Raw genomic sequence first — 57,671 nt, 5'->3', positions numbered from 1 at the left:
TGTGTACTGCTTCATCGGCTTGGATTCGAACCACTGCTCGGCCAGCAAAGTGGCCAGCTTGCGCGTGAACACCTCGCCCAGTACGGTCCTGAGTTCAGCATTGCCGCGCTCGGTTTGCTGGGTGTGCAACCAGTCCAGCGCATCGCGGTCAGGCAACAGGTTGATCTCAAGCGTATCGCCAGCTTCCCAGAATGAAGAAACCTGCAAGATCGCCGGGCCGCTCAGGCCCCGGTGGGTGAACAGCAGATTTTCACGGAAGCTGGTGCCGTTGCAACTGGCGGTGCAGTCCAGCGAGGTGCCGGACAGTTCGGTGCACATGGCCTTGAGCTGGGGCTCGGTGATGGTGAACGGCACCAGGCCCGCGCGGGTTGGCAGCAAGGTATGGCCAAACTGTCGGGCCACCTGGTAGCCGAAACCGGTCGCACCCAACGTCGGGATGGACAGGCCGCCCGTCGCGATCACCAACGACTGGCAAGCGAATGGGCCAGTGCTGGTGCGCAGCAGGTAGCCGCTGTCGGTCTTGTCGATCTGCTCGATGCTGGTGTGCATGCGGATTTCGGCGCCGGCTTCGTCGCACTCGGCCAGGAGCATGTCAAGGATGTCACTGGCCTTGTTGTCGCAGAACAGCTGGCCCAGCTTTTTCTCGTGGTAGGGCACGCCATGCTTGCACACCAGCTCGATGAAGTCCCACTGGGTGTAACGCGCCAGGGCCGACTTGCAGAAGTGCGCGTTGTGCGAGAGGAAGTTGCTCGGCTCGGTGTACAGGTTGGTGAAATTGCAGCGCCCGCCGCCGGACATCAGGATCTTCTTGCCTGGCTTGTTGGCGTGGTCGAGCAGCAGGACCCGGCGGCCCCGGCGGGCGCTGAGCTGGGCACACATCAGGCCGGCAGCGCCTGCGCCCAGGATGATCACGTCGGTGGAGTGCACGGTGTTACCTCATCAATAGCCGCGGCCGTGTTGCAGCCCATCGCAGGCAAGCCAGCCCCCACAGGGACGGCACCGGCTTGAGGCCTGTGATGACCCTGTGGGGGCTGGCTTGTTTGCGACAGGCTGCAACGCGGCCCGAAATAAATGTCAGACGATGCGGACTTTCAGGGAGCGGCCCTTGATCTTGCCGCTATTCAAGCGCTGCATGGCCTGCTTGGCCAGTGCCCGCTCCACTGCCACAAATGCCTGGAAATCAAAGATCGCGATCTTGCCCACCTGCTTGCCGGGGATGCCGGCATCACCGGTCAGCGCACCGAGGATATCGCCCGGGCGCAGCTTGTCCTTGCGCCCGGCTGCGATGCACAGCGTGCTCATGACCGGCAGCAGTGGCTCGCCGCCTTTGTTCTTGAGGCTGTCCAACAGGTCCCAGCGCAGCGGGCTCTTCTGCAAGGCTTCGATGGCCTGGGCGCGATGGCCTTCGGCAGGCGCGACCAGGCTGACCGCGATACCCTTCTCGCCAGCGCGGCCCGTGCGGCCCACCCGGTGCACGTGGATTTCGGCATCACGCGCCAGTTCCACGTTGATGACCATGTCCAGGCCGTCGATATCCAGGCCACGGGCGGCCACATCGGTGGCCACCAGCACCGAGCTGCTGCGGTTGGCGAACATGGTCAGCACCTGGTCGCGGTCACGCTGCTCCAGGTCACCGTGCAGCGCCTGGGCCACGATGCCCTTGGCCGTGAGGTGGGCCACCACGTCCTCGCACTGCTGCTTGGTGAAGCAGAACGCCACGCAGGACTGGGGACGATAATGGGCCAGCACACGGGTCACCGCCTCAAGGCGCTGCTCGGGGGCGATTTCGATGAAGCGCTGCTCGATCTGGTTGTCGGTATGCAGGCTCTCGACCCTGACCTGCTGCGGGTCGCGCATGAAATCGGCCGCCAGCTGCTTGATGCTGGAGGGGTAGGTGGCGGAGAACAGCAAGGTCTGGCGGCGCGCTGGGGTCTTGGCGATGATGCTGGCGATGGCATCGAAGAAGCCCATGTCGAGCATGCGGTCGGCTTCGTCGAGGATCAGCGTGTTCAGGCCGCCCAAAACCAGCGTGCCCTTGTCCAGGTGCTGCTGGATGCGGCCCGGGGTGCCGACGATGATGTGCGCACCGTGCTCCAGGGAGGCGATCTGAGGGCCCAGCGACACGCCGCCACACAGCGTCAGGATCTTGATGTTGTCTTCGGCACGGGCCAGGCGACGCAGTTCCTTGGCCACCTGGTCGGCGAGCTCGCGCGTGGGGCACAGCACCAGCGCCTGGCAGCCGAAGTACCGAGGGTTGATCGGGTTGAGCAAGCCGATACCAAAGGCGGCGGTCTTGCCGCTCCCGGTCTTGGCCTGGGCGATCAGGTCCTGGCCCTTGAGAATGACCGGCAGGCTCTGGGCCTGGATCGGCGTCATCGAGGTGTAGCCGAGGGCGTCCAGGTTGGCCAGCATGGCGGCGGACAACGGCAAGGTGGCAAAGGCGGTGGAATCGGTGGTCACGAGGCGGGCCTACGGTGCGAAGCGAAAAATGCTGCACAGTCTACCAGCCCCGACGCCATTCGCCCTAAGACTCCACGTGCTCTTCCGGACGACGGGCACGCCTTCCGTCCGTCGGCGCCAGTTGCAGGAAGATGGCCGCCGCCAGCATGGCCATGATGCCAATGGTGAAGAACGTCAGCTGGAACGCACCCAGGGTGGTTTCCACGCCTTCGGCGCTGCCTGCTGCCGTGAAACCGCCCAGCAGCGCACCGGCACAGGCCACCCCCAGGCTCAGCGACAGCTGGGCGACCACCGACAACAAGCTGTTGCCGCTACTGGCGCTGGCATCGTCCAGGTCGATCAGCGTCACCGTGTTCATGGCAGTGAACTGCAGGGAATTCACGGCGCCCAGCAGGCCAAGTTGCACCAGCAGCAGCCAGTACGGGGTCTGCTCGTCCACCAGGCCCAGGCCGGCCAGCAGTACGCCCAGCAGCACCGTATTGCCGGTCAGGATGATGCGATAACCAAGGCGTTCGATCAGCGGCCTGGCCACGGACTTGGCGACCATGGCCGCCGCCGCCAAGGGGATCATGCTCATGCCCGCCTGTGCCGGTGAATAGCCAAGCGCTACCTGCAGCAGCAGCGGTACCAGGAACGGCAGTGCCCCGCTGCCCAGGCGGGCGAACAGGTTGCCCAAGATACCGATGGCGAAGGTACGTACCCGGAACAGGCTGGGAGAGAACAACGGCTCCGGGTCGCGCCCGGCCCGCAGCCAGTAGGCCGCCAGGCAGGCCATGCCGGCGAACAGCAGCAACATGACGCGCAAGTGCGGCAGGTGCAGCTCGCCCAGGCCTTCCATGGCGATAGTGATCAGCACCATCGCGGCGCCGAACAGCAAAAAGCCCGGCCCGTCGAACGTAGTGCGCTCGGCGCCGCGCAGGTCGGGTATGAACTTCCAGACGGCGTAGCAGCCCAGCAGGCCGACCGGCAAGTTGAGCAGGAAGATCCAGTGCCAGCTCAGGATCTCCACCAGCCAGCCACCTACCGTCGGGCCCAGCAATGGCCCGAGCAGACCGGGGATGGTGATGAAACTCATGATGCGCACCAGTTCGGTGCGAGGGTAGGCACGCAGCACCACCAGCCGGCCGACCGGCAGCATCAGCGCCCCGCCGAGCCCCTGCACGATCCGCGCGAAGATCAAAAAGCCCAGGCTGTTGGCCACCGCGCACAGCAACGAACCGAAACTGAACAGCAAGATGGCACTGAAAAAGATGCGCTTGGTGCCGAAACGGTCGGCGATCCAGCCCGAGGCGGGGATCAGCAAGGCCACGGTGAGCATGTACGAAATGATCACACCCTGCATGCGCAGGGGGTCTTCGGCCAGGGATCGGGCCATGGCGGGCAGGGCGGTGTTGAGAATGGTGCCGTCCAGCGACTGCATGAAGAAGGCGATCGCCACCACCCATGGCAGCCAGCGGGCGGTGATGGGGTCGAGCGGGGTGCGTTCGGGCATGACGTCCTCGTCTGTCTGTACTGGCCTCTTCACGGCGAACGCCGCGCCTACGGGGCAAGGCAGGCGTGGCGACCGCCATGAAGGGGCCGGCAAATTCCAATCACAATGTCAGCGTCAGCGCTTTGACCAGCGCGCCCGGCAAATGACTCGATCCGGTACTGCGTTGCCCATAGGTACTGGTGGAGAGGATCAGCTCCCGCTCGCACGTCAGCGCCTCCAGTTGGTCGCCCAGCAGGTTGTACAGGCTGTCATCGAAGCGCATCGTGTTCACCGGCCCCTGGATCTGCCCGTCCTGCACCCAGAACGTGGCGAAGCGGGTCAGGCCGGTCATGCGCGCTGCGGGCAGGTCGGAGTAGTTCAAGTACCAGAGGTTACTGATGTAAAGGCCGGTGCCGAGCCGCGCCAGGACCTGTCCACGGGGTAATTGGCCGGGTGCGAGGCTGAGTGCGCAGGGCGACTCGTAGCTGTCGGCACCATTGGCCAACACCCCGAATTCGGCTGCGCTGCGCGCGCAGGCCAGGCGTTGTGCTGGTTTGCCCTGCTCGATCAGCGCCACGTCCAGGCGCGGTGAACCTTCGTCGGAGAACGCCGGGCTCAATGAGCCGCTGACCTGCTCGGTGAAGCTGATCAGTGGGCTGAGTGTGGCATCACCGCTGTACAAACGCTGCAAGGCACTGCTGCCGGTCGCCAGGGCCTGCGCCGAGAAACCGCCCCAGCACAGCATGCCGGCGATTTCGTCCATGGCCGCAGGCGCCAGGTAGGCGCGGTAGCTGCCGGGTTGGAGTACCACCGGCGCACGCCCCAAGTGGCCTAACTGCGCCCGAGCCTGGCGCAGGCGAGCGGTGAAGTCGTCGGCGCGCCATACCTGCCCGGCATAGTTGGCCTTGACCGCCTGGCCGCTCTCGTGGAACAGGCTCCAGTCGATGTTGAAGCTATTGGCCTGGTGCCAGCCAAAGGCGCCGAATGAGCTGGCGAAACCGCGCCAGATCGGGCCTGCGGCATAAATGCCGACCAGGTCTAGGTCACCGGCTTCCTGTTCCAGCAGGGCCAGCACCTCATTCAGGTCGGGCAGGGCCTGCGTCTGTTGGCTGTCACTGCGCCAGGCACTGTCATCCAGGCTCAGGTACGGGTCTGCTGCCAGCAGTGGCAGCATCTGGCGCAGTTGCGACAGGGCGTCGAGCAAGCGCTGGCGGTCCAGGTGCCTATCACCGCTAAGGGTCAGCTGTTGCTCGGCCTGACGACCGGCGTGGATCAGACGCAGGTGAGCACTGGCCTGGCTTACCTCGCCCGCCTGACGGACCTTGGCGTGGTTCAAGCGCACGAACTGCGACTGCTCGGCGCTCAACCCCAGGGTGTAGTGTTCGCCTGCCTGAAGGGCAGAGCCCAGGGTGTCGATGAGGGATTGGAAGGCCTGTTTCATCATGCATCTCCTCCAAACACGTCGATGGCGCTGAACACGCAAGCCGGCGAGGCGTGGCCGACCCGGATCACCTGGTTGGGCTCGCCCTTGCCGCAATTTGGGGTACCCAGGACCTGGAAGGTGCTGCGGTCGCCGACGGCGGCCAGGTTGCGCCAGAACCGTGCGGAGATGCCGCGGTAGTTGGGGTTCTTCACGATGCCCTTGAGTTCGCCATGTTCGATCAGTTGGCCCCATTCGCAGCCGAACTGGAACTTGTTGCGCGCATCGTCGATGGACCAGGACCGGTTGGTGCGCATCAGGATGCCATGCTCGATTCCTGCGATCAGTTGATCCAGGGATTGATCACCCGGCTCGATGTTCAGGTTGGCCATGCGGTCGATCGGCGCCCGGTTCCAGCCGCAGGCGCGGCTGTTGGCCACGCCGCCCAGACCAGAGCGGAACTGGGAAAGGGCACCGCCCAGCGGGCGCAGCAGCACGCCGTCCTGAATGAGAAATTGCTTGCTGGCCGGCGTGCCATCGTCGTCGTGGCTGTAGCTGGCCAGCTCTTCGCTCAAGGTCGGGTCGAAGGTTACGTTCAGCAGGGAGGAACCATATTGCAACCGGCCAAAGTCGGCGGCTTTGACGAAGCTGGTCCCGGCGTAGTTGCGCTCGTCGCCCAGGATGCGATCCATCTCCAAGGGGTGGCCGATGGACTCGTGGATCTGCAGCATCATCTGGTCAGGCATCAACAACAGGTCGCGCACGCCGCTGGGCGTGTTCGGCGCCAGCAGCAATTGCAGGGCCTGGTCGGCAACCTGCCGGGCAGCGCCCCTCAGGCCGCAGCGCTCGATGATTTCGAAGCCACCCTGCTGACCGAAGTTCTCCCTGCCCAGGCTGCGGCTCTGGCTGTCCTGGCCATCGCTGGCCGTCACCGCCAGGCCAGGGAACAGAAAGCGCTGGGCCTGGCGCAGTTCGGCACCGGCCGAGTTCAGGTACGTCTGCTCCACCAGGCTCATGCCAAGGCTCGCCTGCCAGTCCACCAGGCGTGAGTCCGACGGCACGCTGGCCGATTCTTCGGCGAGCAGGCCAAGGCAGTCGGCAAGGCCCGGCATGGGCTGGTCGAAATGAGGCGAGAGGTAATCGTGACGCCCGGTGGGCACAGGCTGATCGCGCAGGTCCAGCAGGCTGTAGCGGGCAATCTGTCGAGCGAGGTTTTCAGCCTGCTCCAATGCGCGCTGAAGGCCGCTTTGGGACAGATCGGCCGTGGCAGCGTAGGCCTCCACCCCGTTGATGCGCACGGTCAGCATGGCGCCCTCGTCCTGGCTCAAGGCAGGCGGTTCGGCAACGTTACGGCGCACGGACAAGGCCTGGTGCGACTGTCTGACATGGCGCAAGGAAAACAGATCGGCCGTGCTGCGCAGGGCGGCGAAGCGCTGGCGCAGCAGGGTGCTGGAATCGAACATGGACAAGCCTCCGGATACACGGTGGCCCCCTGGAACCACGCGCTGGGCAATGCCAAGGCGGGCCGCGCTACGGGCTCGGGCAATGCCGGGTCATTATGGCAGCCTGCTGATGTGCTGGTCAGGCATTAACGGTCGTTTGCGTTGCTGCGAACCCTTAGTCGGCTTCTTTTTGTATGGCAGCCTTGAGCAGTGCGTGCAAGTGCACTGCCACAGGGTGCGCGGTGTCCGTCAACAGGTAGATGCCGTGCGGGGGAAGCGCCGGCAGATCCTGGTCTTGCAAAAAGACGAGCGCGTCGTCGGCTTCGAGCGCCTCGACGATGCCAACTGCCAGGCCACTTTTGACGCAGGCCAGTACCGCATGCCAGTTGGCACTTTCCAGCAGGATACGGTACGCGATGCCTTTGGCCTTCAATGCCTGGAGCGCTGCCTCCCGGTATGGACAGCCCTTTAATTGCAATGCCAGGGGTAGCGGGCGGCTGTCATCGCGGATGAAGCCCTTCGCGGCAGCCCAACGGGGTTCTGTGGAGCGCAGCCAGTCACCCTGCTGGATCTGCTCGCTGCTGACCGCCACGGCCAGGTCCAGCTGCTGCCTGGCAAACAAGTCCAGCAACTGCGCGCTGGAGCACGCCACAGCTTCTAGCTCCATCTTCGGATTACTGGCAACGAACACCGGCAGACACTCACTCATGAGCGTGGCGGCATAGCCGTCCGGTACTCCTAGACGGACTTTGCCGGTCAGCTGCCGGGGAGACAGCGTCGCCAGCAGCTTGTCGTGGGCGATCAGAAAGCGTGTCGCCTCGCCCAGCAGATGCCGGCCTGCGGGCGTGAGCGCCACTGCCTGGTTGCTACGCGCAAACAGCTGTTGGCCAACCTGCTCTTCGAGCTTTTGTATCTGCGTGGTCACCGCTGAAGGGCTGCGATGGACATAGTCTGCCGCTGCGTTGAAACGACCGAGTCGAGCCACGGCCTGGAAAGTTCTCAACACATTGATATCTAGACCTTTGCCCATGAAACCACCTGATTTGGCTGGATCGAATCAGCACTTCGATTTAATCAACTGTACAGGCTTTATAGCCCCTCTTAACGTGAGGTCAAAGCGTGCGCCACTGCCGAAATGCAAAGGAATGATACGGATGAGCCTGAACGACTTTGTTGTAGACGCTCTTGTGCATACCCCTTCCTATCAACGGGCACGGTTATGGTCCGTCGAAAACCACGAGAAATACTCAACCCTCGCGCCGCCTGAACAGGGCACTCAAGACACCTACCGCTTCAACCACGAGATATTTTTGCTCATGCGCGCCCTCAACGAGCAGGGCTTGAATGAACCTGGCTTGTGCGCCGATGCGCAAGGCAGGGGACCACTGCGCAGCGTTATTGGTGATGTAGCACAACGACTGGCTGCTCTAGGCCGCGACCGCAGTGCTCACTACGTTGAACTAGGGCCGGAACCGGTCAAGAGTGCTTGTTTGCTCAAGCATATGGCTGACACCTGTACGGCCGTTCGCTACACCGCCATCGACATCAATCAGACTTCCGAACCGGCCATGAGGGATGCCCTGGGTCCGATCCTGAGCGCCCAGGGCAGCTTCAACTATATCGCTGCCGACTATCGCACCGTGACCCGCGAAGCGTTGCATCCTGATGAGGACATCACACTGATTACCTTGCTGGGCTTCCAGGAAGGCAATGAATGGCCGGTCAGTACGGGCAGACTGATTCGTACATTGGCCGGCAAAGGGACCTACGTTCTTTCTGAAATGCAGGTATACGAGCCTGGCCTGGAGCAAACCATTCTCGGTTTCTACGCCAATGCCAATATGGTTCAGTTCTCCCGTTTGGTTGCCCTGCAACAAGGTTTCTGCCCCATGGCTGAGCATGAAGCCTTGCTGGTGCCCCTGCGCATACTCGACGAAACCGTTTATGTGGCAGTCACCTTGCAGCCTGTCCTACACGGGCAAACAGAGGGGTTCCTGTTGACCAACATCTGTCTGAAATTCACCCCGGAGCAGTTTCGCCGCACCCGGGCTCGGCATTGCAACTGCAGGGTGGTCGATGAATTTGCCAGCGGTGATGGTTCGGTGCGCTATCAGATCGCTGAATACCTCCAATAGCGTGATCAAACGGAGATAGACGTCATGAGCCATTCGAATACCTTGCCCTTGTTCGAACGCGGCCTGGGCCGAATCAAGCTGGCGCTCAAGTCGACCTTCAAGGGCGCGCCTCGGCCATCAACGGCCTGTTCTGATGGTCACGCTTGCTGGCGGGACGATCTGCTGCAGCAAGTGGGGCCTGCTATTGCAGACATCCGTACGCTGGGCGAACTGGGATACAGCCAGAGCCCACATGCGAGCTTGGCCGTTGATACGATCACAGGGGTTGCGGCGGTTCATCGGCTGTTCACACCTGAGTGCGTCACCATTTTGCAAGACATCTGCGCACGCCTGGAGCACGTGGCAGGTGACAGTGACTGGATCATTTCCCGGCGCACGCGGGGGGTGACGGCACGCTCGCCGTTTATCAACGACATGATGAGCAGCCGTGCATTTCTGTTGGCTGTCTCGCGCATCGCGGGCGTGCCACTGGTGCCTTATCCGATGCTCAATGCCCGCTCGCAGGTCAACTATTACTACCCGAAACCGCCCGAGCAACAGCAGCAAAGGGGCATGTGGCACACCGACGGCACGAACTATGTGTTGAACATCGTGTTAACGGGACCGGCCAGTTATACCGGCGGCGAATTCCTGTATCACAATGGCACAGTCGATACGTTCGACGCCTTGGACTACCGGACCTTCGAAACGGCGCATCTGAACGCATCGGGCGATGCGCTGTTCATCTTCGGCAGTCGGTTGTTCCACGGTGTGCGACCGGTACTCAGTGGGCGACGAATGTCGCTCGTGTTGTCCTTTCATTGCCCTTACTTCAACGACGATTCCAACCGCTTCTGGCACTTGGCGTCGGATGACGGCATCCCTCGAACACTCCCCAATTGGTTAGCCTTGCGATGGGCGCTCCATCGATCGGCAGCCCGTCACTACGCCAGGCTGGGTATCGAACCCATCACCTTCGAAGAATTACGTCAGACAGGGGCGTGACCATGCCTTCGAGTGCGCTCTACATGCTGATCTTGCAAGTTGTCTTTGTCCTGTCCTGGAGTTCCGGTTTCATTGGCGCACGGCTCGGCACGCAGGATGCAGGCGCGGTGAACTTGCTGTTCTGGCGCTTCCTGTTGGTCAGTTGCTGTCTGTTGCCGTTTGTATGGCATCGATTACGCAACCTGTCCTGGGCGCAAGTTCGCTACAACGCGGTCATCGGATTTCTGGCCCAGTTCGCGTACTTGATAAGTGTCTACATTGCCATACGCGGTGGCTTGCCGGCGGGGATAGCCGCAATCATTTGCGCGCTGCAGCCCCTGATCACGGCGGCGATGGGCAGCGCGGATCAGCAGGAGCGAAGCGGCAGGCAGGAGTGGCTTGGGCTGGTACTTGGGTTTGCCGGTGTCAGTGTGGTGATTCTTGGTGAATACCGCCTGTCTTCCACCCGGCTCGAACCCTGGCTGTATGCGCTACCGCTGATTGCCGCGATCACGTTATCAATTGCCACCGTCTACCAACGGCGACAGTCGGTCATGGGCACGGATCACAGTAAAGAAGGCTTGTTGATGCCGCTCTTCCTGCAATCGAGCGCGACGCTGGTACTGCTCAGCGTCACGGGAGTGCCGTTGCGCCTGATTGAGCTGCCCGGCAGCGCTCAGGTCTGGGTGGCGGTGGCGTGGTTGACGTTGTTTTCGACCTTCATCGCCTACCTGAGCCTGTGGATACTTTTGACCAAACTGTCTGCCACACGGGTGTCCGCGTTGGTTTACCTGGAACCCCCTGTAACGCTCATTTGGGCGGCGTTGATGTTCGGCGATGCCATTCACTGGACGACCTATCTGGGTATCGCGATAGTCGCCACAGGCATTGCCATCACCCGCACCGCTCGACGTGTGCGGTCGTCAGGGGAGTGTCCGCAACGATGAGCGGGTTTGGGCCACCTTCTAGAACCACCCTGGTTGCATGTTCAAGCTGGTGTCATCGCGCGCCTCGAGCAAAGCCAGGTCTGCATGGCAGCCCGGTATTTCGCAGGTAAGGAAATACCGGGCTGCCTGCAGCTTGCCAAGGTAGAAGTCGCGGTCAGTGGCGCCGCACTGAAGCAGACCGAGTTCGGCATGAATCGCCTGTTGCAGCCAGCGCCAGCCAATCACGCAATGGCCGAAGACCTTGAGGTACAGGGTCGAGTTGGCCAGGGCGCCGGCAACCTTGCCTTGGGCCAGGTCGCCGAGCAGGGCCAGGGTGACACCTTGCAAGCGGTTGACCAGCTGCTCCAGGGGATGGCGCAGCGGGTCGAGGTCGGGATGATGGCTGGCGCGCTCGCCAGTGACAGCGATCAGGCGCATCAAGTGTTTGAGCCCGGCCCCCCCGTTCTGGGCCAACTTGCGGCCCAGCAGATCGAGCGATTGGATGCCCTCGGTCCCTTCGTGGATGGGGTTCAGGCGGTTGTCACGGTAATACTGCTCGACCGGGTACTCCCGGGTATAGCCGTGCCCACCGAGAATCTGGATGGCCAGTTCGTTCGCTTTCAGGCAATACGCCGAGGGCCAGGATTTGACGATGGGCGTCAACAGGTCGAGCAACGCTTGGGCCTGCTGGCGAGTGTTTTCATCGGGTGCGGTGTGGGTGTCGTCGAACAGCCGCGCCGCATACAAGCCCAGGTCGAAAGCGCCTTCCACATAGGCCTTTTGCGCAAGCAGCATCCTTTTGACATCGGTGTGCTCAATGATCGGGATGGCCGGGCTTTGCGGGTCCTTGTTGTCGGCTGATCGGCCCTGTGGGCGCTGACGCGCATAGTCCAGCGAGTACAGGTAACCGGCGTAACCGAGCATCACCGCGCCCATGCCGACGCCGATGCGTGCTTCGTTCATCATTTGGAACATGCAGGCCAGGCCCTGGTGTGGCTGGCCGATCAGATAGCCCACGCACTGGCCGTTGTCGCCGAAGTTCAGCGCAGTGGACGTGGTGCCGCGCCAGCCCATTTTGTGAAACAGCCCCGCAAGCGCTACGTCGTTGCGCGAGCCCCGGCTACCGTCGGGCCCGACCAGGTACTTGGGCACGATGAACAGCGAGATGCCTTTGACCCCCGGTGGGGCGTCCGGCAGTTTGGCCAGGACCATGTGCACGATGTTTTCCGACAGCTCATGGTCACCGCCGGAAATAAAAATCTTGTTGCCCCTGAGCCGGTAGCTGCCGTCACCGGCAGGTTCTGCGCGGGTGCGGATATCGGCCAGCGAAGACCCTGCGTGGGGTTCGGTCAGCGCCATGGTGCCGAAGTAGCGGCCCTCGATCATCGGCTGCAGGTACAGGCGCTTTTGTTCTTCGCTTCCGAAGCTCTCGATCAGGTTGGCCGCGCCCATGGTCAGGAACGGGTAGGCGGTGGTGCCGGCGTTCGCAGCCTGGAAATGCGCAAAGCAGGCTTGTGACACAAGGCTGGGCAACTGCATGCCCCCGACCTCGAAGTCGCGGTTGGCGTTGAGGAACCCGGCTTCAAGAAAGGCATCGACGGCAGGCTTGACCTCTGGGATCAGCTCAGCGCGGCCGTCTACATAGCGCGGCTCGTTTTCGTCAGCTTTGCGGTTGTGGGGCGCGAAGTATTTTTCGGCGATGGTGCGCGCAGTGGTCAGCGCGGCGTCGAAGGTTTCACGGCTGTGCTCGGCAAAGCGAGGGCGCTGTATGAGGCTTTCGGCGTCGAGGACTTCATAGAGTTCGAATGCCAAGTTTCGGGTGCTAAGCAAGGTCTCGGGCATGACGGCGGTCCTGGGGCACAATGCTGCGAGTGTAGAAGCGGGTTGGATGGCGAGGACAGGTTAATAGGTCTGGGTGATATGGCGTGAGAAAAGTAAAGCCCGTGGTGCCGCAAGCCACTTGCGATACCACGGGTCACACCACCGCTATTGGACGGGCGCCGCTGCTTAGCCAGGTTGTCACTGCGGCAAGATGGCGACCATAAAAAAGGGAGAGCCCGAGCTCTCCCTTTTCTTCGACCTTCAGCGTTAGCCGATGGTCATCAGGCTGGCGTTACCCCCTGCTGCCGCCGTATTCACGCTGACCGCACGCTCGATGACCAGGCGCTCCAGTGCAATCTGATGATCGCCGCTGGACAAGCCGTGTACCCCGACGATGGCACCGGCACGCTTGGCCACCTGCTGGCAGACGCTGCGCAGCTGGTCCGAATCGCCGTGATGGATCACGGCATCGAACGCCACTTCGTCCTTGTTCCAGTCGGGTACCAGCTTCACCTTGGCCTGCAAGTCACGGGGCAGTCGGGCGCGCAGGGCCTTGCCCGGTTCGCCGTCGGCCCACACCGCCGAGCTGCCTACCGCGAGCACCGCAGCGAACTGCGCCAGCAGGTCGGCTTCGTTGTCAGCCAGGCACAGCACGTGTTCGCGCGGCAGGATGGTGTAGGTGTTGCGCTCGCCGGTCGGGCCTGGCAGCAGACGGGCGATACCGCTCTGCGACTGGCTGGCGAACTGGCTGCACAGCACGGCAAGGTCGGACAGCTGATTGCTCTCGGCCCACGCCTTCAGCGCGTGGAGCGGCTTGACCAACTGCTCGTGCAGTGCGCGGTCTGGCTTGGCTTCGCCGTCCTGGTGCTGGAAGTGGCTGCCGATGGCGTCCGCCGGGCGGGTCGACAGCAGGCGGTACAGGTACAGCGGACCGCCGGCTTTCGGGCCAGTGCCCGACAGGCCTTCGCCACCGAACGGCTGTACACCTACGACGGCGCCGACGATGTTGCGGTTGACGTACATGTTGCCGGCATGGGCCGACTCGACCACCTTGGCGATGGTTTCGTCGATACGCGTGTGCACACCCAGGGTCAGGCCGTACCCCGAATTGTTGATCTGCTCGATCAACTGGTCCAGGTTGCGGCGGTTGTAGCGCACCACGTGCAGGACGGGGCCGAAGATCTCGCGCTTGAGCTCGTCGAGGCTGTCCAGTTCGATCAGGGTTGGCATCACGAAGGTGCCACGCTTGATCTCGGCACTGTCGGCAATCGCCACCTGATAGACCGAGCGGCCTTTCTCGCGCATGCCCTGGATGTGCTTCTCGATGCCAGCCTTGGCTTCAGCGTCGATCACCGGGCCGATGTCCACGGCCAGCCGGTCCGGGCAACCGAGCCGGCTTTCGGCCATGGCGCCCTTGAGCATCTCGATCACGCGGTCGGCGGAGTCTTCCTGCAGGCACAGTACGCGCAGGGCGGAGCAACGCTGGCCGGCACTGTCGAAGGCCGAGGACACGACATCGATCACCACCTGCTCGGTCAGGGCCGAGGAGTCGACGATCATCGCGTTCTGGCCGCCGGTTTCGGCGATCAGTGGCACTGGGCGACCCTGGTTATCCAGGCGACCCGCCACGTTGCGTTGCAACAGGCGCGCCACTTCGGTGGAGCCTGTGAACATCACGCCTTTGACGCGCTCGTCACCCACCAGCCCAGCACCGACGGTTTCGCCGCGGCCCGGCAGCAGTTGCAGGACACCTTCCGGAATGCCGGCTTCGAGCAGCAGGCGCACCGCCTGGGCGGCGATCAGCGGGGTTTGCTCGGCAGGCTTGGCCAGTACCGGGTTGCCGGCGGCCAAGGCTGCGGCTACCTGGCCGGTGAAGATCGCCAGCGGGAAGTTCCAAGGGCTGATGCACACCACAGGGCCCAATGGGCGGTGGGCATCGTTGCTCAGGTCGTTGCGCGCCTGGACGGCGTAGTAGCGCAGGAAGTCGACGGCTTCGCGCACTTCGGCGATGGCGTTGGCGAAGGTCTTGCCGGCTTCGCGGATCAACAGACCCATCAGGGGCTGGATCTCGGCTTCCATCAGGTCGGCCGTGCGTTCCAGGATGGCGGCGCGCTCGGCTGGCGGGGTGGCCTGCCAGATGGGCGCTGCGTTGAGTGCGCACTGGATGGCATTGTCGACGTCTGCAACGGTCGCTTCCTGAACGTGGCCGACCACATCGCGGTGATCGGCAGGGTTCAGAACCGGCGTTGCCGCACTGTCACTGGCGGTGCAGGCCAGCAGCGGACTGGCTTTCCAGTCGTTGTTGGCGGTGGCCAGCATGGCGCAGGACAGCGAAGCCAGGCGGTGCTCGTTGGCCATGTCGATGCCGGCGGAGTTGGCCCGCTCGGTGCCGTACAGGTCACGCGGCAGTGGAATGCGGGGGTGTGGCAAGCCGATGCGGCCTTCCTGGGTACCCATGCGCTCGATGCTGGTGACCGGGTCGGCGACCAGTTCCTGGATGGAAATGGATTGGTCGGCGATGCGGTTGACGAACGAGGTGTTCGCGCCGTTTTCCAGCAGGCGACGAACCAGGTAGGCCAGCAGGGTTTCATGGGTGCCGACCGGCGCATATACGCGGCAAGGGCGGTTCAGCTTGCCATCGGCGATCTTGCCGACCACCTGTTCGTACAGCGGCTCACCCATGCCGTGCAGGCACTGGAACTCGTACTGGCCAGGGTAGTAGTTCTGCCCGGCGATCTGGTAGATGGCCGACAGGGTATGGGCGTTGTGCGTGGCGAACTGCGGGTAGATGGCCTCGGGTACGGCCAGCAGCTTGCGGGCGCAGGCGACGTAGGACACGTCGGTGTAGACCTTGCGCGTGTAGACCGGGTAGCCCTCCAGGCCTTCGACTTGGGCACGCTTGATTTCGCTGTCCCAGTAGGCGCCTTTTACCAGGCGGATCATCAGGCGGTGGCGGCTGCGCTTGGCCAGGTCGATCACGTAGTCGATCACATACGGGCAGCGCTTCTGGTACGCCTGGATGACGAAACCGATACCGTTCCAGCCGGCCAGTGCGGGCTCGAAGCACAGGCGCTCGAGCAGGTCGAGGGACAGCTCAAGGCGGTCGGCTTCCTCGGCATCGATGTTCAGGCCGATGTCGTATTGCTTGGCCAGCAGGGTCAGGGACAGCAGGCGCGGGTACAGCTCTTCCATCACCCGCTCGTACTGGGCACGGCTGTAGCGTGGGTGCAGGGCCGAGAGCTTGATCGAGATGCCCGGGCCTTCATAGATGCCGCGGCCGTTGGATGCCTTGCCGATCGAGTGGATGGCTTGCTCATAGGATGCCAGGTACTTCTGGGCATCGTGCTCGGTGAGTGCCGCTTCACCGAGCATGTCATAGGAATAACGGAAGCCCTTGGACTCGAAACGCGTGGCGTTGGCCAGTGCTTCGGCAATGGTTTCGCCCGTGACGAACTGCTCGCCCATCAGGCGCATGGCCATGTCCACGCCCTTGCGGATCATCGGCTCGCCGCTCTTGCCGATGATGCGGGTCAGCGAGGAGGTCAGGCCCGATTCGTTGTGGGTGCTTACCAGCCTGCCCGTTAGCAACAGGCCCCAGGTGGCGGCATTGACGAACAGCGACGGGCTGTTGCCCAGGTGCGGCTGCCAGTTGCCGGTGCTGATCTTGTCGCGGATCAGGGCGTCGCGGGTGCCTTTGTCGGGAATGCGCAGCAGCGCTTCGGCCAGGCACATCAGCGCCACGCCTTCCTGCGACGACAACGAGAATTCCTGCAGCAGGCCTTGAACGATGCCGGCCCGGCCCCCGGTGCTCTTCTGGTTGCGCAGCTTCTCGGCGATGCCGGCAGCCATCTTGTTGGCCGCGTCGGCAAGCGGAGCGCTCAGGCGCGCCTGCTCCAGCAGCATCGGCACCATCTCCTGCTCGGGCCGACGGTAGGCGGCGGTAATGGCCGAGCGCAGCACCGACTGCGGCAGGATGCTTTCGGCGAACTCCATGAAGCTCTGGTGACCCTGCTCGGGCTGCACGTCGCCGGCTTCATCGTTCAGGCCGAGGGTCTGGCCATTGATTTCGGTCAGGGTCGCGCCACCCTCGAGCTTCTCCAGGTAGCTGAAGATCGCTTGCTTGATCAACCAGTGCGGCGTGCGGTCCACGGACAGCGCAGCGGCCTTGAGTCGTTCACGGGTAGGGTCGTCGAGTTTGACCCCAAGGGTGGTCGTCGCCATTTCTTATCCTCATTATTGCCACGAGTGTGGCTTAAGCTGGCGACAAGATTATCTTCAGGAAAACGCGGGTGCAACCAGGTGCAACCCTAAAATGTCGTGAATAGGGTGCAACTCGTCAGGCTGTCGTTTTCAGTGAGGGTCAAAGCGTCAGGCGAGGAAGGATTTGTTCTAAAAAAGAGCCTCATCTGCCCCATTAGGGAGCAAAAACGAGGCTTTGTCTGAAAATGCATACTTGGGTGCAACTTCACAGTGAAAAATGGTTGCACCGGATTTACGTTGTTGAATAGCATCTGCCGCCTGGGTGCAACCACCAACGATGTGGGTGCGCATGAGATAACAACAAACGCCAGGGCCAACACATGGGTAATCCCTTAACGATCACATTCGTGGTCTACATCGCAGCAATGGTGCTGATCGGCTTCGCTGCCTACCGCGCCACCAAGAACCTTTCCGACTATATTCTCGGCGGCCGCAGCCTCGGCAGCGTGGTCACCGCATTGTCGGCCGGTGCATCCGACATGAGTGGCTGGCTGCTGATGGGCCTGCCCGGCGCCATCTACTTCGCGGGGCTGTCAGAAGTCTGGATTGCCATCGGCCTTACCGTCGGCGCCTACCTGAACTGGCTGTTCGTCGCCGGGCGCCTGCGCGTGCAGACCGAGCACAACGGCGATGCGCTCACCCTGCCGGACTACTTCTCCAGCCGTTTCGAGGACAAGAGCGGCCTGCTGCGGATCATCTCGGCCATCGTCATCCTGGTGTTCTTCACCATTTATTGCGCCTCTGGCATCGTGGCCGGTGCTCGCCTGTTCGAGAGCACCTTCGGCATGTCTTATGAGACAGCGCTGTGGGCAGGGGCAGCCGCCACCATCATCTACACCTTCGTCGGAGGCTTCCTGGCCGTGAGCTGGACCGACACGGTCCAGGCGTCGCTGATGATCTTCGCGCTGATCCTGACCCCGGTGATCGTGCTGATCTCCACCGGCGGCTTAGACCAGACCTTCGCCGCGATCGAGGCCGTCAACCCGGCCCACTTCGACATGCTCAAGGGCGCCAGCTTCATCGGGATCATTTCGCTGATGGGCTGGGGGCTGGGCTACTTCGGTCAGCCACATATCCTGGCGCGCTTCATGGCGGCCGATTCGGTGAAGTCCATCGCCAAGGCGCGCCGTATTTCCATGACCTGGATGATCCTGTGCCTGGCCGGTACCTGCGCCGTTGGGTTCTTCGGCATCGCCTATTTCTCGGCCCACCCTGAGGTGGCCGGGCCGGTGAACGAAAACCACGAGCGCGTGTTCATCGAGCTGGCGAAGATCCTGTTCAACCCGTGGGTCGCCGGTGTCCTGCTGTCGGCCATCCTGGCGGCGGTGATGAGTACCCTGAGCTGCCAGCTGCTGGTGTGCTCGAGTGCGCTGACCGAAGACTTCTACAAGGCCTTCCTGCGCAAGAATGCCTCCCAGCGAGAATTGGTGTGGGTCGGTCGTCTGATGGTACTGGCCGTGGCCCTGATCGCCATCGCCATGGCTGCCAACCCTGAAAACCGCGTGCTGGGCCTGGTGGCCTACGCCTGGGCGGGCTTCGGTGCTGCGTTCGGCCCTGTCGTGCTGATCTCGGTGCTGTGGAAGGGCATGACGCGCAATGGCGCGCTGGCCGGTATCGTGGTGGGTGCACTGACCGTGATCCTGTGGAAAAGCTTCGACACCATGGGGCTGTACGAAATCATCCCTGGCTTCCTGTTCGCCAGCATCGCCATCGTCCTGGTGAGCAAGCTGGGCCGTCCTTCGCAGGCGATGGTGAGCCGCTTCGAGACGGCTGATGCGGCGTATCACGCTGACAAGTGACAGCGCCAAGGCGCGCTGCTAGCTGAAAGACGGGCCCGCTCCTGCAGTGTCCGCACGGCCTTCAAAGGTTCGTGCTGCACTGCGGTAGCGGGTTCGTTGTTTTCTGACGACCGTCAGGCCTGACGTCGTTTGCCAGGCAGGGTAAACTTGCGCTCTGCGCAGGAGTTGCCATGAACTATCGTCACGCCTTCCATGCCGGCAACCATGCCGACGTTCTCAAACATATCGTGCTGACCCGCCTCATCGCCCTGATGTCGCGCAAGGAGCAACCGTTCGCCTACCTCGACACCCATGCCGGGCTGGGGCTGTACGACCTCAAGGGTGACCAGGCGAGCCGGACCGGTGAGTACCTCGAGGGGGTCGCGCGGCTGTGGAACCGTGACGACCTGCCGGCCATGACCGCCGATTACCTGCGCGTCATCAAGCGTCTGAACGCAGACGGCGAGCTGCGCTACTACCCGGGTTCACCTGAATTGGCGCGTCGCCTGATGCGTCAGCAGGACCGCGCCTTGCTCAACGAGAAGCACCCGGAGGACGGGCCGCTGCTCAAGGAAAACATGAAGAAGGATCCGCGCGTGTTCGTGCACCTGGGCGAGGGCTGGCACGTGCCGCGCGCCTTGTTGCCCGTGCAGGAAAAACGCGCGGTCATGCTCATCGATCCGCCGTTCGAGCAGGCCGATGAACTCAAGCGTTGCACAGCCGCGATGAAGGAAGCCATTGGTCGGATGCGCCAGACGGTGGCGGCCATCTGGTACCCCATCAAGGACCAGCGGTCGCTGACCCGTTTCTACCAGGACCTTACCAGCACTGGGGCGCCCAAGCTGCTGCGCGTCGAGCTGTATGTGCATCACCAGGACAGCCCGCAAGGCCTCAATGGATCTGGGCTTGCCATCGCCAACCCGCCTTGGGGGCTGGAAGATGAACTCAAAGAGCTGCTGCCCTGGCTCGCCCGGGAGTTGGCGCAGACCGAAGGCAGCTATCGCATGGACTGGCTGATCGCCGAATAAGGCCGCCCCGGCGAGGCTGCTCCACACAGGCCGCGTGACGCCTGAGTGAGTAGCCCCACAGAGCGTGGAGCGGCCTAGTCAGCGATGGGCCGCAAAGTGGCCGCAGGGTTTCAGCTTCGCAGCGCGTAGTGCAGGGGCCGCTTTGCGGCCCATCGCGGCGCTAGGGCGCTCCCACAGTGACCGCGTGATGGACAAGTTGCGCGGTTGCCGTGCTTGTGGAGTTTGTGCCGTGGCCGAAGGCGTAGCCTTTGCAGAGGCATGCGTACGCTGCGCTTTGCGTTATAATCCCGCCTTTTAGCCGCCACCCGCCCACCGGGCCGCTGGCGCATCTCTACCGAATGAAGAGGCCTATCCCTTGGCATTGACGATTCTTGGCCTGTCCGGCGCCCTCAGCCATGACCCTTCCGCGGCCCTGTACATCGACGGCAAGCTGATTGCCGCCGCCGAAGAAGAGCGTTTCGTGCGCGACAAGCATGCGAAAAACCGCATGCCCTACGAATCGGCGAAGTTCTGCCTGGAACAAGCCGGCATCAAGCCCGCCGACGTCGATGTCATTGCCATCCCGTTCGCGCCCATCAGCCTGTTCGGCAAGGCGCGCTGGCACTACGCCAAGCGCTACTGGTACGCACCGGACCGCGCCCTCGACGCGATCCTGATGGGCAACCGCCGCTACAAGCGCTACCGCAAGAAGATCGTCTGGTGTCTGGAGCAGCTGGGTTTCGACCCGAAAAAGGTCAAGATCGAGCCCGTGGAACATCACTTGGCTCATGCCTCCAGCGCCTACCACTGCTCGGGCTTCAAGGAAAAGACCGCGATCCTGGGCATCGACGGCAAAGGCGAGTACGCCACCACCTTCTTCGGCTACGGCGAGAACGGCAAGATCCACAAGATCAAGGAGTTCTTCGATCCGGATTCCCTGGGTGGCCTGTACGGCGCTATTACCGAATTCCTCGGTTTCGAAATGCTCGACGGTGAGTTCAAGGTCATGGGCATGGCGCCGTACGGCGATGCCAGCAAATATGACTTCTCGCGCCTGGCCAGTTTCGAAAACGGCGAGTTGGTGATCAACACCGATTACGCCAACGTCATCGGCTTGCGTCGCTACAAGGAAAAAGGCAAGGGCTTCTACTTCTCGCCCAAGCTGATCGAGTGGCTGGGGCCCAAGCGCGAAGGCGACATCGCCGACGAGCCGTACATCCATTACGCAGCCAGCATGCAGGCGCTGTTCGAGAAGATCGCCCTGCAGATGATCGACCACTACCTGGGCGATACCCTGCGCGAAACCGGCAAGCTGGCGTTCGCCGGCGGTTGTGCGCTGAACGTGAAACTCAACCAGAAGATCATTGCCCGTTCCGATGTGAAGGAGCTGTTCGTGCAGCCGGCCTCCGGTGACGCCGGTACGGCAGTGGGCGCGGCAGCCTACGTGTCCCACGCCCGCGGCGTGCCGGTCGAGAAGATGGAGCACGTCTACCTTGGCCCGTCCTACTCCAACGAAGATGTGATCGCGGCCTGTGCTCGTCATCCCAACGCCCCGAAATGGCGCAAGCTCGACGACATGCCGCAGCGCATCGCCAAGATCATGGTCGATGGCAACCCGGTGGCCTGGTTCCAGGGCCGCATGGAGTTCGGCCCGCGTGCCCTGGGTGGTCGCTCGATCATTGGCTGCCCGAGCGTGCCGGGCGTTGCCAACCGCATCAACGAGCAGATCAAGTTCCGTGAGCGCTGGAGACCCTTCTGCCCGTCCATGCTCGATACGGTCGCCCCGCAAATGATCAAGGTCGACCATCCGGCGCCATTCATGACCTTCACCTTCGAAGTGGCTGAAGAATGGAAAACCCGCGTGCCAGAAGTGGTCCATGAGGACGGCACCTCCCGTGCCCAAGTGCTCAAGCGCGAATACAACCCGCGCTACTACGACATGATGAAGGCGCTCGAAGACCTGACCGGCAATGGCGTCTCGCTGAATACCTCGCTCAATCGCCGGGGCGAACCGATGATCTGCTCGCCGACCGATGCCCTGAACATGTTCTTCGGCTCGGATCTGCAGTACCTGATCATGGAAGACATCCTTGTCGTCAAGGACGGCGCTGCCGCCTATGAACAGCCGCTCTGAACCGCGCATCCTGCAGTTCTGCCATGGCTATGACGGGCCTTTCCTGGATTGTGCCCGTCAATACGCCAGCCTGTTCGAGGGCAGCGGCTACAAGGTTACGACCGTGTTCCTGACCGGCGCAGCCGACCCGCAGGTGGCGGCCGGCTGTGCGTCGGATGAAGTGCTGTTTCTGGAGTTCAGCTCCAAGGCGGTCCGTGGCCTGAAGCTTGGCGCGATTCGGGCGTTGCGCAAGGTCGCGGCCCAGCGCAACTTCGCGTTCTGCATAGCTCACCGCTTCAAGCCGATCTACGTCGCCTTGCTCGGTACCCGGTTACCGGTGATAGGCGTGCACCATGCCTTTGGCGACTATGAGCGCAAAGGCCGGCGCCTGTTCGCCAACCTGTTCAGCAAGCGCTTGAGCCTGCTGGGTGTATCCGACGCAGTTCGCGACGACATGCGCCGCTGCCTGGCGCAGTGGCCCGCCGAGCGCATCCAGACGCTGTACAACCGCATCGACATCGCGGCCCTGCAAGCTGCCCTGGTACCGCGTGCCGAGGCACGCGAAGCCTTGGGGCTGGATGCGCAGGCCTGGGTGGTGGGCAATGTCGGTCGGTTGCACCCGGACAAGGACCAGGCCACCTTGCTGCGCGGCTTTGCCCAGGCATTGCCGGCCTTGCCGGGTGGTGCGCGCCTGGCCATCCTGGGCAAGGGCCGCCTGGAACCCAAACTGAAGGCCCTGGCCCGCGAGCTGGGCGTTGCCGATCAGGTCGACTTCCTGGGGCAGGTGCCCGATGCGCGTCGCTATTTCCAGGCCTTCGACGTGTTCGCCTTGAGTTCCGACCATGAGCCTTTCGGCATGGTCCTGCTCGAAGCCATGGTCGCTGGCGTCCCGGTGCTGGCCACGGCCTGTGGCGGCGCGCGGGAAGTGGTCGAGGGTGTAGGCATGCTGTTCCCACTGGGCGAGGCCAGCCAGCTGGCGCAAGGCCTCGAACGCATGGCTGCGCTGGACGACTCGCAACGCCAGGCGTGCGCCGAGCATATGCTCGAACGCCTGCGCGAGCGTTTCTCGGACCAGGCGGTGCGCGATACCTTCTGGCAACTGCCCCAGGTTCGCGCGTTGGTGGGGGCCTGATGTTCAATCATGTAAAAGCCCTGCGCGAGCGTGGCTGGCAAGTCATTGACGCGCAAACCTATGCCCAGGCCTGGGCGCGTTTCGGCGGCAGTGTCGCCACTCATCCCCTGGTGGTCTCGCAGTTGGCGGACCTGGCGCAGATCCCCGTGCGTTACCTGGCCTGGCACCAGGGCGGGGAGCTCAAGGCGGCCATTCCCACCTGGGGGCGCCACCTGGCGCTGTCCAAGGACGTGCTCAAGCGCAGCGGCAAGAAGGCGTTGTTTGACCTGGGCAATGCCGAAATCATCCTGCCGGCGGCGGCCGACGCCGCTGCGCCGCTGCGCCATGGCGCACGCTACCTGTCCGAGCTGAACCAGGGCCGCTTTGTTGGTCTCAAGGCGCAGAAAGAACAGCTGGCGATGGCCCGTGCGCCCGAAGACCTGTCGAAGAAATTCCGTTACAACCAGCGCCGTGAGCTGCGGTTACTGGAAGAAGCCGGTGGCGTGGTGCGGCCGATCAGCGACTTCGATGCCGCTACCATCGCCGCCATGTATTGCGACCTTTTCCAGCGTCGCTGGGGGTTCGCAGCCACCGGCGCCGAGCGCATGGGCGACGTGATCGCGCGGCTGCGGGACCTGCTGATCGGCTCGGTCCTGCTGCTCGAAAACAAGCCTATCGCCATCCAGCTGGTGTACCGCGTCGAGGCGCCTGAGTGGATCAGCGTCGAATACGTCAATGGCGGCGTCGACCCCGAGACCAAGGCGTTCAGCCCCGGCAGCGTGTTGAGTTTCCTCAACACCCAGGCCGCCTGGGAAGACGCCCGCGCGCGCAACAAGCCATTGCGGTTCTCGTTCGGCCGTGCCGACCGCGAGTACAAGGACCGCTGGTGCCACCCCGTGCCGGTGTACCAGGCGTGAGCCGCAAGCAGCAGTTGCTAAAGCGCCACCGGCGCAACAAGCGCCTCGCGCTCCTGGTGGCCCTGGCGGCGTTGATTGCGCTGGGTTTGGTCACCTGGTGGCTGCCGTTGTTGCTGCTGCCGCTGCTGTGGGTGGCCCACGAGGCGTGGCTGGCCGATCACCTGTTCTACACCCCGGCCGACGACTACACCTACGCCTTCGATGAGGCCGATGAAGTGGCGGGCGTAAGCTTGAAGGACGGCCGCTTGCAGCTACCTGCATTGCCCGTCGCAGAAGGCGCCACGTGGGTGCTGCAGGTTGAGCTGCGTTGCGCCCTGCTGGGCAGGTTTCTTGACCCCGGCGTGTCCATCGAAGGCGCAGGTGGCGAAGACCTGCAGGTGTTCGAGCGCGGTGTTCGCGGCAAGCGCTACCTCAACCTGACTGGGCTCGACACGGCGCTGCGTCAGGGCCAGATCACCTTGCGCGGGCGCTTCTGCCGGCTGGTGGGCCAGCCGCGCCTGTGGATGTTCCAGCAGCCAGACCTGCGTCGTAAGCGGGTGATGGTCATCGCGCCCCATGCCGATGATGCCGAACTTGCCGCCTACGGCCTGTACAGCCAGGCAGACGAAGCCTGGATCGTGACCCTGACCGCTGGCGAAATCGAGGCCGAGCACTACCAGGCCATGGGCCTGTCATCTGTCGAGGCTGCGCGGCTCAAGGGGCGCTTGCGGGCCTGGGACAGTATCGCGGTGCCTCGCTGGGCAGGCGTTGCGCAAGAGCGCTGCGTGCAGTTGGGCTATTTCTGCCTGCAATTGCCGGCCATGAGGCAGGCACCGACGACCCCCTTCGGCTCGCGTGAAGCGGACATGGCCGATACGCGCCCCTTCCGTACCCTCAACGCGTTGCCTCTGCCCGGCGACGACGGCGTCCCGACTTGGCACAACCTGCTGGCCGACGTGCGCGCGTTGATACAACAGGCGCGTCCGGAAGTGATCGTGATGCCGCACCCGGTGCTCGATCCGCACCCTGACCACGTGGCTGCCCAGCAAGCCCTGCAGGAAGCGTTGCAGGGCCTGCCGTGGCAACCCGAGATCCTGCTGGGCTATGCCAATCACCTGCACGACAACGACCGCTGGCCCATGGGCGACAGCGGTGCAGGCGTGGCCTTGCCGCCGGTCACCCACGCGTTGTCGGTCGGGCAGCCGTGCACCTTGGTGCTGGACCGTCCTCTGCAACTGGACAAGGCCATGGCTCTGGGCATGATGCACGACCTTCAGCCCCGCCCGCCCTTCAAGCGCCGAGTGCGACGGGTGATCCAGCGCTGGCTGGCAGGCCGGCGCAGTTCGCCTTACGGCGAGAACGAATTTTTCCGCAAGGCCGTGCGTCGCCACGAGCTGTTCTGGGTTCTGACGGACCGCCACCAGGGTGTACATCGGGAAAACGTATGAAGCGTTTCAAAGTCCTGCAACTGCAACCGGACTACAACATCAAGCAGCACGATTTCGCCGACCTGGCCGAGCAGATCTTCAAGGCGCTGCCAGCGGATCGGTTCGAAACGACCATGGCCTTTCTCAAGGGCCGGCCTGCGCCTGGCCAACCGGTCAGCCGCGCCGACCATTCGGTGTACTTCGACTTCAGCGACAGTGCGCTCAAGGGCATGCGTCTCAAGGCCTTGTGGCAGCTCTACCGGTATTGCCGGCGCGAACGCTTCGACGTGGTGATCTGCAACCGCTTCAAGCCTGTGAACATGCTGTTGCAGCTCAACCGCTGGTTGAAGATCCCGTTGTGCATCGGCATTTCCCATGGCTTCGGCGAGTACGACCGCGCCTACCGCCGTCGTCAGACCCAGCGCCTGATCGACGGGCATTGGCAGTTCGTAGGCGTGTCGCCGGCAGTCAAGCAGTACCTGCTGGATTGCAGCTGCGGTTTCACCGATGCCAACACCCACGCCATCACCAACGCCATCGACACGGATCAGGCCCAGGCGTTGCAGCTGGACAAGGCCGAGGCCCGTACGCAACTTGGCCTGGCCCAGAACGTTCGCATGGTCGGGGCGCTGGGCCGCCTGGTGCCGGTCAAAGGCCATACCTACCTGATCCAGGCGTTTGCCGCCCTGAAGGACAAGTACCCCACCGCGCAGCTGGCGATCATCGGTGCTGGTCGTGAGCAGGCGCGCCTGCAGGCTGAGATCGATCGCCTGGGGCTGACGGGCAGGGCGCACCTGCTGGGCTTTCGTGACAACGCCCTGCGCTACGTCCGTGCCTTCGACATCTGGGCCATGCCATCGCTAGCCGAAGGCCTTGGCCTTGCCCTGCTCGAAGGCATGAGCGGGCGCTTGCCGGTCATCGCCAGCGACGTGCCGGCCATGTTGCCGCTGATTACCGGCGCGGGCGGCGAGGTGGTCAAGCCCGCGGACGTTGTCAGCCTGACCACGGCCCTGGACCGCTACCTGGCGCTGGATGACGCGGCGTTGCATGCCAAGGGCGAGCAGGCCTACCACTACCTCAATCAACACCACGACATCGACGTGTTCCGTGAGCAATACCTGGCGCTGATCGAGTCGGGCTTGGCTGCCAAGGAGCCGAAATGAGTGCGGACCCAACCCTGGTCACGGTGATCATTGCATCGTACAACCATGGCCCTTACATCGAGCAGAGCATTCTCAGCGTATTGAACCAGACCTACCCGCACATCGAGCTGCTGGTGGTGGACGACGGCTCGACCGATGACAGCGTCGAGCGTATCGAGCGCCTGCAGGCGCAACATGGCTTCGATTTTCGCGTGCAGCGCAACAAAGGCCTGACCCACACGCTCAACGAGGCCATTGCGCGGGCCAAGGGCACGCTGATCGCGCCGTTCGGGTCCGACGACATCATGATGCCGGATCGCATCGCGATCCAGGTCCAGTACATGGCCGACAAGCCCGAAGTGGGTATCTGCGCTGGCAACATCGAGCTCATCGATTCCCAGGGTGAGCTGTTCCCCGAAGCGCGGCAGCGCCGCGAGGTTCCGTTCAGGCGCCTGGACTTCGAGGACATGTTCCTGGAACGCAAACCCTACCCACCTGCGCCCACGCTGCTGATCCGCCGCGAGGCGCTGGAGAAGGTGGGCGGTTTCGACCCGGATATCCGCCTGGAAGACCTGCTGATCGAACTGAAGGTGACCCATGCCGGGTACTTCATCGATGGCCTGAGCGTGGTCATGGCGCGCTACCGCAAACATGCCAGCAACTCGTACAAGAACCACCGATTCATGATCGACAACATCCTGCGTACCTATGCCAAGTTCAAGGATCACCCGGCCTACGAGCAGGTCAAGTTCAAGGCGCTGAACTCGATGTTCCTCAAGGTGGCCAACCGTGACCGCAAGCTGGCCCGCGAACTGCTGGCGCAGATTCCACTGCGCGCCTATACGCGCAAGACCTGGCGCGGGCTGGGGCGGTTGTTCTTCTCGCCCTTGGAAAAGGGCTGAAGGGCCATGGGCTGGCTATCGCGCTACCGGGAAAAACGGGCCAAGCGGGCGATTCGCAAGCTGCCGGCCATCGAGCGCGGGCAGGCGCGATTTGCCGCGCGTTACCCCCAGTACGCTTTCGGCGTGGGCAGCTATGGCGTGCCCGAGGTGCATGACTGGCAAGAGGGCACGACGCTGCGCATCGGCGCCTATTGCTCGATTGCCGAAGGCGTGCAGATTTTCCTTGGCGGGCATCATCGGGCCGACTGGGTCACCACTTACCCATTCCCGGCCATGCTGCCCGAGGCATCGGTCATAGAGGGCTATGCCTTCAGCCGCGGGGATGTGACCATCGGCAACGACGTGTGGCTGTGCTCCAACTGCACGATCCTGTCGGGGGTGAACATTGGCAGTGGCGCCATCGTGGCCGCTGGGGCCGTGGTGACGCGGGATGTACCCGCTTACGCGGTGGTCGGCGGCAACCCGGCCAGCGTCGTGCGCTGGCGATTCCCGGAAGCGGTACGCGTGCAACTGCTGGCCAGCGCCTGGTGGGACTGGCCACCTGCCGAGATTGCCCACGTGGTGGGCAAGCTGTGCAGCGATGATATCCAGGCGTTTCTCGCCTATGCCGAGCAGCGCGCCTCAGGCCTGGCGGGTCGAACCTGACTTCAGGTTGTCAGGCTTGGTCTGCCGGCGCTGAGCCAGGCGCTTGCCCAGGGCGATCCCCGGCTTTTCCAGTATGAGGAACGTGGCGCTGCTCAAGACCACCAGGACGGTGCAGGCGATGGCGATCACGGCCATGAATGCCCCGTGGTCGTCGTAGGTGAACCCGTAAGAGGGGTAGAGGCGATAGGCGAGCCACCACAGCACCAGCCCATGGAGCAGGTAGAGGCTGTAACTGATTTCACCCAGCCAGCGGGCACTGCGCAGGGCCAGGGCGCCCAGCAGGTCGTTGCCCGAGACGATGATGCAGAACACGAGGCTCAGCAGCAGCAGCGGGAATACCGCGAAGGTCTTGTGCAGCACTGTCATCACCAGCACCAGCAAGCCGATGGCCATCCAGGTGCCGTACCTGCCCTTGGCCCATTGCACCAGCCTCGGGCTGCGTACCCAGTACACCGCCGCAATGCCGCCTGCAAAGCTCATCAGGTATTTCTTCTTCAGCGCATGTTCCCAGCCCACGAGCTTTGCCAGCAGGTACAGGGCGACCACGCAGGCAATGGCCCTCAAGAGCGTACCGCGGTAGACGAACATCAGGCCCAGCAACGGCAAGGCCAGGTAGAAGTAGATTTCGTAGTTCAGGGTCCAGGTCACGTTCGAGATCAGGTTGCCGGTGCCGGCCAACTGGTTGATGTCGGGACGGTGGAACAGCAGCCAGGCTGAAAGCTGTTGTGCCAGCGCGGTCGGCGTATCCAGCAGCTCCCAGCCTTGCAGATAGAACACCGTCACAAGCACCGCAGCCAGCAGGCCGAAATACAGGGGGTACAGGCGCATGACCCGGGAAATGGCAAAGGCCCGCCAATCGAAGGCGCGGCCCTGGCGAACCAGCCTGCTCCAGAACAGAAACCCGGTGATCATGAAGAACAGGGCGACGCTCGCTTGCCCGATCTGGGCAAAGAAGCGCTCCGGTGGCATGTTGATCTGGCCAGTGTGCTGGTAATGCCAGGCAATGGCGGCATGGTGGATGAAGACCCCCAGTGCCAGGTAGCCCCTCAAGCCATCGAGGGTGGCCCAGCGCCCCGCCACCGGCTCCAGATGGCGCGCCACCCAAGGGCTGCGCAGCAGCAGCCCTGCCAGCAACAGGGCCAGGCCGAACACCAGGAAACTGAGCAGCGGCGCGAGGTAGCCCATGTCAGCGATCCGCTCCAGGGGCCAGTTCGAGCTTCTGGCGCAGGGCGTGGCTCATGGTCTGGCTGGCCGCTGCACTGTAGCCCTCCAGCAGGGCCTGGACGTTTTCCTCGAACAGCCACTGCTTGTCTTCGGCGTAGCGCTGCATGTGGCGCAGGTTGCGCTGGCGCAGCTCTGCCGACAGTGGCGAAGGCAGCAGGCGCATGTCGGCAAGGTCGATCAGGCCAAATTCGCCGTTGTCCATCAGCAGTACGTTGCCCAGGTGCAAGGACCGGAAGTAGACGCCTTGCTGGTGCAACTGACCCATGAACCGCCCAAGCCGCTGCACCAGGGCCTTGCGTGCTGCCAGCGAGGAGCAGGCCTGCAGCGCCTGGCGCACGGTCTGGCCTGCCAGGGGGATGTAGCGCACCCCCTGGGTGCCATCGGCGTAGTTCAGCAGTTCCACGACGGGGGGCGTGGGAATGCCTTCGAGTGCCAGTTGCTGGCTGTTTCTGGCAAAGCGGCGCGCGTAGGGGTAGAAGGCGCCGGCGGTGTACCAGGCGCGCGGGCGGAACAACTTCAGGAAGCTGCCATCTTGCAGGAGCAGGACCTTGGGCCCAAGCCCGTCCTCTTCGATGATGCGGGCACCCTCATGCAGCTGCCTGGCCTGCGCCTCGCTCAAGCGAGCGCGGTTGGCCGCCACCAGCCTGCCGCCCCGGCGGGCGATGTTCAGCCCGGCGACCAGTGCCAGCGGAATCCACAGCAGGAACCAGTGCTCCTTGGGCCGCGACAGGATACCGCCGCCCTCGGTCAGGCCCGCACCAATGCCGAACACCAGCAGTGCCGAGGCCATCTGCAGGGCAGGGTGGGTGCGGTACTTCCAGCCGCTGTAAAGCGCGTAGATGATCATGCCCAGCCACGGCAGCAAGCCCAGGATGCCCACGTAATACAGCACGCCCATGACGAAACTGTGGGGCTCGCTCAGCAGGTAACCCACGCCGACATCGATGGACAAGGGCGCGTCGTAGCCGTGGCCAATCAGCGGGTGCTGGAGGAACAGGTCCCAGGTAATGCGCCAGATATCGAAACGGTACGAGTCGCCGCGCGCCATGATCAACTGCGGGTCCACCACCAGTACTGCGGCGATGAACAGCGGAGCGGCCAGGAACAGGGGGATCGAACGACGGTCCAGGCACAGCAGGGCGATCCAGTTCACCGCCAGGGTCATGGCCACCAGGGGCGTGCGGGAACCGGTGGCCACCACCGCGGCGAACATGACCGCAAAGGCCGCCATGCACAGCGACACGGTCAGCGCCCGCTTGCCGTTGACCGCCATCCACAGCCAGTAGGTCCCGAAGAAACCGTACAAGTGCGAGCTGAGCAGCGGGTTATCCAGAGCGCCTGCGCCGATCAGCCGGCTGCCTGGCGTGTAGGTGAGCATGAACGTGGTCAGGTCCCGCAGCGTGGCCAGCAGCGCCAGTAGCGCAGCCCCCAGGAACAGGCCCTTGAGCGCCTCGGGCCGGTAACGCAGCATCAGCCCGGTGCCCAGGAACAGCATCAGGGTGTGCAGGGGCCGCTTGATCAGGTTGTCCGCCTGCGCCGCCGAGGGTGACCAGCTCAGGCTGAGGATGGCGTAGCCGGCGAAGGCCACGAACAGCCACAGCAACGGTTCACGAAACAGGGTTTTCAGTTCACGAGGCCGGACACATAGCGCCAGCAGGGTCGGGATGCTGAAAAGGCCGTAGTACAGCTTGTGGTGCAGGCTGCGTTCGGGCAGGAAGAACAGGGCACCGAGCAGCGCCAGCATGCCGGCCGGCAGCAGCCACAGGCACACGAAATCGAAAAAGCGGTTGCCGGCGTTGTGTAGGCTGCTTGGGAACATGGAGAAAGAGGGCCCAGGTCGAAAGAACGGGCAATGTTACCCCAGCTTTGCGCGCATTGCTGCTGGTAAGCGGCGGGGGCCGAGTGGTCCGACGTCGCTGCCAACGTGTGGTAAAGTCAGCACCCCATTTTCAGCATGTTCCGTGATATGACAGACGCCAACGGCTCTCAGAGCCCATCGAGCATGAAGATCTATTTCCGTCTACTTGGCTATGTCCGACCCTACATCGGCGTGTTCCTGCTGAGTATCCTGGGCTTTCTGATCTTTGCTTCGACCCAGCCAATGCTGGGTTACATCCTCAAGTATTTCGTCGACGGCCTGTCCAACCCGGATGCCTCGCTGTTTCCCAACGTCCCGCACCTGCGCGACCTGAACCTGCTGCACACGGTGCCGGCGCTGATCATCATCATCGCCGCCTGGCAAGGCCTGGGTTCGTTCCTGGGCAACTACTTCCTGGCCAAGGTCTCGTTGGGCCTGGTCCATGACCTGCGGGTGCAGCTGTTCAACAACCTGCTGAGCCTGCCCAACCGCTACTTCGACCAGAACAACTCCGGGCACCTGATTTCGCGCATCACCTTCAACGTGACCATGGTCACTGGGGCGGCTACCGACGCCATCAAGGTGGTCATTCGCGAAGGCATGACGGTGGTGTTCCTGTTCGGCTCGCTGCTGTTGATGAACTGGCGCCTGACGCTGGTGATGCTGGCCATCCTGCCGCTGATCGCCTTCATGGTGGGCCGTGCCAGCAAGAAATTCCGCAAACAGAGCAAGAAGATCCAGGTTGCCATGGGCGACGTCACCCACGTGGCGTCCGAGACCATTCAGGGCTACCGCGTGGTGCGCAGCTTCGGCGGCGAGGCCTACGAGCGCCAGCGCTTCCTCAAGGCCAGCCAGAGCAACACCGACAAGCAGCTGCGCATGACCCGTACCAGCGCCATCTACACGCCCCTGCTGCAACTGGTGATCTACGTTGCCATGGCCGTGCTGATGTTCCTGGTGCTGTACCTTCGTGGCGATGCCTCGGCAGGCGACATGGTGGCCTACATCACCCTGGCCGGCCTGCTGCCCAAGCCGATTCGCCAGCTTTCGGAAGTGAGTTCGACCATCCAGAAGGGCGTGGCCGGTGCCGAGAGCATCTTCGAGCAGCTCGACGAGCAGCGAGAAGTGGACACCGGTACCGTCGAGCGCGATGCGGTCAGCGGGCGCCTGGAAGTGCGCAACCTCAGCTTCACCTACCCCGGTACCGATCGCCAGGTGCTGAGCGACATCAACTTCACCGTCGAGCCTGGGCAGATGGTCGCGCTGGTGGGCCGCTCCGGCAGCGGCAAGTCCACCCTGGCCGGCCTGATTCCACGCTTCTACCACCACAGCAGCGGCGAGATACTGCTCGATGGCGTGGAAATCGAAGACTTCAAGTTGCTCAACCTGCGTCGACACATCGCCCAGGTCAACCAGCATGTGACCTTGTTCAGCGACACCATCGCCAACAACATTGCCTACGGTGACCTGGCCGGGGCGCCGCGTGCCGACATCGAAGCGGCGGCTGAGGCAGCCTTCGCCAAGGATTTCGTCGATCAGCTGCCCAAAGGTTTCGATACCCAGATCGGCGAAAACGGGGTGTTGCTCTCCGGTGGCCAGCGCCAACGCCTGGCCATCGCCCGCGCGCTGTTGAAGAACTCGCCACTGCTGATCCTGGACGAAGCGACCTCGGCCCTGGATACCGAGTCCGAGCGGCACATCCAGGCTGCGCTGGACCGCGTGATGCAGGGGCGCACCACGCTGGTGATCGCGCATCGCCTGTCGACCATCGAGAAGGCCGACCAGATCCTGGTCATGGATCAGGGCCGTCTGGTGGAGCGGGGCACCCATGCCGAGCTGCTGGCCGCCAACGGTTACTATGCGCGCCTGCATGCCATGGGCCTGGATGAGCCGGCCAAGGCCGACATCACCTGATTCTACCTGCCAAGGGGCCTCGGTGCCCCTTCTGTTTCGGGGTATTCCTCAGCGCGAACTGGCCCTAAAGCCGCCAGCCGCGCTGTGCTAATATCCCGTCCCTGTTCACTATTGTCATATGGGTTGCCCATGAAGTTGTCCATGCCGCGTTTCGATCAAGCCCCGGTACTGGTGGTCGGCGATGTCATGCTCGACCGCTACTGGCATGGCGGTACGTCGCGTATTTCGCCGGAAGCGCCAGTGCCGGTGGTCAAGGTCGATCAGATCGAGGATCGCCCAGGCGGTGCGGCCAACGTGGCCTTGAACATCGCCGCACTGGGCGCGCCGGCGTCCCTGGTGGGCGTCACCGGGCAGGACGAAGCTGCCGACAGCCTTTCCAACAGCCTGCAGGCGGCAGGCGTGCGTTCGGTCTTCCAGCGCATTGCGCATCAGCCGACCATCGTCAAGCTGCGGGTCATGAGCCGGCACCAGCAGCTGCTGCGCATCGATTTCGAAGAATCCTTCGCCACCGACCCGGTGTCGCTCAGCGCAGAAGTCGACGGTTTGCTCGAAGGCGTCAAGGTCCTGGTGCTGTCGGACTACGGCAAGGGCGCGCTGAAAAACCACCAGGCGCTGATCCAGGCCGCACGGGCCAAGGGCATCCCGGTGCTGGCCGACCCCAAGGGCAAGGATTTCTCCGTCTATCGCGGGGCCAGCCTGATTACCCCCAACCTCAGCGAGTTCGAGAACATCGTTGGGCGTTGTACCGACGAGGCGGAGCTGGTTGCCAAAGGTTTGCAGCTGCTCCAGGAGCTGGACATGGGCGCCTTGCTGGTGACCCGTGGCGAGCACGGCATGACCTTGCTGCGCAATGGTCATCCGCCCCTGCACCTGCCAGCCCGTGCACGTGAAGTGTTCGATGTGACCGGCGCAGGCGATACGGTGATCTCCACCCTTGCCGCCGCCATTGCCGCCGGTGAAGAGCTGCCCCAGGCAGTGGCCCTGGCCAACCTGGCGGCGGGTATTGTCGTCGGCAAGCTTGGTACTGCGGCGATCAGCGCGCCGGAACTGCGCCGCGCCATCCAGCGCGAAGAAGGGTCCGAGCGCGGGGTGCTGGGCCTTGAGCAATTGCTGGTAGCGATCGACGATGCCAGGGCACACAACGAGCGTATCGTGTTCACCAATGGCTGCTTCGACATTCTGCATGCGGGCCACGTGACCTACCTGGAGCAGGCGCGCGCTCAAGGCGATCGCCTGATCGTGGCGGTCAACGACGATGCATCGGTCAGCCGGCTGAAGGGCCCGGGCCGGCCGATCAACAGCGTCGATCGCCGCATGGCCGTGTTGGCAGGCTTGGGCGCAGTGGACTGGGTGATCAGTTTCTCCGAAGGCACCCCAGAAAACCTGCTGAGCCAGGTCAAGCCGGATGTGCTGGTCAAAGGCGGCGACTACGGCATCGATCAAGTGGTTGGCGCCGACATCGTCAACGCCTATGGCGGCACCGTGAAAGTGCTGGGGCTGGTCGAAAACAGCTCCACCACTGCCATCGTCGAGAAGATCCGCAAGCACTGACAGGGCAGGGCTGCGTGGCAGCCCTTGTTGCGGCGGCGCCAGCGGCGGCGCGCTGCATGCCCGCTTCGCTCAGGGCTTGTGCAGCGAGGTACGCGCCCGCTTGAGCAGCGCTCGGGCCTTGGCACCGAACCGTTGCAGGTGGGAGGCTCGGGCAGGCTTGGGTTCAACCAGGCCTTGTTGACGCACCCAATCCTTCCAGCGTATCCGTTCCTCGTTGACCACCCAGCCCTCCTGCCGGGCGAAGCTTTCGGCCAGGTACAACCCCCGTGTGCTGGCCGGCACCAGTTCGTCTTTCTTCAGGGTATACAGCTCAGCCAGGGGTTGGCCGTCCTGTAGCGGCATCAGGTACAGGTCCGGGCGCTTGCGGTTCAGCCGCGCCACCAACTGGTCGCCCTCAAGACGTTCATCCACATGGAACAGGCTGAGCTTCTTGGCCTCCCTGGGCACTTGCAGGCGCATGTCGTAGATCAGTTGCAGCGAAGCGGTCGGCAGGTGCACGTAGGCACGGGGCCGCTCCAGCAGGACCAGGTTGCCGCAGTGGACCGGGCGGGCGGCACCGGACTGCGGGGTCAGTTGAAAATGCGGCGTTTCTCGGTAGTGCAAGGCTGCCGCATAGGGCACAGGTAGCCAGGTGTCGTTGAAGCGGCCGCCCAGCCAGCCCTCTGTGGTTTCCAGCAGGCATTCCTCGGCTACTTCCTGCACGGCGGTGTGCAATGGCAGGTTCAGTTCCTGAGCGGGCACGTAACCTGAGATCAGCTTTAGCACCACGTCGCCGCGGTCTTGGCGCCGTTGACGCACCAGCACCCAGTAGTCGCGGTTCTGCCAGGTCAGCGTCAGGCGCACCGACACACCCAAGTTGGCAAGCTCGACCACGAACCGCTGGGGATCTGCCACCGCCACCGGTTTGCGACGTTGTTGGGTCTGGGCGAAATTGAGGGGCATGCCAGTGCCCTGGTAGAGAAGGCTTTCGGCCGTGGCCTCGACATGCAGCGGCAGCGTCTTGAAGTTGCTCGGGTTCTTGCGTATCAGCGTTCGCGCCACGTTGCTCCTCCTTGCGACGGCTCGCCCGGCGCGTGGCCAGGCAGACTCAATGCTGGCCCAGGATTCGGGCGACGGTGGCCACGTTATGGGCCAGGTGCAACGGGTTGATGGTGCCCACGATAGCACTGCTGACGCCAGGGTGGGCGAAGAGCAGCTCGAAGCTGGCACGGACCGGGTCGACGCCGGGTGCCAGGCAGGCATGGCCGCTGGCCAGGGCCTTTTTGACCAGGATGGCCTTGCCGTGCTGCGCAGCGTAGTCGAGTACCGGGCGCTCTGCCTGTTCGTTCAGGTTGAAGGTGACCATGGCGCAGTCGCCTTGCTCCAAGGCCTTCAAGCCTCCGGCTACAGTCTTGCCTGAAAACCCGAAGCCCAGGATCTTGCCTTCACGCTTGAGCGTGGCCAAGGTCTCATACACCGCCTGCTGCTCGAGGATGGCCAGGTCATTACCGTCGGAGTGCACCAGCACCAGGTCGATGCGGTCGGTTTCCAGCCGGCGCAGGCTGCGCTCCACCGATCGGCGCGTGTGGGCCGCGCTGAAATCGAAACGCGATTGACCGGCGTCGTATTCCTCGCCCACCTTGCTCACCAGCACCCAGGCATCGCGCTGACCCCGCAGCAGCGGGCCAAGGCGCTCTTCACTGCGGCCATAGGCCGGAGCGGTATCTAGCAGGTTGATGCCCAGGTCGCGGGCCTGGCCAAGCAGCAGCCTGGCTTCATCGTCGCCGGGGATGGTGAAGCCTGAAGGGTATTTCACGCCCTGGTCCCGGCCAAGCTTGACCGTGCCCAGCCCCAGGGGCGAAACCTGCAAGCCCGTGCTGCCCAGGGGGCGGTGCAAACCGTGGAGAGTTGGCAAGCTCATGGCAGGAGGGTCTCCCATGCAGGCTGGCCCAACGGCGGGCGCGGCAAGTCGGTCAGGTCGGCCTGGGCCTGAGGTTGCACGGCGTCGCGTTGCAACTGGCGGATAACCCGGTCGCTGAAGTCAGGTGCCAGGGCCAGCTTGGTAGGCCAGCCCACCAGCAGCCGGTGCTGTGCGGCAAGAAACGCATTGTCCGGGCGCACCAGGCCGGACTGGGCAGGCTCGGCACGGTCCACTCGCAACGTGGCCCAGTGCAACTGGCTTTGATCCACCCAGGGCAGCAGGCTGGCCACTTCTTTCTGCGCGGCGGCGATCTGCGCGGCCGGCTCGCGGGCCACGCCATCGGCTTCGGCCAGTTCGCCGCCCAGGTACCACACCCACTGTCCGTCGGCGGCCGGGTGGGTGGTGACCGTCATCCGCGGCTTGGGGCCTGCGCCCAGGCAATGGGCATAAAGTGGCTTGAGGTTGGCTCCCTTGACCATCACCATGTGCAGGGGGCGGGTTTGCATGGCGGGCTGCTCGAGCCCCAGTGCCTGCAACAGGTCCGCGATGCCGGCGCCCGCGCTGAGCACGATGCGCTGGGCGCGGATGTCACGCCCGTCCACACGCAGGCCCACCAGCTCGCCCTCGTCGCGCAGCGGCTCGATGCGTTCGCCCGCCAGGAGGCTGTCACCGGCCAGTTCGGCCAGGTTGGTCAGCAGGCTGGGCACGTCGATCACCAGTTCGGCCAACCGATAGACCTTGCCCTTGAAGGCGCGGTCCTGCAACGCCGCAGGCAATTGGTCGCCTTTGACCTGATCCACCCGGCCGCGCACCGCCTTGCTGGCGAAGAAGCTGGTGAGATTGCCGGCCAGGGTGCCTGGAGACCACAGGTAGTGCGCATCGGACAGCAGGCGCGTATGGCGCAGGTCCAGTTCGCCGTTGCCCGCCAAGGCTTCGCGCCAGCGGCGCGGCATGTCGGCAATCGCCTCCGAGGCGCCGGTCAGCGCCCCATGCAGCGCGTACTTGGTGCCGCCATGGATGATGCCCTGGGACTTGAGCGTCTGTGCGCCGCCTACCGTGGCGCGCTCCACCAGCACTGTCGAATAACCCAGGCGGCGCAAGCGGGCATTGAGCCAGAGGCCTGCGACCCCGGCGCCGACGATCAGCACGTCAGTGGAAATGGCAGATGGCATGGCGATACCTCGAAAACTGGGACAGCTGGCAAGTATACAGGCTCAGGGTCGGATGCACGGGCTGGCGTGCGCCACGCATCCTGACGCTGCTGCCACGGCCCGGCTCAGTGCCCCGTGGTCTTGGAGAACAGCTGAATCACCACCACGCCGCCGACGATCATCGCCATGCCGAGCATCGCCGGGATGTCCAGTTTCTGCCCATAGAGCACCAGTGCCGCCACGCTGATCAGCACGATACCCAGCCCCGACCAGATCGCGTAGGCGATGCCCACCGGGATGCTGCGCACCACCAGCGTCAGCATCCAGAACGCGATGGCGTAGCCCGCCACCATCAGCAGCAGAGGCAATGGGGTGCTAAGGCCTTTGACAGCCTTCATGGAGGCGGTGGCGACGACTTCGGCGCAGATGGCAATCGCGAGGTAGGTGTAGGCATTCATGACGGTTCTCCAGTGGATGGGCGCATTCTAGGCCGTACTCGAATGCGGTAAAGTCATTACCTATCTGGTAAGGAGATAGGTGAATGGCCGAGCAATGGAGTCTGGATCAGTTGCGCACGTTCATGCGCGTGGCTGAGCTGCGTTCGTTTTCTGCCGTTGCGCGCGAACAGCACAAGGCTCAATCAGCGGTCAGCAACGCCATCGTCCTGCTCGAAACGGACCTTGGGGTCACCCTGTTCGAACGCAGCAGTGGGCGCCAGCCGAAGCTCACCGCAAACGGCGAAGCGCTGCTTGCCGATGCCCGCGAGCTGCTGCGCCAGTGCGAGCGTCTGGATGGGCGGGCCTTGGCGTTGATGCGTGGCCAGGAAGCACTGCTGCGGGTGGCGCAGGATGAGGCGATGCCGTATCAGCCTGTCATCGACAGCCTGGATGAGTTGGCAACCCGTTACCCCTTTCTGGAAGTTCAACTGGCCAGCGGCGCGCAGGGCGACGTCGCACGCAAGCTGGTGGAGCGGCGTGCCGACCTGGGGTTGTTCTTTCACCATGAGCGCATACCGGCGTCGCTGGAACGGCGGGCCTTGGGTAGCGTGGAAATGGTCACGGTCTGCGCCGTCGGCCACCCCTTGGCGCAGGCCGGCCGGGCGGACCGACAGCAACTGGCACGCCATCGCCAGCTGCTGATCACCCCCCAGCAGAGCGGTTACCCGGGGGGTGAGGCGATCAGCCCACAGGTGTGGCGGGCCGACAGCTTCTATGCCATGGCCGAACTGCTGATGCGCGGGCTGGGCTGGGCCTGGCTGCCGCGGCATGTGGTGCAGTACCCCACCTATCAGGCGCACATGGTGGAGCTGGCCAGCGACTGGCGGCCACCGGCGCTGGTGGTGGAGCTGGCCTGGCGTCGGGACGAGCCATTGGGCCCGGCCGCGCAGTGGCTGGCCGAGCGTTTTGCAGTGCATTTGCGTGCGATCGGGTAAACTTCGCCGCCATGAACAGAACTCTCTACACCTTGCTGTTTCACCTTGCCCTGCCACTGCTTGCACTTCGCCTGTACCTACGCGCGCGCAAGGCGCCTGCCTACGGGCGCCGTATCGACGAGCGCTTTGCCATCAAGCTGCCGACGATGCGCAAGGGCGGCATATGGGTCCATGCGGTTTCCGTAGGCGAAAGCATCGCAGCTGCCCCCATGGTACGCGCACTGCTAAAGGCCTACCCTGAGCTGCCGATCACACTGACGTGCATGACGCCCACCGGTTCGGAGCGCATTGGCGCCCTGTTCGCCGATGAGCCGCGGGTCCAGCATTGCTACTTGCCATACGACCTGCCGTGGGCGGCGGGGCGCTTTCTCGACCATGTGCAGCCAAGGCTGGGCGTGATCATGGAAACCGAACTCTGGCCCAATCACATCCATCAATGCGCCAGGCGCGGTATTCCCGTGGCGCTGGCCAATGCGCGCCTGTCCGAACGCTCGGCCCGTGGCTACGGGCGGTTTGCCAGGCTGACCCGGCCCATGCTGGCCGAAATGAGCCTGATTGCCGCGCAGACCGAGGTGGAGGCGCAGCGCTTTCTGGCACTCGGCGCGCGTGCTGCCTGCGTGCAGGTCACCGGCTCGATCAAGTTCGACCTGAAGATCGATGAGCAGCTGGTGCCGCGCGCCCAGGCTTTGCGCCAGCAATGGGCCGCCACTTCGCGCCCGGTGTGGATTGCCGCCAGCACACACGACGGCGAAGATGCCCTGATCCTCCAGGCACACCAGCAGTTGCTGCAGGTGCATGGGGATGCGTTGCTGATCCTGGTGCCCCGGCATCCGGAGCGCTTTGACGCGGTTCATGCCATCTGCAGTCAGCAGTTTGCCACGGTGCGTCGCTCTACCGGGCTACCGGTGCTTGCCCAGACCCAGGTGCTGCTGGGCGACACCATGGGTGAATTGCTGTTCTTGTATGCCCTGGCCGACATGGCGTTCGTCGGTGGCAGCCTGGTGCCGACCGGCGGGCACAACCCGTTGGAACCGGCAGCCCTGGCGCTACCGGTGCTCATGGGGCCGCACGTGTTCAACTTCCTCGAAATCAGCGCCATGCTGCGCGAGGCGGGTGCGTTGCAGCAGGTCGATGACGCTCAGGGGTTGGCCGGTGCCGTGCAACGGCTGGTCGAATTACCGCAAGATGCCCGGCGCATGGGTGAGGCGGGTAGGGCGGTGATGAGGGCCAACCAAGGGGCGCTGCAGCGCTTGCTGAAGGGGTTGGGAAGGCTGATGCCCTGAGCGCTCACTGTCGGGGCGATGGTTGCGGTTGGCGTGATCAGGGCCGCTTTGCGGCCCATCGCCGGCAAGCCGGCTCCCCCAGATGAGGCTGCCCGTCCTCAGGGCTTACGCTCGAAATTCTTCGCCGCCGCTGCCGCCAGGTCCGGTGGCAGGAAATCCTTGTCCGGGTTGTAGTCGGGTTTCAGGTAGCGCTTGAGGTCCTGCAAGTCTTGCGGGCTCAGCGTGCCGGCCGCCTGTTTCAGGCTCAGGTTGTCGAGGATGTAGGCGTACCGGCTGTTGTTGTAGTCGCGCACCGAGGTGTACAGCTGGCGCTGGGCGTCGAGCACATCGACGATGTTGCGGGTGCCCACCTGGTAGCCGATTTCGGTAGCCTCGAGCGCGCTCTGGTTGGAGATGATCGACTGCTTGCGCGCCTGTACCTGTTCGACGTCGGTGTTCACCGCACGGTGCAGGTTGCGGGTGTTCTCCACCACCTGACGGCGCAGGCTTTCGCGCTGCTGTTCGCTCTGGCTGAGGCGCTGGTAGGCTTCGCGTACCTGTGAACTGGTCAGCCCGCCGCTGTAGATGGGAATGTTCAACTGCAGGCCAACGGTGGTCTGCTCCACGTCGCCACCATAGCGAACACCCAGCGGCGATGGGTTGCTGAAGCCCAGGTTGTCGTTGTCACCCTTCTGGTATTTGGCCACGGCATCTACGGTCGGGGCGTGACCGGCCTTGCGCTGACGCAACGTTTCTTCCGCCGCGGACACCGCGTAGTTGGTCGCCAACAGGTTGAGGTTCTGCCGGCCGGCGGTTTCGACCCAGGCCTTGGCGTCGTTGGGCACGGGCACCTGCACCGGCAGGCTGTGGACCACACCCTGGATAGCGGTGTACTCCCGATTGGTCAGGGTGACCAACGCCTGGAAAGCATCCTGCACCTGACGGACGGCGATGATGCGGTTGGCGCGGGCCGTGTCATAGCTGGCCTGGGACTGCAACACGTCGGTCTTGTCCGAAAGCCCCACGTCGAAACGTTCGTTGGACTGGTCGAGCTGACGCTTGAGGGCCGCTTCCTCGGCCTTGCTGGCCGCCAGGTTGTCCTGCGCACGCAGCACCGCAAAGTAGCTTTGCGCAGTCTGCAGGATCAGGTTCTGCTCGGTGGCAGACAGCTCCAGCGCGGCCTGTTCGTTGACGGCCTCGGCCGCTTGCAACTGGAACCAGCGGTCGGCGCGGAAGATGGGCTGGGCCAGGGTCGCGCTCCAGGCATTGCCGCTGCGGTTGGATGTGATCGACGGCTCGTCGAGCTTGGTGCGGGTGCTTTGCATCTCGGCACCGGCCGACAGGTTGGGCAGCAAGCCGGCACGGGCCTGGGGCACGATTTCGCGGCGCGCGCCGTAGTCGGCGCGGGCGGCTGCCAGGTCGGCGTTGTTCTCTACCGCTTCCTGGTAAACGCTCACCAGATCGGTTTTCACCGTTGCCGGTACGTCCGCCGCCCAGGCCATCGTATGGGACGCACAAGACACGGCCAGGGCCAGTGAGAGTTTGCGCAGCATAGGGGCAATCCTTGTACGAAATGTAATTACTGAACTGTTGAGTTTTGCTTGATGACGCAGTGTAGTGCCACGCGCTCCGGGCAACAATCACCCTGATGCCGTTGATCATTCCCGGGATTGCTCGCTTGGCTTTGCCGGCAACTCCAGTCTAGACTGCGCATGTTCTTGTCGGGGTGCCTTGAAGCAAAGGCTGAGATCGCATAGGTGCGGATCCCGTTGAACCTGATCAGGTTAGCGCCTGCGTAGGGAACAAGATTGCTCGCCTTCCCGGGGAGCCTCTTGTGCCAGGTCCGGGAAAGCATCGGCTGTTTGCAGCCCATGACACCCCGTCTTTGGCACCGCACCCGTCTAGGAGTGCGTCCGCGTCCTTCAGGTTCACCCCGACATTCCACTGCTAGGAAGCCGTCTGGAGAGCCTGTGATGACCCAACAAGAAAAAGCGATGAACCTCAGCGAATCGGCGCAAGTCGATCAGCAGTCCGTGCAGCCGTTTCCGCGCTCGCGCAAGGTCTATGTCCAGGGCTCGCGCCCGGATATTCGCGTACCGATGCGCGCGATCAGCCTGGCCGACACGCCCACCGATTTCGGGGGCGAGCGTAATGCGCCCGTGCTGGTCTACGACACTTCCGGCCCTTACACCGACCCAGAGGTGTTGATCGACGTGCGCAAGGGCCTGGCCGACGTGCGTTCGGCCTGGATCGATGCACGCGGTGACACCGAGCGCCTGAACGGCCTGAGCTCCCACTTCGGCCAGCAGCGCCTGAACGACGCCGAGCTGGCCAAGCTGCGCTTCGCCCATGTCCGCAACCCGCGTCGTGCCAAGCCAGGCGCCAATGTGTCGCAGATGCACTACGCCCGCCAGGGCATCATCACCGCCGAGATGGAATACGTGGCCATCCGCGAGAACATGAAGCTGCAGGAGGCCCGGGCGGCAGGCCTGCTCGATACGCAGCATGCCGGTCACAGCTTCGGCGCCAGCATTCCCAAGGAAATCACCCCCGAGTTCGTGCGCGAGGAAGTGGCCCGTGGCCGCGCCATCATTCCGGCCAACATCAACCACACCGAGCTGGAGCCGATGATCATCGGCCGCAATTTCCTGGTGAAGATCAACGGCAACATCGGCAACAGTGCGCTGGGTTCGTCCATCGAAGAAGAGGTGGCCAAGCTCACTTGGGGCATTCGCTGGGGTTCGGACACCGTCATGGACTTGTCCACCGGCAAGCACATCCATGAAACCCGCGAATGGATCATTCGCAACTCCCCCGTGCCCATCGGCACCGTGCCCATCTACCAGGCATTGGAAAAGGTCGGTGGCGTGGCCGAGGACCTGACCTGGGAGCTGTTTCGCGACACGCTGATCGAACAAGCCGAGCAGGGCGTGGATTATTTCACCATCCATGCCGGGGTGCTGCTGCGCTATGTACCGCTGACCGCCAAGCGCGTCACCGGCATCGTCAGCCGGGGTGGTTCGATCATGGCCAAGTGGTGCCTGGCGCATCACCAGGAGAACTTCCTGTACACCCACTTCGATGAAATCTGCGAAATCATGAAGGCCTACGACGTCAGCTTCTCGCTGGGCGATGGCCTGCGCCCGGGCTCGATCGCCGATGCCAACGATGCGGCGCAGTTTGGCGAGCTGGAAACCCTGGGCGAGCTGACCAAGATTGCCTGGAAGCACGATGTGCAGTGCATGATCGAAGGCCCCGGCCATGTGCCGATGCAGTTGATCAAGGAGAACATGGACAAGCAGCTCGAATGCTGTGACGAAGCGCCGTTCTACACCTTGGGCCCGCTGACCACCGACATCGCCCCTGGCTACGACCACATCACTTCCGGCATCGGAGCGGCCATGATCGGCTGGTTCGGCTGCGCCATGCTCTGCTATGTCACGCCCAAGGAACACCTGGGGCTGCCCGACAAGGACGACGTCAAGACCGGCATCATCACCTACAAGATTGCGGCCCATGCAGCCGACCTGGCCAAAGGTCACCCAGGGGCCCAGATTCGCGACAACGCGCTGTCGAAGGCGCGCTTCGAGTTTCGCTGGGAAGACCAGTTCAACCTGGGGCTGGACCCCGACACGGCGCGTGCCTTCCATGATGAGACCCTGCCCAAGGAGTCGGCCAAGGTGGCGCATTTCTGCTCCATGTGCGGGCCGAAGTTCTGCTCCATGAAGATCACCCAGGAGGTGCGTGAATACGCTGCCCGGATCGAAACCGTGGACGTCTCGGTGGAGCAGGGCATGCGCGAGCAGGCCGAGCGCTTCCGCCAGGCCGGCAGCCAGCTGTACCACAAGGTCTGAGGCCCAGCCTTTGGGCCAAGGTGGGCGCCACTCAGGCCGCGAAGCAGGGACCTGGTTAGCGGCCTGCCTTGCGCCCACCCCAACAATCACATTGCCGAGTGCGAGCAAGCATGACCACGTCCAGTCAATTTTCCCCTGATCATCCCATTCCCAACGGCCAGCGCGTATTCGGTGGTCGCGACCTGTTTTCACTGTGGTTTTCCCTAGGCATCGGCCTGATGGTGCTGCAAGTCGGTGCCATGCTGGCGCCGGGCCTTGGCCTGTCCGGGGCCATCCTGGCCATCGTCCTGGGCACCGGGGTCGGTGTGCTGTTGCTGGGTGCTGCCGGTGTGATCGGCAGCGACACCGGTTTGTCCGCCATGGGTACGCTCAAGCTCAGCCTGGGGGCGCAGGGTGCGCGCTTGCCAGCGCTGCTCAACGTATTGCAGCTGATAGGCTGGGGCGCCTTCGAGATCATCGTGATGCGCGATGCCGCCAGCCTGTTGGGTGCGCGAGCCTTCGGTGAGGGCAGCATCTGGAACAGCCCGGTGCTATGGACGCTGTGTTTTGGCGCGCTGGCCACCGTGCTGGCGGTCAGTGGACCGTTGGCTTTCGTGCGCAAGATCCTGCGGGCCTGGGGCATCTGGCTGCTGCTGGGCGCCTGTGTCTGGCTGACCTGGAACCTGTTCGCCAAGGCCGACCTGGCGATGTTGTGGCAGCGCGGCGGGGATGGGTCGATGTCGCTGGCCGTGGGCTTTGACATCGTCATCGCCATGCCCCTGTCCTGGCTGCCGCTGATTGCCGACTATTCGCGTTTTGCCCGCGACGGCAGGCAGGTGTTCGGCAGCACGGTGGTGGGGTATTTCATCGGCAACACCTGGTTGATGAGCCTGGGGGTGGCCTATACCCTGGCCTTCGCGGCGCAAGGCGAAGTCAATGCCCTGCTGCTGGCGCTCGCCGGGGCGGGCATGGGTATTCCGTTGCTACTGATTCTGCTCGACGAATCGGAAAAAGCCTTCGCCGACATTCATTCGGCGGCGGTCTCCGCCGGCGTGCTGGCACGCGTGAAGGTTGAACACCTGGCCCTGGCCATCGGCGTGCTGTGCACCCTGATCGCCCTGTTGGCACCGCTTGCCCAGTACGAAAACTTCCTGCTACTGATCGGCTCGGTGTTCGCCCCACTGTTCGGTGTGGTGCTGACGGACCATTACTGGGTTCGCCGTCGCAGCATTCCAGCCCATGTGGGGGCGCTGCACTGGCCGGCATTGCTGGCATGGGCGGCAGGCGTGGCGGCGTATCACATCATCGCCGCCCAGGCGCCGGACCTGGGCGCGACCCTGCCGGCGCTGGTGCTGGCAGGGGTGTTGTATGGCGTATTGAACTTCAGCCGCGGCCGGGGAACAGTTCGGGCTTGATCACGCCATTGAGGCGTGGGTAGGGAATTTTCAGCTCCACATGGCCCATGGAATACGGCGCGATGGCGTACACCTCGTACTTCACCACCACCGCGCCGTAGGTCAGGGCGATATGCGGCGAGCGCTTGAATGGCCAGGTTTTGATGAACTCGGCATCCTTGTCCATGCCGACACTCATCAGCCAGGCCCGGTGTGATTCCTCCACCGTCTTCCAGAACGTTTCTTCCTGGCCGGGGACCAGCATGTCCTGCAGGGTCAGGACCTTGTCCAGCTTGCGTGAATAGTTGATGAACGCACGACCTGGCATGCCATGGGCACCACCGGTATCCAGGTAGCTGGACAGCTCGATGATCACCAGCCCGTCATGCTGTTCGCGTACTTTGGCCTGCAGGTAGCTGCTGTTGCGCTTCTCGGCGCTGGCCAGGTAGTGCTGTTCGTAGGCTTGCAGCGTTGTCGGTGCCGCCCCGTGCTGGTTGTCCTCGGTCAGTTGCAGCAGACGCTTTTCGACAATGCCGTCGAGCTTGGGCAACGCCGGGAAATGCACGGTGTCAATATTCACCAACGGGCAATCACGCTCGCTGCAGCCTGGCTTGACGTGTTCCCAGGCTTCGCGCTTGACCTCGAGCGGCGCTCGGTAGTTGGGGGCGAACAGGCTCTGGCATGCGCCCAGCGCCAAGGCCAGCACAGCGATGGATGTCAGTTTGACAAGTGTCATGATGATCCTTGCAAGAACAGGGAAAAGTCGGCCTTTGACCGTCGGCATGGCCTTCAGTTCGCCACTAAGCTAACAGAGACCGGGCCTGCTGTGCCATGTACGCCAACGGTTGTCGCCGGGGGGTGAAACGTGCCAGCGTGCAGAGTAGGATGGCGCGATGCAGCAGCGATGCAACGAGGATTTTCATGTCGGATACGTTGAATTCAGTGCCCCAGGCGGTCGAGATCGTCAAGCGGGACAAGTGCTTCCAGGGCTTTTATAGGCTCGACAAGCTCCACCTTCGCCATGAGCTGTTCGCCGGTGGAATGGGTCGGGAAATCAGCCGTGAGCTGTTCGTGCGCCATGACGCGGTGTGCGTTCTGCCGTACGACCCGCAGCGCGATGAAGTGGTCCTGATCGAGCAGTTTCGTGTGGGTGCCCTGGACAAGGTCGCCAACCCCTGGTTGATCGAGATGGTCGCCGGGCTGATCGACAAGGACGAGCAACCTGAAGAGGTGGCGCACCGCGAGGCCGAGGAAGAGGCCGGCCTGACCTTCAGCGCGCTGTGGCCGATGACGCGCTATTTTCCTTCGCCAGGCGGCAGTGACGAATACGTCCACCTGTTCCTGGGCCGCTGCAGCGCCGAGGGTGCCGGCGGCCTGCACGGGCTGGAGTCCGAAGGCGAGGACATCCGGGTGCGCGTGTGGTCGTTCGAGGATGCCTTGCAGGCGGTACGCGACGGGCGCATCTGTAATGCCGCGACCATCATCGGCTTGCAATGGCTTGCCCTGAACCGCGACGAAGTTCGAGGTATGTGGAAGTGAACCTGTTGCGCGAGCGCTACCGGGTCGACCTGGCCGGGTTGCAGGCCGCCTGCGAGGCCAACTATGCCCGGCTGATGCGCCTGCTCCCGGACATGCGCACCACCCAGAGTTCGCGCAGCATCGGCATGACCCAGGGCGACCAGATGCTGGGCGTGCTGGTGCTCGACGTGGTCCTGGCCTGCCCCTATACCACCACGCTGCGCATACGCCAGGAGCACAGTCTGCCCTGGCTGCCGGTCCCGGTCATGGAGGTGCAGGTGTACCACGATGCCCGCATGGCCGAAGTGGTGAGTGCTGAGCACGCCCGGCGCTTGCGTAGCATCTATCCTTACCCCAACGCCGCCATGCATCAGCCGGACGAGAAAGCCCAGCTGAACCTGTTCCTGGGTGAATGGCTTTCCCACTGCCTGGCCTGCGGCCACGAACTGGTAAGCGCTCGCTGAAAGGAGACGGCCTTGCCGCACTCGAACCCTGCCGGCACCGTTAACGTGGTGCACCTGACCGACGCCCATCTGTTCGCCAGCCCCGAGGGCAGCATGCTGGGCCTCAATACCCGCGACAGCCTGCGCCATGTGGTGCAGCAGGCGTTGCGCGAGCAGCACGACACGCACCTGCTGGTGTGCACGGGGGACCTGTCCCAGGACGCCAGCGTTGCGTCCTACGCAGCCTTTGAGCAATTGACCGCAGGCTTTGCCGCGCCGGCGCGCTGGCTACCGGGCAACCATGACGAAGCGCAGGTGATGGCGCAGGTGGCGCCCGAGTTGGTGCAGCCAGTTACCGACATCGGGGTCTGGCGCATCGTCATGCTCGACACGGCAGTGCCAGGGGCGGCCCATGGTTGGCTGCAGGACGCCCAGCTCAGTGTGCTGGAGGCGGCCTTACGCACGGCAGGGGAGCGCCATTGCCTGGTGTGCCTGCACCATCAACCGGTCGACATCGGCTGCGCATGGATCGCCCCCATCGGCCTGCGCAACGCCGATGCGCTGTTCGCCGTGCTCGATCGTCATCCCCAGGTGCGCGCGCTGTTGTGGGGGCACGTGCATCAGGAATGGGATCAATGGCGCGGCGACCTGCGGCTGCTGGCCACGCCTTCGACCTGCATTCAGTTCGCGCCAGGCAGTGAGGATTTCGAGGTGAGTCAGCAGCATCCTGGCTACCGCTGGATCCGCCTGCATGCTGATGGGACGGTGGACACGGGGGTGGAGCGAGCGCTGGATTTCGAGGTCAGGCTCGATTTCGATAGCCCCGGGTATTGAACCGCGAGGCCGCTCCATAGACCGTGTGGTGCCTGAGCTGACGGGCTCATGGGCTTGTGGGCCCAACTGTCTGGTGCCGTATCAGCAAGCCAGCGCATTGCCGTGTAGATGCCGGTCAGACGCCCATCCCGCCGCTTACACCAAAGCTGCGACTCCTCTCAGTGACTCTTCACCCTGCCCGTCGGGGAATGTGTTTCAGAAAAACCGGCGCGGCGCCAAAACCTTGCGAACGCGATACACTGCGCGTCCCTGCGCCTGCCTACAGGCGCAACGCTACAGCTTTCGGGGAGCAGCATGTCGGGTTCCATCCTTTATATACACGGCTTCAACAGTTCGCCGTTGTCAGCCAAGGCCAGGCAGCTTCAGGCCGTCATGCAGCACCTCGGGCTGATCGACCGGCTGCGCCTGCCAGCGCTGCATCACCACCCCCGCCAGGCCATCGAGCAGCTTGAAGGCTGCATCGCCGAACTGGACGCGCCGTTGCTGGTGGGCAGCTCACTGGGCGGCTACTATGCCACCTACCTGGCCGAACGCCATGGCCTCAAGGCCTTGCTGATCAATCCCGCCGTAGGGCCGCACCGCTCGTTCGACGGCTATCTGGGTACCCAGCACAACCATCACACAGGCCAGGCGTGGGAGTTGACCCTCGACCACGTCCAGGCGCTGGCCGAGCTGGAGGTCCCGCCTCCTGCGGACCCAAGCCGCTACCAGGTATGGTTGCAGACCGGTGACGAAACCCTGGACTATCGCCATGCCGAGCGGTACTACCGCCACTGCGCGCTGCGTATCCAGGCCGGTGGGGACCACAGTTTTCAAGGCTTCGCCGAGCGCCTGCCGGCCCTGCTGGCCTTCGCCGGTGTTGCCCCGACGCAGTACGCTGCACTCGATTTTTCTGTATTTTGATTTTTTTGCATTCACCAGACTGACGACGAGACCCCATGGCCAATCCCAGCGCTAGCGCCTATAACGCAGACGCCATCGAAGTCCTCTCGGGCCTTGACCCGGTTCGCAAGCGGCCGGGCATGTACACCGACACCAGCCGCCCCAACCACCTGGCCCAGGAAGTCATCGACAACAGCGTCGACGAAGCCCTCGCCGGCCACGCCCGTTCGGTGCAGGTCATCCTGCACGCCGACCATTCGCTGGAAGTCAGCGACGACGGACGCGGCATGCCGGTGGACATCCACCCAGAAGAGGGCGTGTCGGGCGTCGAACTGATCCTCACCAAGCTGCATGCCGGCGGCAAGTTCTCCAACAAGAACTACCAGTTCTCCGGCGGCCTTCACGGCGTCGGCATTTCGGTGGTCAACGCCTTGTCCACGCAGGTGCGCGTGCGCGTAAAGCGTGATGGCAACGAGTACCAGATGACCTTTGCCGATGGCTTCAAGGCAAGCGAGCTGGAAGTGGTCGGCACGGTCGGTAAGCGCAACACCGGCACCAGCGTCTATTTCAGCCCCGACCCCAAGTACTTCGACTCCCCGCGGTTTTCCATCAGCCGGCTCAAGCACGTGCTCAAGGCCAAGGCCGTGCTCTGCCCAGGCCTGCTCGTCAGTTTCGAGGACAAGGCCAGCGGCGAGAAGGTGGAGTGGCATTACGAAGACGGCCTGCGCTCCTACCTCGTGGATTCGGTAAGTGACTTCCAGCGCCTGCCCGACGAGCCGTTCTGCGGCAACCTGGCCGGCAACAAGGAAGCGGTCGATTGGGCCCTGCTGTGGCTGCCCGAAGGGGGCGACAGCATCCAGGAAAGCTACGTCAACCTGATCCCCACGGCCCAGGGCGGCACCCATGTCAACGGCCTTCGCCAGGGCCTGCTGGATGCGATGCGTGAGTTCTGCGAATTCCGCAACCTGCTGCCGCGTGGTGTGAAGCTGGCCCCCGAAGACGTCTGGGAGCGCATCACCTTCGTGCTGTCGATGAAGATGCAGGACCCACAGTTTTCCGGGCAGACCAAGGAGCGCCTTTCCTCGCGTGAAGCCGCCGCCTTCGTTTCAGGCGTGGTCAAGGATGCCTTCAGCCTGTGGCTCAACGCCCACCCGGAGCTGGGCATGCAGTTGGCCGAGTTGGCCATCAGTAACGCCGGGCGCCGCCTGAAAGCCAGCAAGAAGGTCGAGCGCAAGCGCATCACCCAGGGCCCGGCACTGCCGGGCAAGCTGGCCGACTGCGCAGGCCAGGACCCAATGCGCGCCGAGCTGTTCCTGGTCGAGGGCGACTCGGCCGGCGGTTCGGCCAAGCAGGCGCGTGACAAGGAGTTCCAGGCGATCCTGCCGCTGCGCGGCAAGATCCTCAACACCTGGGAAGTGGACGGCGGTGAAGTACTCGCCAGCCAGGAAGTGCACAACATCGCCGTCGCCATCGGCGTAGACCCAGGTGCCACCGACCTGGCCCAGCTTCGCTACGGCAAGGTGTGCATCCTGGCCGACGCCGACTCCGACGGCCTGCACATCGCCACCTTGCTGTGCGCGCTGTTCGTGCAGCATTTCCGGGCACTGGTCGAAGCCGGTCACGTGTATGTGGCCATGCCACCGCTGTACCGCATCGACCTGGGCAAGGAAATCTACTATGCCCTGGATGAAGCCGAACGAGACGGCATTCTCGACCGCCTGGTGGCAGAGAAAAAACGCGGCAAGCCGCAGGTCACCCGCTTCAAGGGCCTGGGCGAGATGAACCCGCCCCAGTTGCGCGAAACCACCATGGACCCCAACACCCGGCGCCTGGTCCAGCTCACCCTGGACGACGTGCAGACCACGTGCGAGCTGATGGACAAGCTGCTGGCCAAGAAGCGTGCAGGTGATCGCAAGGCCTGGCTGGAAACCAAGGGCAACCTGGCCGAGGTCATGGTTTGATTCGTTGGCTCCTGGCGGCTTGCCTGCCGCTGGTGGCCTTGCCGACCTTGGCAGACACCTGGCCTGAACTCAAACTGATCGGCGAGCACCCCGTCGATGGCATGCGTGCCGGTAACCTGTCGGGCCTTGCGCAATGCCGCGGCAGCTTGTGGGGTGTCTCGGACCGCGACGACGACCGTATTTACCGTTTCGAGCTCAAGGACGGTGCATGGCAGGCGCAGGCAGTGGCCTTTGACCCCCCACCGGTGCCGGAAAGCGGCTTACCATGGGGGCTGAAGATGCGGACCTGGCTGGCGTCGTGGCTGCGCGGTGGCGACCTTGACTTCGAGGGCATCACCTGTGACCAAGCCGGCAACCTGTACCTGGTCAGCGAGGCGCATGCCGCCGTGCTGCAACTGCCTGTTTCGGGCACGCCAGACTGGCTGAAGATCGATTCGGCCATGGTGCGCCAGGCGCGCGCCAGCGGCATGCTGCTGAACTTCAATGCGCTCTTCGAGGGTGTGGCCGTCAACCCTGCTGGCGATCGCCTGTGGCTGGCCGGCGAGCGTGAGCGCCGCGGGCTGGTGGCCATCGAGCGCCAACAGTCGGTGTGGGCCTGCGGGCCCCGCTGCGTCCTGTTCAGCGAAGCCGGTGTAGAGATGCAACCGCCGCAGATACCCGATGCGCGGCCGGTTTCACGGGACTTCGCCGACCTGGCCTGGTTCGACGGCAAACTGTTCACGCTCGAGCGCAATGCCTATCGCATCTGTCGCCGCGATGCCGACAGCGGCCAGGTCGAGCGCTGCTGGTCATTTGCGGCCGACGCGTTGACCGAGCCGCGCCGCTATGACCAGCTGTTCGGTGTGGCCGAGGCGCTGGTGGTCGACGCCGAGGGGGCGTGGATCGGCCTGGACAACAATGAAGGCGCGCGTGCCGATGGCGAGCGCCGACCGATCGTCTGGCGCTTTGCGGCCCCTGCCGGCGGCTGGAGCGCCAAGCCGTGAGTCAGGCACCGGGCAGACGGGCGGGCAGGGTGCTGATGATCCTGGCCTGGGCGGCGGCGCTGTTTCTGGCTACGCGCTTCTTCGGGCAGTGGGAAGACCGCCAGCGCAATCCCAATGCGCAGGTCCAATCCTCCCACGGGCAAGGGTTCGTCGAGGTGCGCCTGCTGGGCAATGGCCAGGGCCACTTCGTGGCCGATGGCGCCATCAATGGCCAGGTGGTGCATTTCATGCTCGACACCGGTGCCACCGATGTCGCCATACCCGAATCCCTGGCCGACGGCCTTGCGCTCAGACGTGGCAGCCCGGTAACCGTCAGCACGGCCAACGGTCGCACGCAAGGCTATCGCACCCGGCTGGACAGCCTGCAATTGGGCGATATCCACCTGCGCGACATCCGCGCGATCGTGGTGCCGGGCCTGGATGGCACCACCGTGCTGTTGGGCATGAGCGCCTTGAAACTACTTGAATTTACCCAGCGCGGCGGCACCATGCTGCTGCGCCAGAACCTGAAATGACGAGGCTCGCATGAGCGAACTACAAGACAGTCTGGACGGCGTCGAACGCCGCTCGTTGGCTGACTTCACCGAACACGCCTACCTCAACTACTCCATGTACGTGATCATGGACCGGGCCCTGCCGCATATCGGCGATGGCCTCAAGCCAGTGCAGCGGCGCATTGTCTACGCCATGAGCGAGTTGGGCCTGGACGCCGATGCCAAGCACAAGAAGTCGGCGCGTACCGTGGGCGATGTGCTCGGCAAGTTCCACCCTCACGGGGACTCGGCCTGCTACGAAGCCATGGTGCTGATGGCGCAGCCCTTCAGCTACCGCTACACATTGGTGGACGGCCAGGGCAACTGGGGCGCGCCGGACGATCCCAAGTCGTTTGCCGCCATGCGCTATACCGAAGCACGGCTGTCGCGTTATGCCGAGGTGCTGCTTGACGAAGTCGGCCAAGGTACCGTGGATTGGGTGCCCAACTTCGACGGCACCTTGCAGGAACCGGCGGTGTTGCCTGCGCGCCTGCCCAACATTCTGCTCAACGGCACCACCGGTATCGCCGTGGGCATGGCCACCGATGTGCCACCGCACAACCTGCGTGAGGTGGCCAGTGCCTGCGTGCGTTTGCTCGACGAGCCAAAGGCCACCATCGAGCAGTTGTGCGAGCACATTCAAGGGCCCGATTACCCGACCGAGGCAGAGATCGTCACGCCTCGGGCCGACATCCTCAAGATGTATGAAAGCGGGCGCGGTTCGATTCGCATGCGTGCAGTGTACCGGGTCGAGGATGGCGATATCGTCGTCACGGCGTTGCCGCACCAGGTGTCCGGCGCCAAGGTACTGGAGCAGATTGCCGCACAGATGCAGGCCAAGAAGCTGCCGATGGTCGCTGACCTGCGCGATGAGTCCGATCACGAAAACCCGTGCCGTATCGTCATCATCCCGCGCTCCAATCGCGTGGATGCCGACGAGCTGATGCAGCACCTGTTCGCCACCACCGACCTTGAAAGCAGCTACCGGGTCAACGTCAACATCATCGGCCTGGACGGTCGTCCGCAGCTGAAGAACCTGCGGGCGCTGCTGCTGGAATGGCTGGAGTTCCGTACCGGCACCGTCCGGCGCCGCTTGCAGCATCGTCTGGACAAGGTGGAAAAACGCCTGCACTTGCTGGATGGTTTGCTCACTGCCTTCCTCAATCTGGACGAAGTGATTCATATCATCCGCACCGAGGAACACCCTAAGCAGGCGCTGATCGCCCGCTTCGACCTCACCGAGATCCAGGCCGATTACATCCTGGAAACCCGCCTGCGCCAGCTCGCCCGGCTGGAAGAAATGAAGATCCGTGGCGAGCAGGACGAGCTGCTCAAAGAGCAGGCCAAGCTGCAGGCGCTGCTGGGCAGCGAGGCGAAGCTGCGCAAGTTGGTGCGCAGCGAATTGCTCAAGGATGCTCAAACCTATGGCGACGACCGACGCTCGCCGATCGTCGCGCGGGCAGAAGCCAAGGCGCTCTCCGAAAACGAGCTGATGCCGACCGAGCCCGTCACGGTGGTGCTGTCGGAAAAAGGCTGGGTGCGGTGTGCCAAGGGCCATGACATCGATGCCACGGGCCTGTCGTACAAGGCCGGGGATGGGTTCAAGGCCGCAGCCGCGGGGCGCTCGAACCAATTTGCCGTGCTCATCGATTCCACCGGCCGAAGCTACTCGGTGGCTGCCCACAGCCTGCCGTCAGCCCGTGGCCAGGGCGAGCCCCTGACCGGGCGCCTGACGCCACCACCGGGCGCCACCTTCGAGTGCGTGCTGCTGCCCGAAGACGATGCGCTGTACGTGGTGGCCTCCGATGCCGGCTACGGGTTCGTGGTCAAAGGTGAAGACCTGCAGGCCAAGAACAAGGCTGGCAAAGGGCTGCTCAGCTTGCCCAACGGCGCCAAGGTGATGACGCCGCGACCGGTGCTCAACCGGGAGCAGGACTGGCTGGCAGCCGTGACCACCGAAGGCCGTCTGTTGGTGTTCAAGGTCAGTGATTTGCCGCAGTTGGGCAAGGGCAAGGGCAACAAGATCATCGGCGTGCCCGGTGACCGGGTCGCCAGCCGGGAAGAGTATGTCACCGACCTGGCCGTGGTAGCCGAAGGGGCTACGCTGGTGCTGCAAGCCGGCAAGCGGACCCTGTCACTCAAGGGCGATGACCTGGAGCACTACAAGGGCGAACGCGGCAGGCGCGGCAGCAAGCTGCCACGTGGCTTCCAGCGGGTCGATGGGCTGCAGGTCGAATTGCCCGCCTGACCGTCAGACAGGCCCGCAATGGCGATTTCACCGCCGTTGCGGGCAGAAATGCTGGAGTCGAGCACTCATTTCGCGGATGATATGCCCCCTGCGGTGCCGGCGTAGCCGTGTGCCCGTTTGAATCCATACGTATCACTGCGGCATGCCTGAAGGCAGCCGCCTGGATGGGATGATGAAATTTCTGCGCCTTCCCTTTGCGCTGTTGATGACGGGTCTATTGGGCCTTGGCGGGTGCACCATGCACCAGCCGGTTGCCTTGTACCAGCTCGACAGCGGTGATCCTGGCCAGCCGTCGCAACACGCGGGCATGGCCGTCGTGCTCGGCCCGGTTTCGGTGGCCGACTACCTGCAACGTGAGACGTTCCTGCAACGCCAGGCCGACGGCAGCCTCAGCGCCGCCACCGACGGGCGCTGGGCGGGCAGCCTGTCCTCGGACATCGATCAATTGCTGGTGCGGCAGCTGGCCTGGCGTCTGGATAGCCAGCGCGTGGTGCTGGCGCCGGCGACGGCAGGTTTCAGCCCGGACGTGCAAGTGCTGCTGTCGATCACGCGGCTGGACTCTGGCAAGAACCAACCCGCGGTTCTGGATGCACAATGGCGTGTGCTCGACCGCCGTGGCCAGGTGCGCGACAACCGCATCGTGCATTTGGAGCAGAAGCATGAAGGTAGCGAGGCCTCGCAGGTACAGGCGCAAGGTCAATTGCTGCAGAAGCTGGCCGAGCAACTGAGCACTGCGGTGAAGCCGTTGGCAAACCAGCCGGCCATTGCCGAAGCCGCACCCAAGAAGCCTGCAGCGCCTGTGCAGGTCAAGAAGCAGCCCGAGAAATCCAAAATCCCGATGGCCTCGCCGATTCGTACCGACATGGAAGTGTATCGGTTCTAACCGAAGGCCAGGCATGAAGAAGCCCGCCTCAAGGCGTAATGCTGTTCATTTAGGGCCGCTCCGCGACCCATCGCGGCACAAGGCCGCTCCCACAGTGACTGCGTGACGCTTGAGTTAGCGGGCTCACTGGGCATCGTGGGAGCGGCCTTTGTGCCGCGATGGGCCGTGAAACGGCCCCAACACGCTTAAGTGAACAGCATTAGCATCAAGGCGGGCTTTTTCGTGGGCGCTGTACAGGGCCGCGCAGCGACCCTGTAATGGCTCAGGCGCGGCGTTCGTGCATGCGGGCCAGTTGGCGTTCCAGCATCGAGGGGTACGGCTCCATCAGGCGCTCCACGCAGCATGCCCCTTCCGGGCTTGCGATTGGGCGAATGCGAGCTCGCTGGCGGATCAAACCGTCGTCGTTGACCTTACGCTCGACCAGCAGCAGGTTGCGGCTGTGTTGAGACAGTGCCAGCGCGTCCTGCACCTTTTCAGCCATCAGCAGGTCGACCAGTTCCAGGCCATCGAGGTCATTGCTCATGGCAAGGCCCAGTTGCAGTTGCAAGGTGATGCCGCTGTCAGCGACGTCGATCTGCAAGGCATGGCCCAAGGCGCGTAGCAACTCGCCGCAACAGATGGCATTGGTGAGATAGTCCTCGCCGCACTGGCGGCTGTGGAACAGGACCAACGTACTGCCGTCGTTGAGGGTGTGGGTTTCGCCCTCGTACAGCGAGGCCGCATGCTCCAGGCACTCCTGATAGCGCTCGGTCAGTTCGGTCAGGCGGGTGCGCGGCAAGCGCCGCAGCTGCTCCTGGGAACCCAGTTGCACGGCAAGCACCGCGCTGAACTGAGGCTCATCGGACTCCACTTCGACCGCGTGTGCCGGTGCGTCGTCGTCCAGCAGGCCGGCGAACGCCTCGTCGTCATCGTCCGCGCTCGTGACGGTAGTGCGCTGAGCAGGCTTGGAAACGGGGGCGGGCGCGTCATCGAAATGCTCGTCGTCCTCGGGCTCCGGTTCCGGCTCTGGCGGAGGCGGTGGGGCCAAGCGGGCATGCAGTTGCCGGGCGATGTCGCCGATCTCGTCCTGGCGGTCGGTGGCGGGCGTGTAATACTGCGGATCGCGCAACCAGACCCGCAGTTGCAGCAGCGGCAAGGTGATGAATCGGCCTTGGCGCAGGCTCAGGGTCAGGGCAAGCACCAGCAGAATGGCCGCCAGGATGGCCATGCTCTGCATGCTGATCAACATGGGCTGCTGGAACTGGCTCATGTCCAGGCTCATGCGCAGTTGCCCGGCAGCCACGTCCTGGAAGGTGATTTTGGTCTGATAGACGCCCTCGGCCTCACCCAGCAGGCTGTTGCGCGGCCGCTGGCCTGCCTCGGCGAGGATGCGGTTGTCGACGCTGTAGATGGCGGCGTGTGCCACCAGCGGGTTCTTCACCAGGTTGCCCAGCAGCACGTTGAGGCTGAGGATATCGTTGGCCACCAGCAACTCGGTCGCCGACGTCGCCGTCTGGGTCGTCAGGCTCTGGCCCACGGCATCGGCCTGATCGTGCATGGCCTGTTTGAACTGCAACCCCATGACGCAGGCATAGATCACCAGCGCCAGGGCCACCAGGAAGATGTTGGTGCAGGCGATGCGCAATGCCAATGGCACGCGACGTTGACTCAGGGCGCGATAGATCATCAGGAAGAAATTGTCTGTTTTGACTGAGGTGGGCCGGTTCACTGAGCTCGGCTCTTAATGGCATGAAGTGGGGGGGAGTATAGCGACCCGGGTTTTGTCGGCAAAGTAGCGTTAGCGCCCGATGGTCACGGAAAATCGGTAGAATGCGCATTTTTCATCGAAGTCGGAGCCTGGTTGTGCGCGAAATCGTCCTGATCAACATCACCGGTGAGGACCGCCCCGGTCTTACTGCTGCCATCACTGGCGTCCTGCTGCAGGGCGGTGTGAGCATTCTCGATATCG

The 57,671-nt window shown here is 63.7% G+C and carries 45 protein-coding genes and 1 riboswitch (2 of these 46 running past the window's edge); of the genes, 28 read left to right on the top strand and 17 right to left on the bottom strand.

What is annotated here, in order from left to right:
- From FH041_RS15465 to FH041_RS15440, 6 genes are all read right to left on the bottom strand, one after another.
- Nucleotides 1-927, bottom strand: partial view of an NAD(P)/FAD-dependent oxidoreductase gene (locus FH041_RS15465; protein WP_140174823.1) — the 5' portion only. It extends 255 nt beyond the left edge of the window; only the first 927 of its 1,182 coding nucleotides appear in the window; the start codon lies at nucleotides 925-927; the stop codon falls past the left edge of the window.
- A gap of 147 nt (nucleotides 928-1,074) precedes the next feature.
- Nucleotides 1,075-2,412, bottom strand: a complete 1,338-nt coding sequence (dbpA, locus tag FH041_RS15460) for an ATP-dependent RNA helicase DbpA (protein WP_230396040.1) — start codon at nucleotides 2,410-2,412, stop codon at nucleotides 1,075-1,077.
- Nucleotides 2,413-2,524: 112 nt separating this feature from the next.
- Complete coding sequence (gene mdtD, locus FH041_RS15455) at nucleotides 2,525-3,952, bottom strand: multidrug transporter subunit MdtD (protein ID WP_023533030.1); 1,428 nt, start codon at nucleotides 3,950-3,952, stop codon at nucleotides 2,525-2,527.
- 100 nt (nucleotides 3,953-4,052) lie between these two features.
- Complete coding sequence (locus FH041_RS15450) at nucleotides 4,053-5,372, bottom strand: TldD/PmbA family protein (protein WP_128611145.1); 1,320 nt, start codon at nucleotides 5,370-5,372, stop codon at nucleotides 4,053-4,055.
- Nucleotides 5,372-6,814 carry a TldD/PmbA family protein gene (locus tag FH041_RS15445; protein WP_125922194.1) on the bottom strand — a complete coding sequence of 481 codons (1,443 nt, stop codon included), beginning with the start codon at nucleotides 6,812-6,814 and terminating at the stop codon, nucleotides 5,372-5,374. Before FH041_RS15445 ends, FH041_RS15450 begins: the two co-directional genes overlap by 1 nt.
- A 154-nt stretch (nucleotides 6,815-6,968) precedes the next feature.
- Nucleotides 6,969-7,823 (bottom strand): LysR family transcriptional regulator, encoded by an 855-nt coding sequence (locus FH041_RS15440; RefSeq protein WP_128610984.1) that lies wholly within the window; start codon nucleotides 7,821-7,823, stop codon nucleotides 6,969-6,971.
- On the opposite strand from FH041_RS15440, the gene FH041_RS15435 reads away from it, so the two are divergent.
- The 3 genes from FH041_RS15435 to FH041_RS15425 are packed head-to-tail and all read left to right on the top strand — an operon-like array spanning nucleotide 7,822 to nucleotide 10,838.
- Nucleotides 7,822-8,928, top strand: coding sequence for a hypothetical protein (locus FH041_RS15435; protein WP_257225201.1), 1,107 nt, complete (start codon nucleotides 7,822-7,824; stop codon nucleotides 8,926-8,928). The two genes, FH041_RS15440 and FH041_RS15435, sit on opposite strands and share 2 nt — an antisense overlap.
- A 24-nt stretch (nucleotides 8,929-8,952) precedes the next feature.
- Nucleotides 8,953-9,912 carry a 2OG-Fe(II) oxygenase gene (locus tag FH041_RS15430; protein WP_140174821.1) on the top strand — a complete coding sequence of 320 codons (960 nt, stop codon included), beginning with the start codon at nucleotides 8,953-8,955 and terminating at the stop codon, nucleotides 9,910-9,912.
- Nucleotides 9,913-9,914: 2 nt separating this feature from the next.
- Nucleotides 9,915-10,838 (top strand): DMT family transporter, encoded by a 924-nt coding sequence (locus FH041_RS15425; RefSeq protein WP_110606953.1) that lies wholly within the window; start codon nucleotides 9,915-9,917, stop codon nucleotides 10,836-10,838.
- Between the two features lie 18 nt (nucleotides 10,839-10,856).
- Here the strand turns inward: FH041_RS15425 and FH041_RS15420 are convergent, their stop codons facing one another.
- The gene (locus FH041_RS15420) at nucleotides 10,857-12,659 is read right to left on the bottom strand and encodes an acyl-CoA dehydrogenase (protein WP_104925726.1); all 1,803 of its coding nucleotides are present in this window, start codon (nucleotides 12,657-12,659) and stop codon (nucleotides 10,857-10,859) included.
- Nucleotides 12,660-12,905: 246 nt separating this feature from the next.
- Nucleotides 12,906-16,859 carry a trifunctional transcriptional regulator/proline dehydrogenase/L-glutamate gamma-semialdehyde dehydrogenase gene (gene putA, locus FH041_RS15415; RefSeq protein ID WP_140174819.1) on the bottom strand — a complete coding sequence of 1,318 codons (3,954 nt, stop codon included), beginning with the start codon at nucleotides 16,857-16,859 and terminating at the stop codon, nucleotides 12,906-12,908.
- A 359-nt stretch (nucleotides 16,860-17,218) separates the two neighbouring features.
- Here putA and putP point away from each other — a divergent pair, with 359 nt between their 5' ends.
- The 9 genes from putP (at nucleotide 17,219) to FH041_RS15370 (ending at nucleotide 27,919) form a co-directional block, all read left to right on the top strand.
- Entirely contained in the window at nucleotides 17,219-18,697 is a 1,479-nt protein-coding gene (gene putP / locus FH041_RS15410; protein ID WP_027913994.1) for a sodium/proline symporter PutP, read from the top strand.
- 170 nt (nucleotides 18,698-18,867) lie between these two features.
- Complete coding sequence (locus FH041_RS15405; RefSeq protein ID WP_027913993.1) at nucleotides 18,868-19,704, top strand: 23S rRNA (adenine(2030)-N(6))-methyltransferase RlmJ; 837 nt, start codon at nucleotides 18,868-18,870, stop codon at nucleotides 19,702-19,704.
- Nucleotides 19,705-20,059: 355 nt separating this feature from the next.
- Entirely contained in the window at nucleotides 20,060-21,817 is a 1,758-nt protein-coding gene (locus tag FH041_RS15400; RefSeq protein ID WP_027913992.1) for a carbamoyltransferase, read from the top strand.
- Nucleotides 21,801-22,928 (top strand): glycosyltransferase, encoded by a 1,128-nt coding sequence (locus FH041_RS15395; protein WP_027913991.1) that lies wholly within the window; start codon nucleotides 21,801-21,803, stop codon nucleotides 22,926-22,928. Before FH041_RS15400 ends, FH041_RS15395 begins: the two co-directional genes overlap by 17 nt.
- A complete protein-coding gene (locus FH041_RS15390; protein ID WP_027913990.1) occupies nucleotides 22,928-23,824 on the top strand; it encodes an antimicrobial resistance protein Mig-14 in 897 nt (298 codons plus the stop codon). The genes FH041_RS15395 and FH041_RS15390 overlap by 1 nt, the downstream gene beginning before the upstream one ends.
- Nucleotides 23,821-25,251, top strand: coding sequence for a PIG-L deacetylase family protein (locus tag FH041_RS15385; protein WP_049696763.1), 1,431 nt, complete (start codon nucleotides 23,821-23,823; stop codon nucleotides 25,249-25,251). The genes FH041_RS15390 and FH041_RS15385 overlap by 4 nt, the downstream gene beginning before the upstream one ends.
- Nucleotides 25,248-26,393 (top strand): glycosyltransferase, encoded by a 1,146-nt coding sequence (locus FH041_RS15380; protein ID WP_111475562.1) that lies wholly within the window; start codon nucleotides 25,248-25,250, stop codon nucleotides 26,391-26,393. Before FH041_RS15385 ends, FH041_RS15380 begins: the two co-directional genes overlap by 4 nt.
- Nucleotides 26,390-27,274, top strand: coding sequence for a glycosyltransferase (locus FH041_RS15375; protein ID WP_110606950.1), 885 nt, complete (start codon nucleotides 26,390-26,392; stop codon nucleotides 27,272-27,274). The genes FH041_RS15380 and FH041_RS15375 overlap by 4 nt, the downstream gene beginning before the upstream one ends.
- Nucleotides 27,275-27,280: 6 nt before the next feature.
- Nucleotides 27,281-27,919, top strand: coding sequence for a CatB-related O-acetyltransferase (locus FH041_RS15370; protein ID WP_028687915.1), 639 nt, complete (start codon nucleotides 27,281-27,283; stop codon nucleotides 27,917-27,919).
- Here the strand turns inward: FH041_RS15370 and FH041_RS15365 are convergent.
- On the bottom strand, nucleotides 27,896-29,104 hold the full coding sequence (locus FH041_RS15365; protein ID WP_027913986.1) for an acyltransferase: 1,209 nt from the start codon (nucleotides 29,102-29,104) through the stop codon (nucleotides 27,896-27,898). The genes FH041_RS15370 and FH041_RS15365 overlap by 24 nt on opposite strands.
- Nucleotide 29,105: 1 nt before the next feature.
- On the bottom strand, nucleotides 29,106-30,962 hold the full coding sequence (locus FH041_RS15360; RefSeq protein ID WP_140174817.1) for a bifunctional O-antigen ligase/aminoglycoside phosphotransferase family protein: 1,857 nt from the start codon (nucleotides 30,960-30,962) through the stop codon (nucleotides 29,106-29,108).
- Nucleotides 30,963-31,109: 147 nt separating this feature from the next.
- Between FH041_RS15360 and msbA the strand changes: the two genes are divergently transcribed.
- The gene (msbA, locus tag FH041_RS15355; protein WP_027913984.1) at nucleotides 31,110-32,915 is read left to right on the top strand and encodes a lipid A export permease/ATP-binding protein MsbA; all 1,806 of its coding nucleotides are present in this window, start codon (nucleotides 31,110-31,112) and stop codon (nucleotides 32,913-32,915) included.
- Between the two features lie 129 nt (nucleotides 32,916-33,044).
- On the top strand, nucleotides 33,045-34,466 hold the full coding sequence (hldE, locus tag FH041_RS15350) for a bifunctional D-glycero-beta-D-manno-heptose-7-phosphate kinase/D-glycero-beta-D-manno-heptose 1-phosphate adenylyltransferase HldE (RefSeq protein ID WP_027913983.1): 1,422 nt from the start codon (nucleotides 33,045-33,047) through the stop codon (nucleotides 34,464-34,466).
- Nucleotides 34,467-34,535: 69 nt separating this feature from the next.
- On the opposite strand, the gene FH041_RS15345 is transcribed toward hldE, so the two are convergent.
- The 4 genes from FH041_RS15345 to FH041_RS15330 form a co-directional block, all read right to left on the bottom strand.
- Nucleotides 34,536-35,507, bottom strand: a complete 972-nt coding sequence (locus FH041_RS15345) for a metal ABC transporter ATPase (RefSeq protein WP_140174815.1) — start codon at nucleotides 35,505-35,507, stop codon at nucleotides 34,536-34,538.
- Nucleotides 35,508-35,553: 46 nt separating this feature from the next.
- A complete protein-coding gene (locus tag FH041_RS15340) occupies nucleotides 35,554-36,366 on the bottom strand; it encodes an aldo/keto reductase (RefSeq protein WP_027913981.1) in 813 nt (270 codons plus the stop codon).
- Nucleotides 36,363-37,538, bottom strand: coding sequence for an FAD-binding oxidoreductase (locus FH041_RS15335; RefSeq protein WP_028687913.1), 1,176 nt, complete (start codon nucleotides 37,536-37,538; stop codon nucleotides 36,363-36,365). Before FH041_RS15335 ends, FH041_RS15340 begins: the two co-directional genes overlap by 4 nt.
- A gap of 104 nt (nucleotides 37,539-37,642) precedes the next feature.
- The gene (locus tag FH041_RS15330; protein WP_027913979.1) at nucleotides 37,643-37,975 is read right to left on the bottom strand and encodes a multidrug efflux SMR transporter; all 333 of its coding nucleotides are present in this window, start codon (nucleotides 37,973-37,975) and stop codon (nucleotides 37,643-37,645) included.
- Nucleotides 37,976-38,058: 83 nt separating this feature from the next.
- On the opposite strand from FH041_RS15330, the gene FH041_RS15325 reads away from it, so the two are divergent.
- Both FH041_RS15325 and waaA read left to right on the top strand, forming a co-directional pair.
- Nucleotides 38,059-38,949, top strand: coding sequence for a LysR family transcriptional regulator (locus FH041_RS15325; protein WP_110606948.1), 891 nt, complete (start codon nucleotides 38,059-38,061; stop codon nucleotides 38,947-38,949).
- 11 nt (nucleotides 38,950-38,960) lie between these two features.
- The gene (gene waaA / locus FH041_RS15320) at nucleotides 38,961-40,232 is read left to right on the top strand and encodes a lipid IV(A) 3-deoxy-D-manno-octulosonic acid transferase (RefSeq protein WP_110606947.1); all 1,272 of its coding nucleotides are present in this window, start codon (nucleotides 38,961-38,963) and stop codon (nucleotides 40,230-40,232) included.
- A gap of 98 nt (nucleotides 40,233-40,330) precedes the next feature.
- On the opposite strand, the gene FH041_RS15315 is transcribed toward waaA, so the two are convergent.
- The gene (locus tag FH041_RS15315) at nucleotides 40,331-41,764 is read right to left on the bottom strand and encodes a TolC family outer membrane protein (protein ID WP_140174813.1); all 1,434 of its coding nucleotides are present in this window, start codon (nucleotides 41,762-41,764) and stop codon (nucleotides 40,331-40,333) included.
- 159 nt (nucleotides 41,765-41,923) lie between these two features.
- Nucleotides 41,924-42,030, top strand: a riboswitch (TPP riboswitch).
- A 154-nt stretch (nucleotides 42,031-42,184) separates the two neighbouring features.
- Here FH041_RS15315 and thiC point away from each other — a divergent pair.
- Both thiC and cytX read left to right on the top strand, forming a co-directional pair.
- Nucleotides 42,185-44,065 (top strand): phosphomethylpyrimidine synthase ThiC, encoded by a 1,881-nt coding sequence (gene thiC, locus FH041_RS15310; RefSeq protein WP_027913976.1) that lies wholly within the window; start codon nucleotides 42,185-42,187, stop codon nucleotides 44,063-44,065.
- Nucleotides 44,066-44,175: 110 nt separating this feature from the next.
- Complete coding sequence (cytX, locus tag FH041_RS15305; RefSeq protein ID WP_027913975.1) at nucleotides 44,176-45,459, top strand: putative hydroxymethylpyrimidine transporter CytX; 1,284 nt, start codon at nucleotides 44,176-44,178, stop codon at nucleotides 45,457-45,459.
- On the opposite strand, the gene FH041_RS15300 is transcribed toward cytX, so the two are convergent.
- Complete coding sequence (locus FH041_RS15300) at nucleotides 45,428-46,174, bottom strand: RsiV family protein (protein WP_028687909.1); 747 nt, start codon at nucleotides 46,172-46,174, stop codon at nucleotides 45,428-45,430. The genes cytX and FH041_RS15300 overlap by 32 nt on opposite strands.
- 185 nt (nucleotides 46,175-46,359) lie before the next feature.
- Here FH041_RS15300 and FH041_RS15295 point away from each other — a divergent pair, with 185 nt between their 5' ends.
- The 9 genes from FH041_RS15295 to FH041_RS15255 all read left to right on the top strand — a co-directional run bounded on the left by FH041_RS15295 (nucleotide 46,360) and on the right by FH041_RS15255 (nucleotide 55,723).
- Nucleotides 46,360-46,977 (top strand): NUDIX domain-containing protein, encoded by a 618-nt coding sequence (locus FH041_RS15295; protein WP_023532940.1) that lies wholly within the window; start codon nucleotides 46,360-46,362, stop codon nucleotides 46,975-46,977.
- A complete protein-coding gene (locus FH041_RS15290) occupies nucleotides 46,932-47,420 on the top strand; it encodes a DUF1249 domain-containing protein (RefSeq protein ID WP_219858223.1) in 489 nt (162 codons plus the stop codon). Before FH041_RS15295 ends, FH041_RS15290 begins: the two co-directional genes overlap by 46 nt.
- 93 nt (nucleotides 47,421-47,513) lie before the next feature.
- Nucleotides 47,514-48,233, top strand: coding sequence for a 3',5'-cyclic-AMP phosphodiesterase (gene cpdA / locus FH041_RS15285; protein ID WP_232097643.1), 720 nt, complete (start codon nucleotides 47,514-47,516; stop codon nucleotides 48,231-48,233).
- A 294-nt stretch (nucleotides 48,234-48,527) separates the two neighbouring features.
- The gene (locus FH041_RS15280; protein ID WP_027913971.1) at nucleotides 48,528-49,136 is read left to right on the top strand and encodes a YqiA/YcfP family alpha/beta fold hydrolase; all 609 of its coding nucleotides are present in this window, start codon (nucleotides 48,528-48,530) and stop codon (nucleotides 49,134-49,136) included.
- Between the two features lie 35 nt (nucleotides 49,137-49,171).
- A complete protein-coding gene (gene parE, locus FH041_RS15275) occupies nucleotides 49,172-51,076 on the top strand; it encodes a DNA topoisomerase IV subunit B (protein WP_027913970.1) in 1,905 nt (634 codons plus the stop codon).
- The gene (locus FH041_RS15270; protein WP_104925730.1) at nucleotides 51,073-52,059 is read left to right on the top strand and encodes an esterase-like activity of phytase family protein; all 987 of its coding nucleotides are present in this window, start codon (nucleotides 51,073-51,075) and stop codon (nucleotides 52,057-52,059) included. The genes parE and FH041_RS15270 overlap by 4 nt, the downstream gene beginning before the upstream one ends.
- Nucleotides 52,056-52,574: a TIGR02281 family clan AA aspartic protease gene (locus FH041_RS15265; protein WP_104925731.1), complete on the top strand. Its 519-nt coding sequence runs from the start codon at nucleotides 52,056-52,058 to the stop codon at nucleotides 52,572-52,574. Before FH041_RS15270 ends, FH041_RS15265 begins: the two co-directional genes overlap by 4 nt.
- Before the next feature lie 10 nt (nucleotides 52,575-52,584).
- Nucleotides 52,585-54,840 carry a DNA topoisomerase IV subunit A gene (gene parC / locus FH041_RS15260; protein WP_027913967.1) on the top strand — a complete coding sequence of 752 codons (2,256 nt, stop codon included), beginning with the start codon at nucleotides 52,585-52,587 and terminating at the stop codon, nucleotides 54,838-54,840.
- A 172-nt stretch (nucleotides 54,841-55,012) separates the two neighbouring features.
- The gene (locus FH041_RS15255) at nucleotides 55,013-55,723 is read left to right on the top strand and encodes a membrane integrity-associated transporter subunit PqiC (RefSeq protein ID WP_023532908.1); all 711 of its coding nucleotides are present in this window, start codon (nucleotides 55,013-55,015) and stop codon (nucleotides 55,721-55,723) included.
- 262 nt (nucleotides 55,724-55,985) lie between these two features.
- On the opposite strand, the gene FH041_RS15250 is transcribed toward FH041_RS15255, so the two are convergent.
- Nucleotides 55,986-57,431, bottom strand: a complete 1,446-nt coding sequence (locus tag FH041_RS15250) for a histidine kinase (RefSeq protein WP_027913966.1) — start codon at nucleotides 57,429-57,431, stop codon at nucleotides 55,986-55,988.
- A 134-nt stretch (nucleotides 57,432-57,565) separates the two neighbouring features.
- On the opposite strand from FH041_RS15250, the gene serB reads away from it, so the two are divergent.
- On the top strand, nucleotides 57,566-57,671 hold the start of the coding sequence (serB, locus tag FH041_RS15245; protein WP_168199545.1) for a phosphoserine phosphatase SerB. 1,109 nt of this gene lie beyond the right edge of the window; 106 of the gene's 1,215 nt are visible here — the first part of the coding sequence; its start codon is at nucleotides 57,566-57,568; its stop codon lies off the right edge, out of view.

The organism is Pseudomonas sp. SWI7 (assembly GCF_006351945.1).
Lineage (GTDB): Bacteria > Pseudomonadota > Gammaproteobacteria > Pseudomonadales > Pseudomonadaceae > Aquipseudomonas > Aquipseudomonas fulva.
This window is presented reverse-complemented; position numbering and strand designations above follow the sequence as displayed.

Coding starts and splice junctions, on each gene's coding strand:
- FH041_RS15450 (WP_128611145.1), bottom strand. CDS start 5,372: ATGAAACAGGCCTTCCAATCCCTCATCGACACCCTGGGCTCTGCCCTT.
- FH041_RS15430 (WP_140174821.1), top strand. CDS start 8,953: ATGAGCCATTCGAATACCTTGCCCTTGTTCGAACGCGGCCTGGGCCGA.
- FH041_RS15255 (WP_023532908.1), top strand. CDS start 55,013: ATGAAATTTCTGCGCCTTCCCTTTGCGCTGTTGATGACGGGTCTATTG.
- FH041_RS15380 (WP_111475562.1), top strand. CDS start 25,248: ATGAAGCGTTTCAAAGTCCTGCAACTGCAACCGGACTACAACATCAAG.
- FH041_RS15405 (WP_027913993.1), top strand. CDS start 18,868: ATGAACTATCGTCACGCCTTCCATGCCGGCAACCATGCCGACGTTCTC.
- FH041_RS15325 (WP_110606948.1), top strand. CDS start 38,059: ATGGCCGAGCAATGGAGTCTGGATCAGTTGCGCACGTTCATGCGCGTG.
- FH041_RS15300 (WP_028687909.1), bottom strand. CDS start 46,174: ATGACACTTGTCAAACTGACATCCATCGCTGTGCTGGCCTTGGCGCTG.
- FH041_RS15370 (WP_028687915.1), top strand. CDS start 27,281: ATGGGCTGGCTATCGCGCTACCGGGAAAAACGGGCCAAGCGGGCGATT.
- putA (WP_140174819.1), bottom strand. CDS start 16,859: ATGGCGACGACCACCCTTGGGGTCAAACTCGACGACCCTACCCGTGAA.
- parC (WP_027913967.1), top strand. CDS start 52,585: ATGAGCGAACTACAAGACAGTCTGGACGGCGTCGAACGCCGCTCGTTG.
- FH041_RS15390 (WP_027913990.1), top strand. CDS start 22,928: ATGTTCAATCATGTAAAAGCCCTGCGCGAGCGTGGCTGGCAAGTCATT.
- FH041_RS15360 (WP_140174817.1), bottom strand. CDS start 30,962: ATGTTCCCAAGCAGCCTACACAACGCCGGCAACCGCTTTTTCGATTTC.
- FH041_RS15435 (WP_257225201.1), top strand. CDS start 7,822: ATGAAACCACCTGATTTGGCTGGATCGAATCAGCACTTCGATTTAATC.
- FH041_RS15315 (WP_140174813.1), bottom strand. CDS start 41,764: ATGCTGCGCAAACTCTCACTGGCCCTGGCCGTGTCTTGTGCGTCCCAT.
- FH041_RS15445 (WP_125922194.1), bottom strand. CDS start 6,814: ATGTTCGATTCCAGCACCCTGCTGCGCCAGCGCTTCGCCGCCCTGCGC.
- FH041_RS15425 (WP_110606953.1), top strand. CDS start 9,915: ATGCCTTCGAGTGCGCTCTACATGCTGATCTTGCAAGTTGTCTTTGTC.
- thiC (WP_027913976.1), top strand. CDS start 42,185: ATGACCCAACAAGAAAAAGCGATGAACCTCAGCGAATCGGCGCAAGTC.
- FH041_RS15340 (WP_027913981.1), bottom strand. CDS start 36,366: ATGAGCTTGCCAACTCTCCACGGTTTGCACCGCCCCCTGGGCAGCACG.
- dbpA (WP_230396040.1), bottom strand. CDS start 2,412: ATGCTGGCCAACCTGGACGCCCTCGGCTACACCTCGATGACGCCGATC.
- FH041_RS15395 (WP_027913991.1), top strand. CDS start 21,801: ATGAACAGCCGCTCTGAACCGCGCATCCTGCAGTTCTGCCATGGCTAT.
- FH041_RS15420 (WP_104925726.1), bottom strand. CDS start 12,659: ATGCCCGAGACCTTGCTTAGCACCCGAAACTTGGCATTCGAACTCTAT.
- mdtD (WP_023533030.1), bottom strand. CDS start 3,952: ATGCCCGAACGCACCCCGCTCGACCCCATCACCGCCCGCTGGCTGCCA.
- cpdA (WP_232097643.1), top strand. CDS start 47,514: ATGCTGGGCCTCAATACCCGCGACAGCCTGCGCCATGTGGTGCAGCAG.
- FH041_RS15290 (WP_219858223.1), top strand. CDS start 46,932: ATGGCTTGCCCTGAACCGCGACGAAGTTCGAGGTATGTGGAAGTGAAC.
- FH041_RS15295 (WP_023532940.1), top strand. CDS start 46,360: ATGTCGGATACGTTGAATTCAGTGCCCCAGGCGGTCGAGATCGTCAAG.
- cytX (WP_027913975.1), top strand. CDS start 44,176: ATGACCACGTCCAGTCAATTTTCCCCTGATCATCCCATTCCCAACGGC.
- msbA (WP_027913984.1), top strand. CDS start 31,110: ATGACAGACGCCAACGGCTCTCAGAGCCCATCGAGCATGAAGATCTAT.
- FH041_RS15365 (WP_027913986.1), bottom strand. CDS start 29,104: ATGGGCTACCTCGCGCCGCTGCTCAGTTTCCTGGTGTTCGGCCTGGCC.
- FH041_RS15280 (WP_027913971.1), top strand. CDS start 48,528: ATGTCGGGTTCCATCCTTTATATACACGGCTTCAACAGTTCGCCGTTG.
- FH041_RS15375 (WP_110606950.1), top strand. CDS start 26,390: ATGAGTGCGGACCCAACCCTGGTCACGGTGATCATTGCATCGTACAAC.
- FH041_RS15330 (WP_027913979.1), bottom strand. CDS start 37,975: ATGAATGCCTACACCTACCTCGCGATTGCCATCTGCGCCGAAGTCGTC.
- waaA (WP_110606947.1), top strand. CDS start 38,961: ATGAACAGAACTCTCTACACCTTGCTGTTTCACCTTGCCCTGCCACTG.
- FH041_RS15440 (WP_128610984.1), bottom strand. CDS start 7,823: ATGGGCAAAGGTCTAGATATCAATGTGTTGAGAACTTTCCAGGCCGTG.
- parE (WP_027913970.1), top strand. CDS start 49,172: ATGGCCAATCCCAGCGCTAGCGCCTATAACGCAGACGCCATCGAAGTC.
- FH041_RS15335 (WP_028687913.1), bottom strand. CDS start 37,538: ATGCCATCTGCCATTTCCACTGACGTGCTGATCGTCGGCGCCGGGGTC.
- hldE (WP_027913983.1), top strand. CDS start 33,045: ATGAAGTTGTCCATGCCGCGTTTCGATCAAGCCCCGGTACTGGTGGTC.
- putP (WP_027913994.1), top strand. CDS start 17,219: ATGGGTAATCCCTTAACGATCACATTCGTGGTCTACATCGCAGCAATG.